The sequence below is a fragment of the Streptomyces monticola genome (genome assembly GCF_042665355.1).
GTDB classification, from domain to species: domain Bacteria; phylum Actinomycetota; class Actinomycetes; order Streptomycetales; family Streptomycetaceae; genus Streptomyces; species Streptomyces monticola.
Genome location: NZ_JBHTCF010000012.1, coordinates 173,015 through 227,724 on the forward strand (window position 1 = coordinate 173,015; position 54,710 = coordinate 227,724).

The window sequence follows — 54,710 nt, forward strand, 5'->3', positions numbered from 1 at the left end:
GTGCTCGACACAGAGGCCGGCGAGCGCGTCCGTGAGCGCCGAGAAGGCCGTCGGGTCGGCCAGGAGCGGCGTGATGTCCTTGAACATCACGCCGGCCTTCGGATAGTCCGGTACGTCGCGGATCCGGCTGAGCAGCAGCTCCTTCACGTCCGTCATCGGCGCTTCCCCGAGGGACGGCCGCGGCCACGGCCGCGCGAGGGGGGCTGGGTGCGGCGCTGGCCGACGACGGAGCCCGCTGCCGCCGGGGTGGCGTCCGCCGGCTCCGGCTCCCCGTCCTGCGGCTCCTGTGCCGCCTCGGGCTCGGCGGACTCGCTCTTGGCGGCGGCCGCCGCACGCTTGGCGAGCACCCGCTTCTTGAGCGCCTTCATCTGCGGCTCGCGCTCCTTGAGGTCGGCGACGAGCGGCGTGGCGATGAAGATCGAGGAGTACGCACCGGCGGCGAGGCCGACGAACAGCGACAGCGAGATGTCGTTCAGCATGCCGGCGCCGAGGACGCCGCCGCCGATGAACAGCAGGCCCGCCACCGGCAGGAGCGCCACCACCGTGGTGTTGATGGATCGCACCAGGGTGCTGTTGATGGAGAGGTTGGCGACCTCGCTGTAGGTGCTCTTGGTCTGCTTGGTGATGTCCTTCGACTGTTCCTTCAGGGAGTCGAAGACCACGACCGTGTCGTACAGCGAGTAACCGAGGATGGTCAGCAGGCCGATCACCGTGCCCGGGGTGACCTCGAAGCCCACCAGGGCGTAGATGCCGACGGTGATGGTGATGTCGTGGATCAGTGCGACCAGGGCCGCGATGGCCATCCGCCACTCGAAGGCGATCGCCAGATAGATCACGCACAGGACCAGGAACACACCGAGGCCTGTCCAGGCCTTGTTGGCGATCTGCTCACCCCAACTGGGGCCGACCAGTTCGGCGTTGATGTCCTTGGACGGGACCTTCAGGTCCTTGGAGAGCTCTTCCTTGATCTGGTCGGACTTGGCGGTGTCGACACCGCTGACCTGGATCCGCACTCCGCCGCCGCCCAGCTTCTGGACGATGGCCTGGTGCCCCGAGGCCTTCTCCGCCGACTCCTGGGCCTGCGCGACCGAGGCAGCGGTCTTGGGCGTCGTGAAGACGGCACCGCCCTTGAACTCGATGCCCATGTTGAGGCCCTGCACCGCCAGGGCCACGATGGCCGTGATGGTGATCAGGATCGAGACGCCGTACCAGACCTTCCGCTTGCCGATGAAGTCGTAGCCGACTTCGCCGCGGTAGAGCCGGGCGCCGAGGTTGCCGAGCTTCGACATCTCACGCCTCCTTCGGGTCGACAGGACGGGCGGCGGAACCCGCCGGGCGACGGGTGCGGGAGCGGCGCAGCGGGGGTTTGGCGCCGAGCCGCTTCGGGTCGAGGCCGGACCACTTGTGGCCGCTGGCGAAGAACTTCTTGCGCGCCAGGAGGGTCATCAGCGGCTTCGTGAAGAGGAAGACCACGACGACGTCGAGCAGGGTGGTCAGGCCGAGCGTGAACGCGAAGCCCTGCACCTTGCCGACCGTCACGACGAAGAGCACTGCGGCGGCCAGGAACGACACGAAGTCGGAGACCAGGATGGTGCGCCGGGCACGCGGCCAGGCCCGCTCCACCGCGGGACGCAGGCTGCGGCCTTCCCGCACCTCGTCCCGGATGCGCTCGAAGTACACGATGAACGAGTCGGCGGTGATACCGATGGCCACGATCGCACCGCAGACCGCCGGCAGGTTCAGGGCGAACCCGATGGCCGGGCCGAGCAGCGCCATGAGCGTGTACGTCAGGACGCCCGAGGCGAGCAGGCTGAGCAGTGCGATCAGCGACAGGCCCCGGTAGTAGACCACCAGGTAGATGATGACCAGGGCGAGACCGATGGCACCGGCGATCAGACCGGCCTGCAGCTGCTCGCCGCCGAGGGCCGCGGTGACGCTGGTGACGCTCTGCTCGTGGAAGGTCAGCGGCAGTGCGCCGTAGGACAGGATGTTGGCCAGGTCCTGCGCCGACTCCTGGTTGAAGCTGCCGGAGATCTCGGCGGTCTTGCTCAGCGTCGTGCTGACGCTGGGGGCGGAGACGACCTCACCGTCCAGGACGATGCCGAACTGGTTCTGCGGCGACTGCTTCGACTTGAGCTCGGTGGTGATCTTCGAGAACTTGTCGGCGCCCTTGCCGTTGAACTTCAGGTTGACGACCCACTGGCCGCTCTGCTGGTTGATCACGGCCTGGGAGCTGTCGACGTCCTTGCCGTCCACCGCGGACGGGCCGAGGATGTACTTCTCCCACTGGCCGACGGCGTTCTTGCCGCAGCCGACCATCGGGTCGGACGGCTTCGTGTTCTGCGCCGCCTGGACGCGGGCGTCCTTCTTGGTGCAGTCCAGGGCGGTGAACTGCTCCTGCAGCTTCTGCGTCGCGGGGTCCGGCTTGGGAGTCTCGGACTCCTTGGGCTTGTCGCTCGCGCCGGGAGACGGGGTGGGGTCCGCCTTCAGGCCGTCCGTGACGGCACGGCCCTGAGAGGTGGCACCGGCGGAGGGCGTGGGCGAGGATCCCTTGTCGCCGTCACCCGCCTTCGGCTTGTCCTTGTCGGACGCCGAGGGGCTGGGGGACGGGCTGGACGAGGGGTCGGCGCTGGGCTTGCCCGCACCGACCGTGAGAACCGGCCGGAAGACGAGCCGGGCGGTCGTGCCGACCTGGTCGCGCGCCTGCTTCTCGTCGGTCCCCTTGGGGATGTTGACGATGATGTTGCGATCGCCCTGGGTCTGGACCTCGGCCTCGGAGACACCCAGACCATTGACACGGCGCTCGATGATGCCGACCGCGGTGTCCATGTTGGTCTTGTTGATCGCGTTCGGCTGGCCGGGCTCGTTCTTCGCCTCGAGCGTGATGCTCGTACCGCCCGCGAGGTCGATGCCCAGGCGCGGGGTGGTGTGACCCGAGGCGAACATGCCCGCGGTCAGCGCCACCATGGCGATCAGGATGAATACCAGGGCACGCCCCGGCTTTCCCTGGCCGCTCTGCCTCCGGCCCTTGTTCGGTGCTGCCACCTTCTCGTTTCTCCCTGTCCAACCGCCCTGAACCCATTACGCGCCGTGGGCGGCCATGAAGTGGTGTGGGAGACCGGACGAAGCCCGCACGCCCCGAGGACCGCGGAGCGCCCTGCGCCTGCCGCGGTCCTCAGTCGTGACTACTTCGCGTCGGTCTCGCCGTCGGTCTTCTTCGGCGCTGAGTCGTCGGCCGCGTCCGCCGTCTTCGGGTCCGTCTCGTCGGCCGTGTCCTCGTCGGCGTCCTTCTTGCCGAGGTTCACGGGCGAGTCCTCGGAAGAGGCGGGCTCGTCGTCCCGGGTCAGGGAGGAAGCGTCGTCCGGGACGACCGGGGCGTCGGCGTCGGCCTTCAGGTCCTCGGCCACGATGCCGTGGACGATGCGGTTGTACTCCTCATCGTCGAGGACGGCGCCGATCGCGTTCTTGGCGTAGATCGCGTGGACGCCCGGGGCCACCTCGAGGGTGGCCGTGTCGTCGCCGACCTCCTTGACGACGGCGTACATGCCCCCGATCGTGCGGACGCCGGTGCCGGGCTGCATCTCGTTACGCATCTGCGCAGCGGCCTGCTGCTTCTTCTTGGCAGAGCGGGTCATCAGGAACATGGCCCCGATGAGCACGATGAAGGGGAGGAGGGTCACGAGACTCACGGGTCGGAACTTCCTTCGCACGACCGCGCAGATTGGTGAGCGGCCAGTTGGTTGGGGGTGGGGCGCACCGCCCTTACAAGGGCGGCATCGGCGGAGTCTAAGCGAGCCCGCGCCTAAGGAACAACGCTCAGCATGGCACCGTGGTTCCTGGGCGGGCGAGCATCCGCGCCGTCACGCACCGAACAGGTCCTGTTGTCCGTTTCCTCCAGGTCCGGCGCCCTGCGGGGGCACGAGGCCGAGGTGTGCCCATGCGGCGGGGGTGGCGACACGGCCACGCGGAGTGCGCGCGAGCAGGCCTTCTCGTACGAGGAAGGGCTCGGCGACCTCCTCCACGGTCTCCCGCTCCTCCCCCACCGCGACGGACAGGGTGGACAGTCCCACGGGTCCGCCGCCGAAGAGCTTGAGCAGGGCCGCGAGCACCGCTCGGTCGAGCCGGTCGAGGCCGCGCTTGTCGACCTCGTACACCTTGAGGGCGGCGGCCGCGATGTCGCGGGTGATGGCGCCGTCGGCCTTGACCTGGGCGTAGTCCCGCACGCGGCGCAGCAGGCGGTTGGAGATACGGGGCGTGCCCCGGGAGCGGCCGGCGATCTCGGCGGCGCCGTCCGGGTCGATCGTCACGTCGAGAAGGTCGGCGGAGCGGTGGATGACCCGCTCCAGCTCCCCCGGCTCGTAGAACTCCATGTGCGCGGTGAAGCCGAAGCGGTCGCGCAGCGGCGGGGGCAGGAGCCCGGCGCGGGTGGTGGCGCCGACCAGCGTGAACGGCGGCAGCTCCAGGGGGATGGCGGTGGCGCCCGGGCCCTTGCCGACGATGACGTCGACCCGGAAGTCCTCCATCGCCATGTAGAGCATCTCTTCGGCGGGCCGTGACATGCGGTGGATCTCGTCGAGGAAGAGGACCTCTCCCTCCTGGAGCGAGGAAAGGATCGCGGCCAGGTCGCCCGCGTGCTGGATGGCGGGGCCGCTGGTGATCCGGATCGGGGCCTCCATCTCGGCCGCGATGATCATGGAGAGGGTGGTCTTGCCCAGGCCGGGGGCGCCGGAGAGCAGGACGTGGTCGGCGGTGGCGCCGCGCTGGCGGGCGGCCTTGAGGACCAGGTCGAGCTGCTCGCGGACCCGCTCCTGGCCGACGAACTCGGCCAGGGACTTGGGGCGCAGGGCGGCTTCGACGGCCTGGTCCTCGCCGTCCGCTGCGGCTCCGACGAGCCGGCCGTCCGCGTCGGTGTCGGTCGGCGGTGCGGTGTCGTCCCAGTTCACGGTTGAGGCCTCGCGAGAGTGTCGGGTTCGGCGGTGCGGGTGCGTACGGGTACGCGCGCGTGCGGCGGGTGGGTGCGGGGGCGGCGCGGGCTGTTCAGCGGGTCCGGTTCAGGGTCTGCAGGGCGGCCTTCAGGAGCTGGCCCACCTGCGGGGTTCCCTCGGCGGCCTCGGCCTGGGGGGCGACCGCGGTGACCGCTTCGTCGGCCTCGCGGGTGGCGTACCCCAGGCCGATCAGGGCGGCGTGCAGCTGGTCGCGCCAGCCCGCGGTGGTGGCGGTGCCGATGGCGGGGCCGCCGGTGCCGAGGGGCTCGCCGAGCCGGTCCTTCAGTTCGAGAAGGAGCTTCTGGGCGCCCTTCTTGCCGATGCCGGGGACGGCGGTCAGCGCCTTCTCGTCGCCGGTGGACACGGCCAGGCGCAGCGCGTCGGGAGTGTGCACCGCGAGCATGGCCTGGGCGAGGCGGGGGCCGACGCCGCTCGCGGTCTGCAGGAGCTCGAAGGTCTGGCGCTCGTCGTCGTCCGCGAAGCCGTACAGCGTCAGTGAGTCCTCGCGTACGACCAAGGACGTGGCCAGCTTGGTCTGCTGGCCCATGCGCAGACCCGACAAAGTGTTGGGAGTGCACTGGACGGCCATGCCGATACCGCCGACCTCGACCACCGCGGAGTCCGGGGCGAGAGCGGCTACGGGTCCGCTGACGAAGGCGATCATGCGCTACGGCCTTTCGATGCTTGCAGGGCTGCCTGTTGCTGAACTGCCTGCTGGAGTCGGTTCTTCGCGGGGGCGCGCCAAATGTGGCAGATGGCGAGGGCCAGGGCGTCCGCGGCGTCGGCGGGCTTGGGGGGTGCGTCAAGGCGCAGAAGCCGGGTGACCATGGCGCCGACCTGTGCCTTGTCGGCGCGGCCGCTGCCGGTGACGGCGGCCTTGACCTCGCTGGGGGTGTGCAGGGCGACGGGGATGCCACGCCGCGCGGCACAGAGCATGGCGACGGCGCTGGCCTGGGCGGTGCCCATGACCGTACGGACGTTGTGCTGGCTGAAAACCCGCTCTACAGCGACGAATTCGGGCCGGTGTTCGTCCAGCCACTGCTCGATGCCCCGCTCGATCGCGACGAGGCGCGGGCCCAACTCGGCGTCGGCGGGGGTGCGGACGACGCCGACCCCCCGCATCGTCAGGGGCCGGCCCGCGACGCCTTCGACCACGCCGACGCCACAGCGGGTCAGGCCCGGGTCCACACCGAGTACACGCACGCCGCCCCTCCTTCGCTCAACTGTTTGTGCAGGCTATCGGCTCGTACTGACAACCACCGACAATGCGAAGGGCCGACGGGGCGTGTGTCCCGTCGGCCCTTGCGTATGCGCGGAGTTCGTGGCGTCGCCGTAAGGCGCGCGCCTCAGGCGTCGACCTTCTCCATGATCTCGTCCGAGACATCGAAGTTGGCGAAGACGTTCTGCACGTCGTCGCTGTCCTCGAGGGCGTCGATCAGCTTGAAGATCTTCTTGGCGCCTTCCTCGTCCAGCTCGACCTGCATGGTCGGGACGAAGTTGGCCTCGGCCGAGTCGTAGTCGATGCCGGCTTCCTGCAGCGAGGTGCGGACGGCGACCAGGTCGGTGGCCTCGCTGAGCACCTCGAAGGACTCACCGAGGTCATTGACCTCTTCGGCGCCCGCGTCCAGGACGGCACCCAGGACGTCGTCCTCGGTCAGCTCGCCCTTGGGGACGATCACGACGCCCTTGCGGTTGAACAGGTACGAGACCGAGCCCGGGTCGGCCATCGAGCCGCCGTTGCGCGTCATGGCGACGCGGACGTCCGAAGCCGCGCGGTTGCGGTTGTCGGTGAGGCACTCGATGAGCACCGCGACACCGTTGGGGCCGTAGCCCTCGTACATGATCGTCTCGTAGTCGGCGCCGCCGGCTTCGAGGCCGCCGCCGCGCTTGACCGCCGAGTCGATGTTCTTGTTCGGGACCGACTGCTTCTTCGCCTTCTGGATGGCGTCGTAGAGCGTCGGATTGCCCTCGATGTCGACGCCGCCCATACGCGCCGCGACCTCGATGTTCTTGATCAGCTTCGCGAAGAGCTTGCCGCGCTTGGCATCGATCACGGCCTTCTTGTGCTTCGTCGTGGCCCATTTAGAGTGGCCGGACATCTGCCTGTCTCCTTCGCGTAACCAATCTCTGTACGAACGACAGAGATCCTACCGGGATCCCGCCGCCCTCTTGTCCCGCACCATATCGACGAACAGGGCGTGCACCCTGTGGTCGCCCGTCAGCTCGGGGTGGAACGACGTGGCCAGCGCACTGCCCTCGCGTACGGCGACGATGTGGCCGCCGTGCTCGGCGAGCACCTCCGCGCGGGCGCCGACGGACTCCACCCACGGGGCGCGGATGAAGACACCTTCCACGGGGCCCACTCCTGACACCTCGACGGTCGCCTCGAAGGACTCGTTCTGCCGTCCGAAGGCGTTACGGCGGACGATCATGTCGATGCCGCCGAAGGTCTCCTGGCCCGAGCGCGGGTCGAGGATCTTGTCGGCGAGCATGATCAGTCCGGCGCAGGAGCCGTAGACCGGCATCCCGGCGCGAATACGCTCACGCAGCGGCTCCATCAGGCCGAAGAGCACAGCCAGTTTGGAGATGGTGGTGGACTCCCCGCCGGGGATGACCAGGCCGTCGACCTCGGCGAGCTCTTCGGGACGCCGGACCGGCCTGGCCACGGCGTCGGCCGCGGCCAGGGCGGTCAGATGCTCCCGTACATCGCCCTGCAGAGCCAGGACGCCGATCACAGGTGCGCTGCTCATAGGGGGTTACCAGCCGCGGTTGGCGTAGCGCTCGGTCTCGGGCAGGGTGTCGCAGTTGATGCCGACCATGGCCTCGCCGAGGTTGCGGGACGCGTCCGCGATGATCTTCGGGTCGTCGAAGAAGGTGGTGGCCTTCACGATCGCGGCGGCGCGCTTGGCCGGGTCGCCGGACTTGAAGATGCCGGAGCCGACGAAGACACCCTCGGCGCCGAGCTGACGCATCAGGGCGGCGTCCGCCGGAGTGGCGACGCCACCGGCGGAGAACAGCACGACCGGGAGCTTGCCGAGCTCGGCGACCTCCTTGACCAGCTCGTAGGGGGCGCGCAGGTCCTTGGCGGCGGCGTACAGCTCGTTGTTGTCGAAGCCGCGCAGGCGGGCGATCTCGTTCTTGATCTGGCGCATGTGGCGGACGGCCTCGACGACATTGCCGGTGCCGGCCTCGCCCTTCGAGCGGATCATGGCCGCGCCCTCGGCGATACGGCGCAGGGCCTCGCCCAGGTTGGTGGCGCCGCAGACGAACGGGGTGGTGAAGGCGAACTTGTCGGAGTGGTTGACCTCGTCGGCCGGGGTGAGGACCTCGGACTCGTCGATGTAGTCCACGCCGAGCGACTGCAGCACCTGAGCCTCGACGAAGTGGCCGATGCGGGACTTGGCCATGACCGGGATGGAGACGGCCTCGATGATGCCCTCGATCATGTCCGGGTCGGACATACGGGCCACGCCGCCGTCCTTGCGGATGTCGGCGGGCACCCGCTCCAGGGCCATGACCGCGACGGCGCCCGCGTCCTCGGCGATCTTCGCCTGCTCCGGGGTCACGACGTCCATGATCACGCCGCCCTTGAGCTGCTCGGCCATACCGCGCTTCACGCGCGCGGTGCCGGTCGCGGGGGTGTCGGCGGCCTGGGGGGCGGAGTTGGGGAGCGTGCTAGACACGGAAGACCTCACTGGAGTGAAGGGGAAACCTGCTCCCCAAAGCCAACTCCCGGAACCAGTCCACAACAAGGGCCAATGGTGAGGCGGTGGCTCATTTTCCCGGAGGCAGGCGGTGAACCCGCAGTTCAGGCGGTACGTGGCTACGTGGCCGGGTGCGCCCGGCGGGGGCCTGCGGGCGGGTGATCGGCGCTTTCGCTTCCGCCTTCGCGTGGGCCTGCCCTGGCCTACGCCGTCGCGCGGTCGGCCAGCGCGGTCGGCGGCTCGTCGTCCATTTCGAAGGCCATCGGCACCGGCGCGTGCCCGGCGAGACGGAACCAGCGGACCTTGCGGTGGCGGCGCAGCGCGTGTGCGGCGCGCACCGAGTCGTTGTGGAACCGGCGGGCCATGGGTACCCGGCGCACCGCCTGGGCCAGCTCGCCCGCCGCTTCCTCGCCGCCCGGCGCCTCACGTACCGCTTCCACCTGGGCGGGCTCGGCGAACACGGCCCGCAGCGCCTGGCTCAGCTCGCTCTCGGCGACCTCGCGCTGCTCCTCCTCGGCCTGCCGCGCGGCATGGGCCGCCTCGTAGAGCACGATGGACGCCGCCGGATCGAGCACCCCTGAAGTGGCCAGTTCCTGTGCGACCGAGGCCCGGCGCAGCAGTTGTGCGTCGAGCGCTGCACGGGCTGCGTCGATACGGGCGTGCAGCCGGTCGAGGCGCCCCGCGGTCCAGCTCAGGTAGAGGCCGATCGCGAACAGGGCGACTGCGATCCAGATCAAAGTGGAGGTCACGGGCGGCAAGGCTACCGGGGCGTGAGTGGCTCGGAGACCTGCGTCCGGCGCCGTCGGCCTGGTTGCCGCACAACTGCCCCGCGGGACCGCCCGTCAACGCCGGACGGGCTCGAGCTACGCCCCCGCCCCGCAGGGCATGCTCCTAGTCCCGGGTAAGCCCGAACCGTGCCCGCAGTCCCGTGCGTTCATCGGCGGCCACCGACGCGGCGCCGTCGGTCACCGTCTCGTAGACCGCGAGGATGTCGTCGCCGACCGTCGACCAGTCGAAGCGGCGGACATGGGCGCTGCCCCGCTCGCGCAGCTCCTCGCGCCGCTCCTGGTCGCCGAGGAGGCGCACCGCCGCTTCGGCGAGCGCGTCGGCGTCCTCGTTGGCGAACAGCTCCCCCGCCGCGCCCTGGTCCAGGACCTGGGCGAACGCGTCGAGGTCCGAGGCGAGTACGGGCGCGCCCGCGGACATCGCCTCGACCAGGATGATCCCGAAGCTCTCGCCGCCGGTGTTGGGCGCGACGTAGACATCGACACTGCGCAGCAGGCGTGCCTTGTCCTCGTCGCTGACCATGCCGAGGAACTCCACGCGCGAGCGCATCTCCACGGGCAGCGACGCGACGGCTTCCTGCTCGTCGCCGCGGCCCGCGACCAACAGGCGGGTCCCCGGGCGCTCTTCGAGGATCCTGGGCAGCGCCTTCATCAGAACGGGCAGCCCCTTGCGGGGCTCGTCGATCCGCCCGATGAAACCGATGGTCTCCCCCTGCCACTCGGGCTTCGGCTCGGCCTTCGCGAAGAAGTCGACCTCGACGCCGTTAGGGATCACCACCGCGTCGCCGCCGAGGTGCTCGACCAGTGTCCGGCGCGCGTACTCGCTGACCGCGATCCGGGCGCTGATCTTCTCCAGGGCGGGCTGCAGGATGGGGTACGCCGCGATCATCGCCCTGGAGCGCGGGTTCGAGGTGTGGAACGTCGCGACGATCGGGCCCTGTGCCGCCCAGCAGCTGAGCAGGCCGAGCGAGGGCGAGGCCGGTTCGTGGATGTGGATGACGTCGAAGGTGCCGTCGTGCAGCCAGCGCCGCACCCGCGCGGCGGACAGGAAGCCGAAGTTGAGCCGCGCCACCGAGCCGTTGTACGGCACGGGAACGGCGCGTCCGGCCGACACCACGTAGGGCGGAAGCGGAGTCTCGTCGTCGGCGGGCGCCAGGACCGAGACGTCGTGCCCCCACCGGATGAGGTGCTCCGCGAGATCGCGGATGTGGAACTGGACGCCGCCCGGTACGTCCCAGGAGTACGGGCAGACGATGCCGATCTTCACTGAGTCCCCTTGTCGGACGCACCGTTGCCGGACGCCGCGTCACCGGCGTCGCCGGCGGCCGCATCGCGGGAGGTGCCATTACTGGAGGCCGCAGTGCCGGCCGTACTGTCGCCGGACGGACCGTCGCCGGACGGCGGCCCGCCGGGTGCCTTCGCGGGGTCGAGGTCCGAGAGCCACAGCCGCTGCAGCATGTGCCAGTCCTCCGGATGGTCGGCGATCCCTGTGGCGAAGGCATCGGCCAGCGCCTGCGTCATGGCAGACGTCTTTTCGGCCCGGGTACCTGTCTCGGGGACTTCGATGGGGGCGTGAACCCGCCCCTTCATGACGGGCGACTCGTCATACCAGAGGGTGACCGGAAGCAGCAGCGCGCCGGTCTGCTGGGCGAGCATGGCGGGTCCCGCGGGCATCCGCGTGGTCTCGCCGAAGAACTTCACCTCGACACCGGAGGCGGACAGGTCACGGTCGGCGACCAGGCAGACCAGGCCTCCCGCGCGGAGCCTGCGCGCAAGGGTGCCGAAGGCGGAGCCCCCGGTGTGCGGCAGCACCTCCATGCCGAGGCTGCCGCGGTAGGCGACGAAACGGTCGTACAGGGACTCGGGCTTGAGCCGCTCCTGCACGGTCGTGAACGGCGTCTCCAGCTTGGTCGTGACCCAGGCGCCGGCCAGGTCCCAGTTGGCCAGGTGCGGCAGCGCGAGGATGACGCCCTTGTCGGAGGCGAGGCCGTCCGTCAGATAGTGCAGGTCCTTGCCGTCGAAGCCGTTCCGGATGCGGTCCTTGCTCCAGGCGGGCAGGCGGAAGGACTCCATCCAGTACCGCATGTAGGAGCGCATTCCGGCCTTCGACAGCTCGGCCAGGCGCTCGGGGCTCGCATCCGGCACCACGCGCGCGTAGTTCGCCTCCAAGCGCTGTACGCCCTTGCCGCGCCGCTTCCACACCGCGTCGGCGATGGTGCGGCCCATACGGACGGCGACCGGCTCCGGGAGCTTCTTGACCCCGGCCCAGCCGAGGCCGTAGAGGGCGTCGGTGAGCTTTTCCTGTACGCCGCTCATGAGGTGGCCTCACTCCCCCGGGCCTCGCTGTTCCCACGGGCCTCGCTGCTCCCCTGGGTCTCATCTCCCTGCGCCGCCGCGGCGTCCGCCTCCGCCGACTCCCGGCGCACCGTGACGACCCGCTGGCCGAGCGTGACCGCACTTCCGACCGCCACGATCCACAGGGCGATGGGCAGCAGCACGTCGATGCCCGGGACGCCGAACGCGTGCAGGCCCGCCAGGCCCGCGGCCACCAGTGAGATGACCAGGCGCTCGGCCCGCTCGATCAGGCCGTTCACCGCCACGGGCAGCCCGATCGACTCGCCGCGCGCCTTCGTGTACGACACCACCTGGCCGCTGGCCAGGCAGAAGATGGCCACCGCGCACAGGACGTTGTCGTCGCCCTTGCCCGCGTACCAGAGCGCGAAGCCGCCGAAGATCGCGCCGTCCGCGACCCGGTCGAGGGTCGAGTCCAGGAAGGCGCCCCAGCGGCTGGAGATCCCCGCCTGCCGCGCCATGTTGCCGTCGACGAGGTCGGAGAAGACGAAGAGGGTGATGACGATGGTGCCCCAGAAGAACTCGCCCCTGGGAAAGAAGACCAGTGCGCCCGCCACGACACCGGCCGTGCCGATCAGCGTGACCGCGTCCGGGCTGACTCCCCGGCGGAGCAGAAACGCGGCGAACGGTGTGAGGACACGCGTGAAGAATGCACGCGCGTACTTGTTCAGCATGGCCTTCCCGAGGGTCGGTGCGCCGCGCGGCCCCTGCTGGCCACCGGCTGGCCCATCGTAGCCACGGACCCCCTCGCTCCACCTCGCGAGCCCCTGCCGCGCGGGCGCGGGTTCCCCCGCCGCGTGGGATCGCGTACGACGTATGGACGCACCGTGACGCGAGTGGAAAGCTCGAAGGCACCGCGGGCGTCGCCGGAGCCGCCACCACACGCGGTTTCTCGCGTGTCCGCGCCCTCTCACCTCACCGCGCAAAGAAATCGGGAGTCATCCCATCGGGAGGCACAGAATGGGCGACAAGGCAGGCGCACATCCCGGAGCCGCCGGCAGGGCAGCTACGGCCGACCATCCCCAGTCCGTACGGAATGTGGTGCTGGTCGGCCACAGCGGTTCGGGCAAGACGACTCTGGTGGAGGCCCTCGCACTGACCGCGGGGGCGGTGAACCGGGCGGGCCGCGTGGAAGACGGCGCCGCCCTCTCCGACTACGACGAGATCGAGCACCGCCAACAGCGCTCGATCCAGCTGTCCTTGGTACCGGTGGAATGGGACGGCATCAAGATCAATCTATTGGACACTCCCGGATACGCCGACTTCGTCGGGGAGTTGAGGGCCGGTCTGCGGGCTGCGGACGCGGCCCTTTTCGTTGTCTCGGCCGCCGACGGCGTGGACGGCGCGACCCGCATGGTGTGGGACGAGTGCGCGGCCGTGGGCATGCCGCGGGCCATCGTCATCACCCATCTCGAAGCCGCCCGTGGCGACTTCGACGAAATGACCCGCACCTGCGCGGAGGCCTTCGGCGGCGATGATCCGGACGCCGTGCTTCCGCTGTATCTGCCGCAGTACGGCGAGCAGGGGCCGGACGGGCACGCTCCGGTGACGGGCCTGATCGGCCTGCTGTCGCAGCGGATCTTCGACTACGCGTCCGGCGAGCGCAAGGAGTCCGAACCGGGCGACGACCAGCTGCCGCTCATCGAGGAGGCCCGCAACCGGCTCATCGAGGGGATCATCTCGGAGAGCGAGGACGAGTCCCTCATGGACCGCTATCTGGGCGGCGAGGCCATCGATTTCAAGACGCTCGTGGAGGACCTGGAGCGAGCCGTGGCCCGTGGCATCTTCCACCCCGTCCTGGCCGCGGCCCCCGCAGCCGAGGGCGCCCGGCAGGGTCTGGGGACGGTCGAGCTCCTGGAGCTGGTGACCGGCGGGTTCCCGACGCCCATGGAGCGCGAGGCACCGGCGGTGACCACACCCCAGGGCAAGGCGCGCCCCGCACTCACCTGCGACCCGGCCGGTCCCCTGGCGGCCGAGGTCGTGAAGACCTCGTCCGACCCCTATGTGGGGCGGATTTCGCTGGTACGCGTCTTCTCCGGCACTCTGCGGCCCGACGAGACAGTCCATGTCTCGGGGCACGGCCTGGCCGACCGGGGCCATGAGGACCACGACGTGGACGAGCGCATCGGCGCGCTCTCCTCACCGTTCGGCAAGCAGCAGCGCACCCTGACGCACTGCATCGCGGGCGATCTCGCCTGTGTGGCCAAGCTGAGCCGCGCGGAGACCGGCGACACCCTGTCGGCCAAGGACGATCCGCTCCTCATGGAGCCCTGGAGCATGCCCGATCCGCTGCTGCCCCTGGCCATCCAGGCGCACAGCAAACCGGACGAGGACAAGCTCTCCCAGGGCCTGTCGCGGCTCGTGGCCGAGGACCCGACCATGCGCCTGGAGCAGAACCAGGACACCCACCAGGTCGTCCTGTGGTGCCTCGGCGAGGCCCATGCGGACGTCGCCCTCGAGCGGCTGCGCAGCCGCTACGGCGTCCAGGTGGATGTCGTACCGCACAAGGTCTCCCTCCGGGAGACGTTCGGTGCCAAGGCGGCGGGCCGTGGCCGGCATGTGAAGCAGTCGGGCGGCCACGGGCAGTACGCGATCTGCGAGATCGAGGTGGAGCCGCTGCCGGGCGGCAGCGGCATCGAGTTCGTGGACAAGGTCGTGGGCGGTGCGGTGCCGCGGCAGTTCATCCCGTCCGTGGAGAAGGGAGTACGCGCCCAGGCCGCGCGCGGTGTCGCCGCCGGGAACCCGATCGTCGACGTGCGCGTGACCCTCCTCGACGGCAAGGCGCACTCGGTCGACTCCTCGGACGCGGCGTTCCAGACCGCCGGGGCGCTCGCCCTGCGGGAGGCGTCCGCGGCCACGTCCATCCATGTGCTCGAACCGGTCGCCGAGGTACAGGTGCTCGTCGGCGACGAGTACGTGGGCTCGGTGATGAGCGATCTGTCCGGGCGCCGCGGCCGCGTGGTCGGCACCGAGCAGTCGCCCGGCGGCCGCACACTCGTGCGGGCGGAGGTGCCGGAGATCGAGATCGGCCGGTACGCGGTGGATCTGCGGTCGCTTTCGCACGGCACGGGAAGGTTCAGCCGCAGCTACGCCCGGCACGAACCGATGCCCGCGCAGCTGGCGTCGAAGATCCGTGAAGAGGCCGACAAAAGCCCGTAGTTGAGGCCTCGCGCCGGTGCCCGTGGGGTACTTCCACCGGTGTCCGTGAGAGATCCTCACGCCGGTGACCGCGAGCGATCCTGCAAGGCGTGCCGCCCGTACCGGCCCGTGCCGGTACGGGCGGCATTCGGCCGTCTCCTGACGGATGTCGGTGCCCCCCGATACATTGATGATCTGCTTTCCGGTGCGGTCAACGCGTGTGCCGGGTAAGGAAGTCGGGAAAGGCCGCAGCAGCGGCAGCGCGGTGAGCGGTTTTGGGGGCGGCAGTGGCGGACGATGTCTTCGATTTCAGGCCCGGGGCCCAGGTGCCGCTCTCGGGCGCCGCGGGCGAGACGGCGGCGACCCACGCCCTGGCCTCGGCGGCGTACCGCGACAGCGACGTCGACGAGATACTCAAAGCCAACAGCGAATGGCACAAGTCCGAGGTCAAGAAGGGCAAGTTGTCGCTCTTCAAGCCGGACCTCGGCGAGGCCTTCGCCCGCGCGGTGCAGGTCCGGATGCTCGGCGGCGCCCGCAAGCCGCTGATCCAGTCCTTCGGCACCGAACCGCAGGCGGTGGTCGAGCACTGCCTGGCGGCCACCCGGATCCGTAAGGAGCGTGACACCCGGCTCACCGCGGTGACGGTGGTCTGCGGTGTGCTGTTCCTGCCCGGCCTTGTCATGTGGCTGCTGATCTTCCAGATCAAGCGGACCCTGGGCGACCAGAAGGACAAGCGCACGGCCGCCCTCGGCACGGCGATCCTGGTCGCGGCGTGCGGCCTCGCGCTCCTCTTCCTGATCAAACTGCCCTTCACAGGGTTCCTGGGGCTCTATATACGGGCGATGGTCGTCGCCCCCGTCATCGGCTGGCTGCTCGCCCGGCAGATCTGCGAGCGCACCGCCAAGGATCTGCGCGGCCGCTGGGAGAGCCTGCTCGCGGGCGGCGGCATCGGCGCCAAGATCCCCGAGGCCGTGCCCGGCAGCCCCGGCGAGACCGCCGCCGAGCGGCTGCGCCAGAGCCTGGCCAGGCTCACCGCCGAGCAGCAGTCCAACTCCGTGTTCTACGCCGGTCCCAAAGGCATATTGGGCATGGGCACCCGCTGGGGCAGCTGGCAGCTGGCCGAGGAGCTGGTGCCGCGCGAAGGCACCCCGGAGATCCACCCGTTCCGCAGCTGGGACGTGATCCGCTCGATCCACGACCAGCTGCGCCTCCTTGAGCGCGGCCCCCTGCACACCGGCGGCTTCCCGACCCCGTCGATACGCCACTGGGTGGTCTCCCCCGTCGCGGAGAACGCCAAGGAGGTCGCCAGGCCCGGCGGCACCGATGTGGAGGCCTTCCAGGTCAAGGGCCACGAGATACAGCGGATCTGTAACGAGCAGCAGTTCGGCAGCGGCGACCGCCACTATCTGGGCGTCCAGTTCCGGCTCTGGGACGGCCAGTTGGTGATCACCATGCTGATCACGGTGACGGTGCTGCACCAGACGCTGCGGATCGAGGTCACCGGCCATGCGCTCGGTCCGGTGCACTCCCTGTTCACGACCAAGCCCAAGAAGAAGGTCAAGGAAGTCGCCAAGACCGTGCGGTTCTGGGAGACCAAGGAGGTCAAGCAGCCGCTGGTCGGCGTCACGGACGTGGTGCGGCTCGCGGCCCGCGCCCCGTTCACCTGGTTCCCGCCGATCCTTGACTTCCTCGGCGGCAAGCTCGTGCTGCCCGAGCCCTTCGGCCTGCGGCACGCCTGGGCCGACAAGCCCTGGCGGCACCGCTTCATGGCGGACGACGCCCTGCGCGCGGCCACACCGGTGCTCCGTGTCGTCCACGCCTCAGCGATCAAGGTCCTTGAGGAGAACGGCGTGGACACCGAGCGCTTCGGCACCCGCTCGCTCTTCCTCAGCAATATGGTCCAGGACGCGGCGCCGAGGAAGGCGGACGTGTACGACGCTTAGGCGGACGGATACGACGCTTAGGCGGACGGATACGACGCTCAGGCAGACGGATACGACGCTCAGGCAGACGGATACGACGCTCAGGCAGACGTGTACGACGCTCAGGCAGCGGCCGTCGGCCACGCGTCGGCGAGCATCTTGCGGGTGTCGCCGAGGAGTTGGGGCAGCACCTTGGTGTGGCCCACGACCGGCATGAAGTTCGTGTCGCCGCCCCAGCGCGGCACGATGTGCTGGTGCAGATGCGCGGCGATCCCCGCGCCGGCCACCGTGCCCTGGTTCATTCCGATGTTGAAGCCGTGCGCCCCGGACGCGGTGCGCAGCGCGGTCATCGCCTGCTTGGTGAGCTCCCCGAGCTCCACGGTCTCGGCCGTGGACAGCTCGGTGTAGTCCGCGACGTGCCGGTAGGGCACGACCATCAGGTGCCCGCCGTTGTACGGGTACAGATTGAGCACCGCGTACACCTGCTCACCGCGCGCGACGACCAGACCGTCCTCGTCGGACTTGCCGGGAATCGAGCAGAAAGGACAGCCGTCGTCGGCCCCCGGACCGGTCGGCTTGTTCTCGCCCTGGATGTAGGCCATCCGGTGGGGCGTCCACAGGCGCTGGAACGCGTCCTGCGTCCCCACTCCGATCTGCTGCTCCGGCTCACTCGTCATGCTGAGCAGCATATGGCTTCGCCGGTCCGGAACGTGTCGCCGGGTCTGCGGGCCACTCCCGGCCCGCACCTCCCGGGCCGGTGCCGGGGCCATCGTGCCCGTACGACAGCGGGGCCCCGAAGCGCAGTTGACGCTCCGGGGCCCCGCACAAGGTCGTACGACCAGGATCAGCCGGACAGGATCCGCCGGCCGGGACCGGACGGGACGGCCGGGACGGCCGGGACGGCCGGGATCAGACCTGCACCCGCTCCTCGACCACCTTCACGATCTTCGCGATGGCGTCCTCGACCGGAATCCCGTTCTCCTGCGAACCGTCGCGGTAGCGGAAGGACACCGAGCCGTTGCTCATGTCCTCGTCACCCGCGATCACCATGAAGGGCACCTTGGCCTTCTGCTGGTTGCGGATCTTCTTCTGCATCCGGTCGGACGACGCGTCGACCTCGACCCGAAGGCCCTGGGCGCGCGCCTTCGCGGCGAACTCCTCCAGGTACGGGATGTGCGCGTCACCGATCGGGATGCCGACGGCCTGCACGGGCGCGAGCCAGGCCGGGAAGGCGCCCGCGTAGTGCTCCAGCAGGACGCCGAAGAACCGCTCGATGGAGCCGAACAGGGCGCGGTGCAGCATGACGGGCTGCTGGCGCGAGCCGTCGGCCGCGGTGTACTCGAGGCCGAACCGCTTGGGCTGGTTGAAGTCGACCTGGAGGGTGGACATCTGCCAGGAGCGGCCGATGGCGTCCTTGGCCTGGACGGAGATCTTCGGGCCGTAGTAAGCGGCGCCGCCCGGGTCGGGCACGAGCGGGAGCCCCTGCTTCTCGGCGGCCTGGCGCAGGGCCTCGGTGGCCTCCGCCCAGTCCTCCTCGGAGCCGATGAACTTGTCGGAGTCGTCGCGGGTGGACAGCTCAAGCTCGAACTCGTTCAGGCCGTAGTCGCGCAGCAGGTCAAGCACGAAGGTCAGGAGCGTGTCGAGCTCCTGCGGCATCTGCTCCTTGGTGCAGTAGATGTGCGAGTCGTCCTGCGTGAAGCCGCGCGAGCGGGTCAGGCCGTGCACGACGCCGGACTTCTCGTAGCGGTAGACGGTGCCGAACTCGAAGAGCCGCAGCGGCAGTTCACGGTAGGAACGCCCGCGGGACTTGAAGATCAGGTTGTGCATCGGGCAGTTCATCGCCTTGAGGCGGTAGTTCTGCTCGTCGAACTGGATGGGCGGGAACATGCCCTCCGCGTAGTGCGGCAGGTGCCCGGAGGTCTCGAAGAGGTGCTCCTTCGAGATGTGCGGGGTGTTCACGAACTCATAGCCGGAGTCCTCGTGGCGGCGCCGCGAGTAGTCCTCCATGACCTTGCGGATCACTCCGCCCTTGGGGTGGAACACGGCGAGGCCCGGGCCGAGCTCCTCGGGGAAGGAGAACAGGTCGAGCTCGGCGCCCAGCTTGCGGTGGTCGCGCTTCTCGGCCTCGACGAGGAACTCGAGGTACGCCTTGAGCTCGTCCTTGGTCGGCCACGCGGTGCCGTAAATGCGCTGCAGCTGAGGGTTCTTCTCGCTGCCGCGCCAGTACGCGGCGGCCGAGCGCATCAGCTTGAACGCCGGGATGGCACGGGTGGTGGGCAGGTGCGGACCGCGGCAGAGGTCCTTCCAGCACAGCTCGCCGGTCTTGCCGTCGAGGTTGTCGTAGATCGTCAGCTCGCCGGCGCCCACCTCGGCGTCGGCGCCGTCGGCGGCCTGCGCGGCATTGCCCTTGAGGCCGATGAGCTCCAGCTTGTACGGCTCGTCGGCGAGCTCGACGCGCGCGTCCTCGTCGGTGGTGACGCGCCGCGAGAACTTCTGGCCGCGCTTCTGGATCTCCTGCATCTTCTTCTCGATGCGCTTGAGGTCCTCGGGCGTGAACGGCTCGGCGACATCGAAGTCGTAGTAGAAGCCGTCCTTGATGGGCGGGCCGATGCCCAGCTTGGCCTCGGGGAACAGCTCCTGCACGGCCTGCGCCATGACGTGCGCGGTGGAGTGGCGCAGGATGTTCAGGCCGTCCTCGGAGGAGATCTCCACCGGCTCGACGATCTGGCCCTCGCCCACTTCGTACGCGAGGTCCTTCAGCTCGTCCGCGACGCGGGCGGCGACAACGGTGCGCTCACCGGCGAAGAGCTCGGCGGCCGTAGTGCCCGTCGTCACCACGCGCTCTTCCCGCTCGGAATCGCGTTGGATGATCACACGGACGTCTGACACCGGTCTCTCCTGACTGAAGGTGGAAGCGCCGCTCAGCATGTGCGCGCGCAAGAGGAATCGTACCGAGACGGGAGAGCCGTTCGCGAAACGGCCGATGAGAGCGCACGCACCAGGGCACGCAACAGCGACGAGAGCGCACGCGACGGGACACGCACCAGCGACGAGAGCGCACGCACCAGGGCACGCACCGGTGAGGAGAGGGCGCCCTGCGCCTTCAGTCCTCCAGGTCCTCCCCGCTGCACGCCTCCTCGAAGAAGTCGAGGTTCTCCTGCATCGACTTCAGCAAGCGGTCCCGCTCCGCGTCCTCCACCTGGACCGGCACCACCTGGGACGCCCCGGTGAGCCGGCGGAAGCCGCCACGGCTCTCGAGCAGCCCGTGCACCCGCACCGGCAGCCCCACCAGATGCGCATGGCCCGCTATGCGGTACGCCTCTTCGTCCAGGGTCATCCGTACATGCGGCACATCGGCCCCGGCGATGACCCGCAGCCGCACCGTCCCGCTGCCGCGCGGCCCCGACCGCCGCATCCGCACCACGGCCCCGGTGATCCGCACCGGCGTCGACGGCTCCGAGTACAGATAGCGCGCCCCCGCCTCCCGCAGCACCGGCAGATCCCCGGGGGAGAACTCGACGGGCTCGGGCCTGGCCGCGCACCCCTCGGGCACCCCGGCCGCCGGCGCCCACGCGACCGTGACGCGCGCTCCTTCCGTGCCCCGCACCAGGGCGACGAGCGCCTCGGTCAGCTCATGGCTGACCCCGGCCTCGACCGCGGCGTCGAAGGCCTCCATACCGCCGGTCGCCCGCTGGTAGTCGATGGCCTCCCTGGCGGCGTACAGCGCGTGATGAAGCCGTACGACGAGGGGGCGCCCCGAGTCCGCGGGCACGAACGCCGTCAGCGCCCGCCCGCCCGGCGCGGGCCCCACCAGGACGCTCGCCAGCGAGGCGGCGGCCGGCCTGCGGTGTCGCGCTCCGTAGTGCCCGGCGCGGGCCCGTACCGCGAGCGCCCCGGCGAGCAGCATCTGCCGTACCGCGGAACGCAGCTGTTCCTCGTCGTTCCAGGCCGAGGCGCCGGCGGGGCCCGCAGGCACATCCCGCGACCAGCTCACCTCGTCGCTCGGCACAGCGAGACCCACGAGCACGTCCCGCGCGGAGGGTGCGGCGCTGCGCGACAGCGCCTGCAGCGCCTCCCCGAGCAGATCGTCGCTGTCGGGGAAGGCCCGGTTCTCGGGTACGAGCAGGCTGGTGCCGGCCGCGCCGCCCGGAGGCGTCCAGCGGGCATAGCGGCCCTCGGCCCCGCCGCGGCGCTGCCAGCCGTGCCGGTCGAGCAGTGCGCCGAGAACAGCCGGGTCAACGCGCGTAGCGTCCGGGTGCAGCAGTCCGCCGGGGGCGGCCGTGGCGGCCTCCACCGGGTGTGGCCGCAGGGGTTCGTCGATCGGGCGGTGCATCACGGTCTCCCTCCCGTCCCGACTCGCGTCATGATCTCGCAGAGAGCTCTGTCGTCGAAGATCCGCGAGGTCGGGATCCGCACCGTGGTCCTGTGCCGTCCCCGCACAGGGTGCCCGGCCAGGTTGGTCCAGTAGCAGCAGTGCCGCAGATCGAGCCGGTCGTGGCCGGCCCGCAGCCAGTCGTCCGGCGACCGGGGCACGATCATCACGACCAGGATCTTGTGCACCGAGACCGGGGTACGGGCCAGCTTCTCCAGATGCGGGTTGTCGAGCGTGAAGGAGAAGGCCGGGCCCGGGGGGTTCGGCGACAACTGGTACGTGCACTTGAGCTGCACCTTGATGGTGACTTCGTCGTCGACCGTGTGCCCGGGGGCGCTGTGGCTGACGTGCCAGTCGATGCCGTTGTCCGGAAAGGGCTGGGACAGAGAGCACCCCGCGGCCGCCGCCACGGCGTGCAGATAGCCCACCTGAAGGGTCTCCATACAGGCGGTGGTGGCGAGTGTGCCGCGCAGCGGTGCCATCCGCTCGGGCAGCAGCCCACCCTGTTCGGGCTGCGCGAGCGCCATGTCGAACAAGCCTTCCGGGCTCGGAACTTGATGAAGTGAATGCTCCGGGTGGTTCCGCACGGACCGCGGACTCCCCCGCACCGGGACGCCCAACTCCGCGTCCCTTCACCTGTGTTGTCACCGTTCGGCGTATCGGGCAAACAGCCCGGGTATCACGAGATCGGGCAGGCAGCAGGGGCACGGGCCCCTACGACGGCGGTGGCGGGCGATGGGTGGGCGCACGCCGACTGTCAGGCAGGGACAGGGAGTTGCATCGCAATGACGTGCTGGTACGAGGGACCACTCGCCGCATTCGACACCGAGACCACAGGCGTGGACGTGGAGAACGACCGCATCGTGTCGGCCGCGATCGTCGTCCAGGATTCCGCGGGGGCGCGGCCGCGCTCCACGCGCTGGCTGATCAACCCGGGCGTGCCGGTGCCCGCGGCGGCCACGGAGATACACGGGCTGACGGAGGATCATCTGCAGCGCAACGGCCGCTGGCCGTCCCCCGTCGTGGAGGAGATAGCCCGCGAGCTGGGTGAGCTCAGCGCCGGCGGCAGGCCGCTCGTCGTGATGAACGCGCCGTTCGATCTGACGCTCCTGGACCGTGAGTTGCGACGGCACCGGGCGTCCTCGCTCGCGCGGTACCTGGAGAGCCATCCGCTCCATGTGCTCGACCCCCGCGTCCTCGACAAGCACTTGGACCGCTATCGCAAGGGCCGCCGCACCCTCACGGATCTGTGCGCGCAGTACGAGGTCGAACTCGCGGAGGCCCATGACGCGGCGGCCGACGCGCTGGCCGCTCTTGAGGTCGTTCGCGCGGTGGGGCGCCGTTTCGCGGGCCGTCTGGAACGCCTCGCGCCCGGCGAACTGCACACCCTGCAGGCGGTGTGGCACGCGGCGCAGGCGCGGGGCCTGCAGGCATGGTTCGCCCGCAGCGGCACCCAGGAGTCGGTGGACCCCGCGTGGCCCCTGCGCCCGGAACTCCCGGCGGCGGCCTAGCCGTAGGCACCGAGATGCACTCCGGCCGCAGACACAAAAAAGCCGGTCCGTCATGGACGGACCGGCTTTTCCCGGTGGGCGATACTGGGTTCGAACCAGTGACCTCTTCGGTGTGAACGAAGCGCTCTCCCACTGAGCTAATCGCCCGGGAACGCAGTGAACCATACAGGCCCCGGGGCGTTTCCTTCAAACCGTCCTTCAAACCGTATCGAGGTATGTGAGCAGGCCACGCCGTCCCGCGCGCATCATCAGCGCGTGGTTGAGCAGGAACACCGGCCGCCCGGGCACCGCGAGGCGCCGCATGAGGGGCCGGCGCACATCGACCTCCTGCTCGTACAGCGCGCGGGTGCCGCCGCCGACGGCGGTGAGCGTCCAGCGCGCCCAGCCGTCGAGATCACCGGACATGGCGATCTCCAGGATCCGCGCCACCGGGTCCCGGCGGCGCTGGCGGGCGGTGACGACCAGGTCGTACGGCAGCATGGAGCGGAACCTTGCCAGGCCGCTGCGGTCGTCGAGCGGCGTCACCTCGCGCACCTGCCGCCACCACAGCGGATACTCCTCGGCCCGTTCGAGCACGGCGTAGACCTCGGCAGGGCGGGCGGGCAGATTCCAGACGCTGCGGAAGCGGTAATGGCACCAGTCCATGCTCCAAGTGTGCGCGCCCCGGGCCGTCCACCCGGCGGGAACCGGGTACTCAGGCCCATCTGAGTACCCGCGCGCATGCCGGGAGCCGTGACGGCCACCACACTCCTGGGGCATGACCACCGTTCCGCCTCCGGCCGAGGAGCTGCGCCTCATCGACGGCGAGCTGGCTCAACTGGACGCCCGCCGCGCCCAGTTGCTGGCCCGCCGCGCCTGGCTGCTCTCGGTCCTGGCGCAGGCACCGCCTCCGCCCGCCACACCCCCGCTCGCCACGGCCCCGCTCGCGCACCGGCCCGAGGCCGCCAAGCCGAGCGTGCAGAACGTCCTGCTCGCTCTCGGCGGCCTGCTGCTGACCGTGGCGGCGCTCGCGTTCACCCTGGCCAGCTGGGGCCATATGGGCATCGGCGGCCGCTCGGCGGTGCTCGGCGTCCTGACCCTGGCCGCCCTCGGCCTGCCGGCGCTGCTGCTGCGCCGCGGCCTCGGCGCCACGGCGGAGGCGGTGGCATCCCTCGGCCTGGTGCTCATGGTCCTCGACGCCTACGCCCTGCACCGGGTCGCCCTGCCGGACAGCGACGGCACCGGCTACGCGGCAGCGGCGTCCGCGGTGCTCGCGGGCGCCTGGGCGGCGTACGGACTGGCCTTCGGACGATTGCACGGCCCGCTTCCGGTCGCGGTGGCAACGGCCCAACTGCCGTTGCCGCTCTGGGCCGTTGCGGCCGACGCGGGCGGGCACACCATCACGGCGGCGCTGCTCGTCACGGCCGCCGGCGGCACGGCACTCGCCCTGGGAACCGGAAGCGGGACGGGAACCGGAACCGGCCGAGCCCGGACCGTCCGCTTCTCCGTCCGCGTCACCGCCGCGACGGGCGCCTCCCTCACGGGCTTCTGCGGGATGACCGGCGCCACCGCCCTCACCTGGACGTCGACGCAGCCCGCGGCCGCCGCCCAAGGCGGCCTGCTGCTCCTGTTCGCGGCGGCCATCGCCCTGTTCGCCGCCTGGCGTACACCGCACGCCAGCGCGGCCACGGCCTGTGCTGCGGTGGCGGGCCTCGCGGTACTGCTGGCCTGCGGCGGCTTCCTGCGCACGGTGCTGCCCACGGCCTGGACCGTCCCGTCCGATCTCCTGTGCGCCCTCGCCCTGTTGGCCCTTCTGCGTACGGGACTGCCGCACCCGATCCGGCGCGGCCTGGCCGGCACCGGCGCACTGGTGGCGGGAGCGACACTTCTGTGGACGCTGCCCACCCTCCTCATCTCCCTTGTGGCGCCCGCCGGTTGGGCGCGGCCCTTCTGGTCGGGCACCCCGGCTCTGGCGTACGGCGACGGCGCCTGGGGTCCGCTCGGCCTCGCGATTCCGGCCACCCTGCTCGTGGCCGCCGTCGCCCTTTCCGTACTGGGCCGGGGCACCGCGCGGCGCACCCCGGTGGACTGCGGCGCCCTGGCGCTCCTGTGGGCGACAGTGACGGTCCTGCCCGCAACCCTCCAAGTCCCGTACGCGGCAGGCCTTTGCCTGCACCTGGCGGTGACCGCGGCCGCGGTCGCCACGGCGATCCTCATGGCCAGGACCGACCGCGCAGGCCTTGCCACCACCGCTCTGGCCTGCGGCCTCGCCTCCGCGTCGACCTCCTCGCTGCTCTCCCTCGCCGACCGCCCCGCGACCCTCTCGGCACTGACCGCCGTACTCGTCCTGTGCGCGGCGGCGGCCACGCTGCACCCGGAGGGACCGCGCAGGACGGTGACCGCGTGCGCCGCCGCGATCTGGGCCACCGCCCTGTCCGCCGCGGCCGCCCTGGCACTCGGCCTCCCGCTCCACCAGGCGGCGCTTGCGGTCCTCGTGGTCCCCGCCGGTACGGCCCTGCTCGGCGCCCGTCTGCGCACCCGCCCCCTCGCGCTGCCCCTGGAGCTCACGGGCGCCGCCGCCACGGCCCTGGCCATCGGCCTCGCCGCGCGGCACGCCCCCACCCTGTCCCTGACCCTCGCCCTCGCCGGTGTCATCGCGGCGGCCACGGCGCTGCGCGCGGACCGCCGCCCGGCGGCCGCCTATGTCTCCACCGCGCTGTTCGCCGCGGCCTGCTGGGTCCGCCTGGCCGCCTGGCAGGTCGAGGCCCCGGAGGCGTACACCCTGCCGGTGACGATCCCGGCCCTGGTCATCGGATTCCTGCGCCGTCGACAGAGCCCGGAGACCTCGTCCTGGGCGGCGTACGGCCCCGGCCTCGCCGCGACCCTGCTGCCCGCCCTGGCCGCGGCCTGGGCCGACCCGCACTGGCTGCGGCCCCTGCTCCTCGGCGCCGCGGCCCTGCTCCTCACCCTGGCCGGAGCCCGGCACCGCCTGCAGGCCCCGCTCACCCTCGGCGCCACGGTCCTCGCCCTGGACGCGGCACACGAACTCGCGCCGTACGTCGTCCAAGTCGTCGACGCGCTCCCCCGCTGGCTTCCGCCGGCCCTGGCGGGACTGCTGCTCCTGGCCGTCGGGGCGACCTACGAGCAGCGCCTGCGCGACGCCCGGCGACTGCGCGACACCCTGGGCCGCATGCGGTGAGCCCGGCGCCCCGGCACGGGCACCGGGAGACACGGAAACGCCGACGGGCCGTGAGACTCGAAGTCTCACGGGCCGTCGGTCCGGGTGGGCGATACTGGGTTCGAACCAGTGACCTCTTCGGTGTGAACGAAGCGCTCTCCCACTGAGCTAATCGCCCGGGCGCACGGAGAACATTACCGCACTTCAGCGGCGTTCCCGAACCACCCCTGCGGGCACCGTCACTCGTTGATCTTCCACGGCATCACGATGCCGAACTTCCAGACGTAGATCCCGAGAAGCACCGCGACGATCACGAGCCCGATCGAGGTCAGGATGATGTTCCGGCGGCGCACCCGCGGATCGAGGGCCCGCTGCGCCGCCTCGGTCACCTTCCGCTTGGTCCAGCGGAGCACCAGCTGCGCCCAGACGAATTCCGTGGCCCAGATCGCCATGCCACAGAAGATCACCACCCAGCCGGGGCCCGGCAGCGGCAGCATGATGATTCCGGCCACCACCACGGCCAGGCCGACGATGAAAACGCCGACCTGCCAGCTCACGTGCAGCGCCCTGCTCTTCTTGATGAACTGCGGCGCCTTCGAACCGAGCTCCTGCTCCGCCTTCGCCGCGGGGGGCTCAACGGCCGCTGCGGCGACCTGCCCCCGCTCGTCACTCCCCGTATTCATGCAGCCAAACATTACCGGACAGAAACGCGTCACTGGAATGGCGGTACGAAACGAACAAGCACTCGGCCATACGAGCTACCGAAAGCTACCCAAATCCCTCAGAGGGGTTTACAACGGCACCGTAGGTGGCATGTCGATTTCGCCGACGTGCGAATCCCCGAGCGCACACTGAGCGAAAGGCCCTGGCGCTTATGAACACCACGGTCAGCTGCGAGCTGCACCTGCGCCTCGTTGTGTCGAGCGAGTCCTCACTGCCTGTACCCGCAGGACTGCGGTATGACACGGCCGATCCCTACGCCGTGCACGCCACCTTCCACACCGGAGCCGAGGAGACCGTCGAGTGGGTCTTCGCCCGCGATCTCCTCGCCGAGGGGCTGCACAGGCCCACCGGAACCGGTGACGTCCGTGTCTGGCCGTCCCGCAGTCACGGTCAGGGCGTCGTCTGCATCGCCCTGAGCTCCCCGGAGGGCGAGGCCCTGCTCGAAGCCCCGGCGCGGGCCCTGGAGTCCTTCCTGAAGCGGACGGACGCCGCTGTGCCACCCGGCACGGAGCACCGTCACTTCGACCTCGACACCGAGCTCTCCCACATCCTCGCCGAGAGCTGACGAGGGCGGACCCGACCACAAGCAGCCCGAAGCCGCCCGACTCGGGGAGGCGGCTCGGGCCACGACAACCGCATATGGGCAGTCATCGACGCCGTCGCCGCGGGTTCGCCCGCGGGGACGGCGCCGCTGTGTCCGGGCCCGAGCGACTAGCATCGGCCTGCATCGGCGGGCGCAAGCCCGACCCACAGGCCAGGGAGCGAATCGTGCTGATCACCCACGACACCCGGTGCGCACTCGACGCCGTGTGCGATCTGGTGAACTCCGCAGCGGAGGACGGCAAGGCCGACGGGCTCGCGGACATCGCCGGCCTGGGAGAGTTCGTACGAAGCCATGACATCAGCGACGTCGGGGACCTCACCGAGGGCGATCTCGCCGCGGTGCGCCAGGTCCGGGCCCGGTTCGCCGAGGTGTTCGCGGCGGCCGAGGCACGGGACGCGGCCGGGGTGATCAATGAGCTGGTGGCCGCGGCGGGCACCACACCGCGCCTGACCGACCACGACGGCTACGACTGGCACGTGCACTACTTCGCCCCCGGAGCGTCCGTCGCCGACCATCTCGCGGCCGACGGCGGCATGGCTCTGGCGTTCTTCATCGTCGCCGGGGAGCAGGAGCGGCTGCGCCGCTGCGAGGCGCCGGACTGCCAGCACGCCTTCGTCGACCTCTCCCGCAACCGCTCGCGCCGCTACTGCGACAGCCGCACCTGCGGGAACCGGCTGCACGTCGCGGCGTACCGGGCCCGGCGCAAGGAAGCCGCGACGGGCTGAGCGCAGCGGGCCCGGCGGGCCGCCGGGTCACAGCAGGTACAGATCGTGCATCGCTGCGGCAAGCAGCAGACAGCCGATCACCCCGAGAAAGATCATCAGCGGCGGCTGGGAGAGAGCGAAGAGGCAGCCTCGCCGCTCGGGCGCGGGTGCGGGGGCCTGGCCCCGGGATGTTTCCTGCATGTCCCGGTGATGATGGCGCAGCCCCGACCCGGGTATTGACCAACACGCCCGCTGCACGCGGGAGTTCAGCACATTACGTGGACTTGCGTGACCTGCTCTCAGATCCCGTGCTTCTTCAGAATCGCCTCGATGTCCGAGAAGTCATCCGCAGGAGCGGCGGCGGGCTGCTTGCTCTGCTTGCCCTGCTTCGCGGCCGGCTGCGCCGACGCACCTGCGCCGAGCGAGGGCGCCGAGGCCTGCGGGGCGACCGCTTCGCGCTGGGCGGACTTCGCGGCCTTGCGGCCACCGCCGCCGCGCCGCTCCACGGCACGTGACACCGTGAACAGCAGCCACGCGAGCCCGAGCACACCGACACCGGCCCAGGTGCTCGGCTTGAAGACCAGGCCGGAGACCCACTCGACCACGCCGGTCAGCACCAGGCCGACCGGGACCAGTGAATACGCCGCGATACGCGTCGCGGCCAGGAAGCGCTTGCGGTACGCGGTGATCGCGGCGATGCCCAGGCCGGCCGCGGACACGGCGGAACAGACGGTCTCGGCAAGCATCCGGTCCTCCAGCTGGGGAGCCTTGGGGGTTACGTCCCTTCCATCCTGCACCGCCCCGGGCCCCCGCGGCCACGATCCGGTACGACCTCAGGGAGAACTCCGGGTCGTTCTCCTCCCCAGGTCCGGGTCCGGCAGGTCCGGGTTGGGCAGGTCCGGGTTGGGCGCCTCGGGCACACCCTGTGAAACTGTTCCCATGAGCGACTCCTCCACCCCCGGTGCCCCCGGTCCCGCCGCCCGCCCCGTCCTGGACGTGTGGTGCGAGCTGCAGTGCCCCGACTGCCGCACCGCCCTCGACGACGTCCGCGCCCTGCGCGCCCGCTACGGCGACCGGCTGGAGCTGCGCCTTCGGCACTTCCCGCTCGAGAAGCACAAGCATTCCTTCGCCGCCGCCCAGGCCGCGGAGGAGGCCGCCGAGCAGGGGCAGGGCTGGCCGTATGTCGAGGCCGTGCTCGCCCGGGTCAAGGAGTTCGACCGGAAGGGCGAAAGCCTGCTCATCGAGGTGGCCCGTGAACTCGGCCTGGACGCCGAGGAGTTGGACACCGCCCTGATCGACGGCCGGCACATCCTGATCGTCGACGCCGACCAGGCCGAGGGCAAGGCGCTCGGTGTCACCGGCACACCGACGTACGTCATCGACGGCGAGCGCCTCGACGGCGGCAAGAGCCAGGAGGGCCTGCGGGCGCGGATCGAGGAGATCGCCGACCGGCTGCTCGCCGAGGAGGCCTGAGCCCACGCGGTTCAGAGCAGCGGCTTGTAGAGGAAGTACGTGACCGGGCGGTAGCCGAGGGATTCGTACAGGCGCAGGGCGGGTGTCTTCCCGGCGAAGACGTTCAGGCCGAGCTCATCGGCTCCGGCCTCCCTCGCCTGCCGTTCGGCGAGCAGCATCAGGGAGCGGCCGTGGCCGTGCCCGCGGAACTCCTCTTCGACCCGCACGTCGAAGACGAACGGCTCCTCGTCGCGCACCGCCAGCCACAGGGTGCCGACGTCCACTCCTTCATGCGTCAGGGTGCTCAGCCAAGTGCCGGGAGTGGCCTTGCCGTTGGGCAGCAGGCGCGCGTGGTCGGTCTCCGACTTGATGTGCGCCTGCTCCTCGGGCACGCCCCGCTCGATCCACGTCTGCGCGTATGTGACCTTCGCCCGCGCCAGCCAGGCGTCGAACTCGGCGTCGGTCATGGGCCGCCAGGTGCTCCCCCGGGGCAGCGCCGGGGGCCCGGCGGCGAGCCGCTTGGCCATCCGGCGGTTGCGCTCGATGTAGCCGAGGGCCGTGGCGAGGCTCAGGGCCGCGGTGGCGTCGGCCGGCACCTTCGCCTCGACGCGCGTGCAGCCCCAGCCGCGCAGCACTTCCTCGGCGGCGAGTGCGGCGACCGTGGCGCGGCCGCGGCGGCGGTCCCGCTCGTCGATCACGAGGGAGCGGATCTCCCCCACCGACGGTCCGAAGACGGCGTGCGTCGCGAGTTCCGTGGCGCCCACGGGGCGGCTGTTCACACACACTTGGTACGTGCGTGAGCGCGCGCCGTCCGCGGCGCGGTGGATCGGCCCGGTCGGCCGTAGTGTCGTGGTCATCATGGGTTTTCTACCCACTGCCGGGCCGCTCGTCATCCGGTTTAAGCAAGCCGTCGCCGCTCACGGGTCGAGGTCGTCGCCCGCCCGCTCGTCGAAGATCCGCATGGCCTTCGCGGTCACCGGCCCCGGGGCGCCCGCCAGTTGGCGGCCGTCGACCCGGTGCACGGCCTGCACGTCGCGCAGTGTCGAGGTCAGGAAGATCTCGTCGGCGCGCTCCAGGACGTCGAGCGGCAGATCGGTCTCGCGGGCCCCGGTCCACTCCACGGCCAGGGCGCGCGTGATGCCCGCGAGGCAGCCGGAGGCGAGGGGCGGGGTGTGGATCTCACCGTCGAGCACGACGAAGACATTGGTACCGGTGCCCTCGCACAGTTGCCCCACCGTGTTGGCGAACAGCGCCTCGCTGGCGCCGGATTCATGGGCCCGGGCGAGCGCGACCACGTTCTCGGCGTACGACGTGGTCTTGAGGCCGGCGAGCGCCCCGCGCTCGTTCCGCGTCCAGGGCACCGTGATCACGCCCGTGGCGTCGGGGCGGCGGGTGACCTCGCCGAGGGCGACCACCAGGGTCTGGCCCGCGTCGCCGCGGTCCGAGCCGAGCGGGGAGAGACCTCCGGTGTACGTGATGCGCAGGCGGCCGAGCTCCATCGGGTTGGCCTCCAGGACGGCGGCGCAGGCGCGCCGGACCTCGTCCAGGTCGGGCGCGGGCAGACCGAGGCCGCGTGCGGAGCGGGCCAGGCGGTCGAGGTGCCGGGTGAGGGCGAAGGCCCGCCCGCCGGTGGCCTTGAGGGTCTCGAACACCCCGTCCCCCACGGTCAGACCGTGGTCGAGGACCGAGACCCGTGCCGAATCGAGCTCTTGCAGCCCGCCGTTGAGCCAGATCTTCACGTGAGACTTCCTCCCATTGCGTCGTACGTTCCCGACGCTACCGCGAGCAGCCGCGCGGCCTTCAGCTCGGTCTCCTGCCACTCACGCTCGGGGGCGGAGCCCCAGGTGATGCCCGCCCCGGTGCCGAACCGCAGCACGCGCGCGTGCCGGTCGGCCCAGAAGGTGCGGATGCCGACGGCCAGCTGACCGGTGCCCCGGTCCGCGTCGACCCAGCCGATGCCTCCGCAGTACGGGCCGCGCGGTGCCGTCTCCAAGGCGTCGATGATGCGCAGGGCGCTGGACTTGGGTGCGCCCGTGACCGAGCCCGGCGGGAAAGTGGCGGCGAGCAGCTCGGGCCAGCCCGCGCCGTCGGCGAGTTCGCCGCGCACCGTGGACACCAGGTGCACGAGCCCCGGATGCTTCTCGACCACGCACAGGTCGGGGACGGTGACGGAGCCGGTGGCGCAGACACGGCCCAGGTCGTTGCGGACCAGGTCGACGATCATCACGTTCTCGGCATGGTCCTTGTCGAGGAGATCGGCCTCGGTCCGGCCGGTCCCCTTGATCGGCCCCGACTCCACGACCTTTCCGTGCCGCCGCAGGAACAGCTCGGGCGAGGCGGTGGCGATCTCCACGCCGTGCTCGGGCAGCCGGATCGTGCCCGCGTACGGGGCCGGGTTGCCGCGGGCCAGGAGTGCCGTCAGGGCGTCCAGGTCGGCGTCGGGGCCGAGCGGCGCGGACAGCACCCGGCAGAGGTTCGCCTGATAGACCTCGCCCGCCGCGATGTGCTCGCGGATGCGCCGTACACCCGCTGTGTACGCCTCGCGGTCGAGCGATGTCGTCCAGTCACCGGGCGCGGGTCCACGCCAGTGCCCCGGCACCGGAGCGGGCACCGGCTCCTCGCGTACGTCTGCGAAGCGAGCGCAGGTCAGACGCCCCTCGAAGTCCGCGGCCACCGCCCAGAAGCCGCTCGAGTCGAGGGCCTCGGGGTCGCTGGTGACATCACGCAGACCGGTGGCCACTAGGCTGCCGAAACGTGCCATCGGGGAGAACGTCGCAGACGGGTTGTGCACGGCTGTGAGTCTATGGCGGCGCTCGGGCGGGCGCCCCGGCCCGGTGTCAGGGCAGCACGCTGCGTAAACGCGTTTTTGTACTGGCCCCGGAATCCGCTAGAGTTCAACACGTCGCCGGGACGCGCCAAGCGCCCCGGATGCACAAGCGGACGTAGCTCAGTTGGTAGAGCGCAACCTTGCCAAGGTTGAGGTCGCCAGTTCGAACCTGGTCGTCCGCTCGGAAGTGGGGGATCTTCCCGAACCCCTACGCTCCTGGTGGAGTGGCCGAGAGGCGAGGCAACGGCCTGCAAAGCCGTCTACACGGGTTCAAATCCCGTCTCCACCTCCAAGGACGATTAGCTCAGCGGGAGAGCGCTTCCCTGACACGGAAGAGGTCACTGGTTCAATCCCAGTATCGTCCACTGGGTCTTCTTCGAAGATCTGAAACCCCGCGCGATTAGCTCAGCGGGAGAGCGCTTCCCTGACACGGAAGAGGTCACTGGTTCAATCCCAGTATCGCGCACGCAGTGCCCATGATCAGCAGTGCTGACGATCATGGTCCCGAGGACGATTAGCTCAGCGGGAGAGCGCTTCCCTGACACGGAAGAGGTCACTGGTTCAATCCCAGTATCGTCCACGCACAGTCAGAACCCCCGGCCTTCCCGGCCGGGGGTTCTTTCGGTTCTCGGTGCGGTTCAGGAGGAGAACAGCATCCGGCCGAAGCTCTTGTTCCGGTGGTGGCCGTGGTGACCGTACTGGCCGTGCTGACCGTGGTGGCCGCCGTGCTGCGGGGCGCCCCAGGCCGGAGGCTGGGCGGCGGGGTAGGCCTGCGGGGCGGCGGGCGGAGCGGGCGGCGGCGCGGCCTGCTGCGACCACTGCGCTTCGAGGCGGGTCAGTGCCTCCAGCTCGCCGTAGTCCAGGAATATCCCGCGGCAGCCGCCGCACTGCTCGATCTGGACGCCGTTGCGGTTGTACGTCTGCATCGGTGCTCGGCACTTCGGACACTGCATCGTCGGCTCAACTCCTCGCCGGTCGTGACTGCTTCACCGGGATCTGTGCCCGGCTCCGGTGCGTCGCACCCTACTTGGGCCGCTCGGCGGGCAACTCCGCCGGGAGTGCGGCAATACGGTCACAGGCGTCGAGCACGACCAGCTCGGCCTCGTCGAGGGGGCGCTGCTCCGCGGTCGACTTGGCGACGGCGAGGGCCGCGCTCTGGACGGTGAGGGCGCGGGCCGGGATGTCGAGCGCAGGCCAAGGGTCGTCCGCGGGGACGGCCGGGCCCTGTGCCGACTGGTAGGCGCCGATGAAGCGCAGCCACTCCTCGCGACCGAGGAGCCCCGCGGCGTACCAGGCGGCGGGGCGGGCCAGGTCCCAGGCCGGGTCGCCGAGGCCCAGGTCGTCGATGTCGATCAGGAACCAGTCGCCGTCGGCCGGGTGGCGGACCACCTGCCCCAGGTGCAGGTCGCCGTGGCACAGGGCGGGCCCGCCCGGCATGGGTGCCTCGGCGCGGGCCCAGGCCGGCAGGGCCGCCCAGGCCCGCTCGACGGGGTCTGCGACGGTCAGCGGCGGCCGGGCGCCGCGCATCCGGGACAGGGCGAGGGCGGCCTTGTGCGGGCCGCGCATCGCGGGCAGGGGGCCGGGCAGCGCGTCCAGGGGGGTGGCGTGCAGACGGGCGAGCAGAACGGCGGCGGCCTCCCAGGGCGCCGCTTCCGGGTGTTCGGGGTCGACGGGGGTGCCGTGCGGCCAGAACGTGACGGGGCGGCCGTCGAGTTCGGCGGCCGGCAGGTCGAGCGGGGGCAGCAGGACGCCGGCCAGGCCGGGGTGGGCGGCGACCGCGAGGCGGACGGCGAGCCCGCCCCGGTCGGTGTCGGAGGCGTGCGCTTTGGCGACGGTGTCGCCGTGCCGCACGACGGTGCCGTCGCGGCGGTCGGCAAGGACTGCGGGCGGGCAGGCACACGCGGTGTGCGGGCCGTGCGCCGCCGCTCTGACGGTCACGGTGAGGGCCCGGGCAACGGGTGAGGTCACGGGGTCCTCCTGGGGTCGTACGCGGATGCCGGGCGGCGGTGAGCGGTGAGCCTACGGCGGTTGCCGTGCGCACAAAAATGCCCGCGCAGCTCCCCAGCTGCGCGGGCATTTCTTTTTGCCGTCCGCCGCACCCCCGTCCCCACGGGGTTTCATGGCCGGATGTCCCCGCCCGGACCGCTCTTCCGGGCCTGGGGCGCCGCTCAGCGCCCCAGCATCACGCCCACGGACGACGCTTGTGCGACCACCGCGTCCCAGCCGCCGAAGACGACTACGAGCAGCGCCGCCAGGGGAAGCACCATGGCCGTCGCCACCAGCGGGTGACGCGTGCCGGACTGGCCGCTGAACGCGGCGTACGCCTTACGTCCCTGCGTGCGGATGACCGTCCGCGTCGCCGTGTCCGCCATGGTTCCTCTCCTGTCGTTTTGACAGCGGCGGGTGCTTGACCTCGGGGGACGAGTGCTGCACCCGCCGCTTGACCTCAAATCTAGGGGCGGGCGGGCGCCGGGGCGTCATGCCCTCGTACCGATTGGCGGGCCTCCCGCAGGATGACCCGTGCCCCTGGGACGTACTCCCCTGGGTGGAGACGGGGCCCTAGGACTTGGGGTCTTCCCGGAGGGGACGCTGCGCGGTGGCCTCCGAGGCGTCCTCGCGCGGCACCGGCTGCTCGACGAGCGCGAGCACCCGGGTGGCCATGAAGCGTGCCGTGCGCACCACGGAGCCGCTGCGGGTGACTTCGCTCACTTCCACCACTCCTCTGCGGACCGCGGTCTCCACCCGGCGGCCGGCTCTGCTGGCCACCACCTCGTACGTCCTCGTCGTGTCGCCGGCGTCGACCACTATCTCGACTCGGTCACCCTTCATGGCGTCAATCCCCCTTCTGCGACGGAGCGTTGGGCCAGGACGGAACGTCAACGAGCCCGGCAGCCAACTCTCCTGACCACTCTTCAAGTTTCCCACCCGGCACTGACAATCCGCCGGGCCGCGAAGGCGCGGCCTATGAGCGCGCGCGGGCGTGGAAACGTAAGCTGTGGCTCGTCAATCGGTCAGGGCAACAGGGCGACAGGAAACGGGATGGCGATGATGCGGCTCCGGCGCGAGGACCCGCGTGTCGTCGGCTCGTTCAGGCTGCACCGGCGGCTCGGAGCCGGCGGCATGGGGGTCGTCTACCTGGGCTCCGACCGCCGTGGGCAGCGGGTCGCGCTGAAGGTCATCCGGCCGGATCTGGCGGAGGACCAGGAGTTCAGGTCGCGGTTCGCGCGTGAGGTGTCCGCCGCCCGGAGGATTCGCGGCGGGTGTACGGCGCGGCTCGTGGCGGCCGATCTCGAGGCCGAGCGGCCCTGGTTCGCCACCCAGTACGTCCCGGGCCCCTCGCTGCACGACAAGGTCGCCGAGGACGGGCCGCTGACGGCGGCCGAGGTGGCCGTGGTCGGCTCGGCGCTGTCGGAGGGCCTCGTCGCCGTGCACGAGGCGGGGGTCGTGCACCGCGACCTCAAGCCGTCGAACATCCTGCTGTCGCCCAAGGGCCCGCGGATCATCGACTTCGGTATCGCCTGGGCCACCGGGGCGTCCACGCTCACGCACGTGGGCACCGCCGTGGGTTCGCCCGGGTTCCTCGCGCCCGAGCAGGTGCGCGGGGCCGCGGTGACCCCGGCGACCGATGTGTTCTCGCTCGGCGCCACGCTCGCGTACGCCGCGATGGGTGACTCGCCCTTCGGGCACGGCAGTTCCGAGGTCATGCTCTACCGCGTCGTGCACGAGGAGGCCCAGCTGCACGGTGTGCCGGACGCGTTGGCGCCGCTGGTGCGGGCGTGCCTGGCGAAGGACCCCGAGGAGCGGCCGAGCACCCTCCAACTGTCGCTGCGGCTCAAGGAGATCGCGGCCCGTGAGGCGCAGGGCCTCGGGCTCGGCGACGGCCGTCCGCCCGCGCCGCGGCGTGACCCGGAGCGGCCCCCGGCCGCCAGGGCGGCAGAGCAGCGGTCCGACGAGCACATGGTGCAGCGCACCCGGCGGGCGCCCACCACTCCCCCGCCGTCCAGGCCCAATGGCTCGCGCGCCGGTCAGCGGCCGCCCGCCCCCCGCAACACCACGCGTTCCGGTTCGCGTCCCGGCCCGCGCAGCAACGGCGGCCGCCCCGCTCCCCGCACCACCGGCACCGGGCGGCGCGGCCCCGCCAATCCGCGGCTGCTGCGGCAGCGGCTGATCGTGTTCGTGGTCGTCACCCTGCTCGTGGCCCTCGGCATCGCCGCCGCACAGGGCTGCCAGGGCCCCGCGCAGGGCCTGCGGCAGCGGCTGTCGCTGCAGGACGCGCGGGGTGCACAGGTCGTGGCCGCGGCCGGGGCCGAGGAGCGGCTCGGGCAAGAACGAGTGGCCGGGGGCGGTATGGACACCGCCGTTCCGGATGGAGCTCCGCAGCGCTGAGGGCGTCCCTCCGGACTGAATCGGAGTGAATCGGACTGAACCCCGGCCTGGCCGTCGCGCGCTCAGGCCTGCGGGCGGCCCGCCGTCACCGCGTAGAAGGCGACGGCCGCGGCGGCGCCCACGTTCAGGGAGTCCACGCCGTGGGCCATGGGGATACGGACCCATTCGTCCGCGGCCACCAGGGCCTGGGTGGAGAGGCCGTCTCCCTCTGCGCCGAGCATCAGGGCGACCCGGTCCATACGGTGCGGGGCCATCTCGTCGAGGGTCGCGGCCTTCTCGTCCGGGGTGAGGGCGAGCAGGTTGAAGCCCGCCTCGCGGACCGTCTCCAGGCTCTTGGGCCAGCGTTCGAGACGGGCGTACGGGACCGAGAAGACCGCGCCCATGGAGACCTTGACGGAGCGTCGGTAGAGCGGGTCGGCGCAGTCCGGGGAGAGGAGGACCGCGTCGATGCCGAGGGCCGCGGCGCTGCGGAAGATCGCGCCGATGTTGGTGTGGTCGTTGACCGACTCCATGACGACCACGCGCCGCGCGGTGGTGAGGAGTTCATCGGCGGTGGGGAGCGGCTTCCGCTGCATGGAGGCGAGCGCGCCCCGGTGCACGTGATAGCCGGTGACCCGCTCGGCGAGGTCGGGGCTGACCGCGTACACAGGGGCCGGGACCTCGTCGATGACATCGCGCATGACGTCGACCCACTTGGCCGAGAGCAGCATCGAGCGCATCTCGTACCCGGCGTGCTTGGCGCGTCTGATCACCTTCTCGCCCTCGGCGATGAACAGGCCCTCGGCGGGTTCGCGCTTGCGGCGCAGCTCCACATCGGTCAGGCCGGTGTAGTCGCTCAGACGCGGGTCGTCGGGGTCGTCGACAGTGATGAGATCAGCCACAGGGTGATACTGCCTTGTCCAAGGTGCGGTGCCAACGGCTCGGAAGAAGATCTGTTACCCGTGGTTACTCGACGGGCGTGAGCGGGCCGCCGACCGCCGCGACCTCGCCGACGACGATCACCGCGGGCGGGCGGACGTCCTGCGCAGTGACGGTCTCGGCGACCGTCGCGAGGGTGGCGTCGACACGGCGCTGGGCGGCCGTCGTGCCCTCCTGAACGAGGGCGACCGGGGTCTCGGGGGCACGGCCGCCCGCGACGAGGGTCTCCGCGATCCTGCCGATCTTGTCGACGCCCATCAGGATCACGAGGGTGCCGCGCAGCCGCGCGAGGGCCGCCCAGTCGACCAGGGAGCGCTCGTCGTCGGGGGCCACATGGCCGCTGACGACCGTGAACTCATGGGCCACACCGCGGTGGGTGACGGGGATGCCGGCCGCGCCCGGCACGCTGATGGAGCTGGAGATACCGGGGACGACGGTGCAGGCGATCCCCGCCTCGGCGAGCGCCTGGGCCTCCTCCATGCCGCGGCCGAAGACGAAGGGATCGCCGCCCTTGAGGCGTACGACGGACTTACCCGCCTTGGCGTGCTCGATCAGGGCGTTGTTGATGGCCTCCTGGGCCATGAAACGGCCGTACGGGATCTTCGCCGCGTCGATCACCTCGACATGCGGCGGGAGTTCGGCGAGCAGATCGCGCGGGCCGAGCCGGTCCGCGATCACCACATCGGCCTCGGCGAGCAGCCGGCGGCCGCGCACCGTGATCAGGTCCGGGTCGCCGGGGCCGCCGCCGACCAGCGCGACACCGGGGGTACGGGTGCGCTGGTGCGGGGCCACCAGGGTGCCGTCGCGCAGGCCCTCGACCACCGAGTCGCGGATGGCGGCGGTGCGGCGCGGGTCGGGGGCGTCGCCCAGGATCGCGACCGTGACGCCGTCGGAGTGGCCGGTCGCGGGCGTCCAGGCGGTGGCTGCGGTGGCGTCGTCGGAACGTACGCACCACACGCGGTGCGCCTCGGCCTCCGCGGACGCCGCTTCGTTGGCGGCGTGGTCGCTGGTGGCGATCAGGGCGTACCAGGCCTCGGCCAGGTCCCCGGACTCGTAGGCCCGCCGGTGCCAGGTGATCTCGCCGCCGTCCGCCATGGCCTCGACCGAGGGGGTGGCGGAGGGTGAGACGAGGACGATGTCGGCGCCCGCCGCGATGAGGGCGGGCAGCCGGCGCTGGGCGACCTGGCCGCCGCCGAGGACGACGACGCGGCGGCCTGTGAGGCGGAGTCCTACGGGGTAGGCGGGGTGTGCAGGCATGGCTCTTTGCGGCTCCTCGTGCGGGAGGGCGTGCGCTGCTGCGGCGATGGAGCGGCGCTGTGACGTGGGATGTCGTGGTGCGGGTCCACGATACGGCGGGCCGGTGCGGAGGTCTCGGGCGCGGCGGCCGCCGATGACGCACACGCGCGTGGCGCCCCCTTGAGGCCTTGGGCCGCCACGCGCGCGTGGTGCTACTTCTCGGTGACTCCTGCCGAGTCGAACGTGGCCACCTCGTGCATCGCGCGGGCCGCCGACTGGACCACCGGAAGAGCGAGGAGCGCGCCCGTGCCCTCGCCCAGGCGCAGGTCCAGGTCGACCAGCGGGCGCAGGCCCAGCTTGTTCAGGGCGGCGACATGGCCGGGCTCGGCGCTGCGGTGGCCCGCGATGCAGGCGGCCAGGACCTCGGGGGCGATGGCGCGGGCCACCAGGGCGGCGGCCCCGGCGCTGACGCCGTCGAGGATCACCGGGGTGCGCAGCGATGCGCCGCCCAGCAACAGGCCGACGATCGCCGCGTGTTCGAGGCCGCCGATGGCCGCGAGGACGCCGATCGGGTCGGCCGGGTCGGGCTTGTGCAGCTCCAGGGCACGACGTACGACATCGGTCTTACGGGCCAGGGTCTCGTCGTTGATACCGGTGCCCCGGCCGGTCACCTCCGCCGGGTCGCAGTCCGTGAACACGGAGATCAGGGCGGCCGACGCCGTGGTGTTGGCGATGCCCATCTCGCCGGTGAGCAGGGCCTTGTTGCCGGCGGCCACCAGGTCGCGGGCGGTGTCGATGCCGACCTCGATGGCCTCCTTGACCTCCTCGCGGGTGAGCGCGGGGCCGGTCGTCATGTCGGCGGTGCCCGCGCGTACCTTGCGCGGCAGCAGTCCGGGCGTCGCGGGCAGGTCCGCGGCCACGCCCACGTCGATCACGCAGACCTCGGCGCCCACCTGGTTCGCGAAGGCGTTGCAGACCGCGCCGCCGCCGAGGAAGTTGGCGACCATCTGGCCGGTGACCTCCTGCGGCCAGGGGGTCACTCCCTGGGCGTGCACACCGTGGTCGCCCGCGAAGATGGCGACCGCCGCGGGCTCCGGGATCGGCGGCGGGCACATCCGGGAGAGGCCGGAGAGCTGCGCGGAGATGATCTCCAGCATGCCGAGCGCGCCGGCCGGCTTGGTCATCCGCTTCTGCCGCTCCCAGGCCTCGCCGAGCGCCTTGGCGTCCAGGGGGCGGATGTTGGCGACGGTCTCGGCAAGCAGGTCGTGCGGCTCCTCACCGGGCAGGGCGCGACGGCCGTACGTCTCCTCGTGCACGACCCAGGACAGCGGGCGGCGCTTGGACCAGCCGGCCGACATCAGCTCGGGCTCGTCCGGGAACTCGTCGACGTAGCCGACACAGAGGTAGGCGACGACCTCCAGGTGCTCGGGCAGGTCAAGGGTCCTGACCATCTCGCGCTCGTCGAAGAAGCTGACCCAGCCGACACCGAGGCCCTCGGCGCGGGCGGCGAGCCAGAGGTTCTCGACGGCGAGTGCGGAGGAGTACGGGGCCATCTGCGGCTGCGTGTGGCGGCCGAGGGTGTGGCGGCCGCCGCGGGTCGGGTCGGCGGTGACCACGATGTTCACCGGCGTCTCGAGGATGGCCTCGATCTTCAGTTCCTTGAACTGCTTGGCACGGCCCTTGGGCAGGGACTTGGCGTATGCCTCGCGCTGGCGCATGGCCAGTTCGTGCATCGTCTGCCGGGTCTCGGCGGAGCGGATGACCACGAAGTCCCAGGGCTGCGAGTGTCCGACGGAAGGCGCCGTGTGCGCCGCCTCCAGGACGCGCAGCAGGACCTCGTGCGGGATGGGGTCGCTGCGGAAGCCGTTGCGGATGTCGCGGCGCTCGCGCATCACGCGCAGGACGGCCTCGCGCTCGGCCTCGTCGTAGGCGGGAGCGGGGCTGCCGACGGGCTCGGCGTCGTCCGCGTCCACCGGTGCGCTCGCGAGCTCCGTGGCCGCCGCCACCTCGGTCCCGGTTCCGGCTGCGGGCTCCGTCTCCTCGGCCACGGGTGTCGGGGCGTCGCCGGCGCGCGGGGCCGGGACGGTCGCGGACGGCTCGTCGGCCGGTACGGGGGTCGCGTCACCGGAGTCGCCCGGTACGGCGGCGGGCGCGGGCTGCTCCTCCGCCGGGGGCGCCTCGGCCGAAGCCTCGTCGGGGCCTGCCGTGGCGGGCTGCTCCGGTACGGGAGCGGCCTCGGTCGTGGGCCCGGCGACCACGGTCTCCGCCTCCGTCTCTGCTTCTGCCTCTGCCTCTGCGGACGGCTCGGCGGGTGCGTTCTCCTGGGCGGGATCCACGGGCCCGGGCTCGTCCTGGCCGGGCTCGGCGGCCGGGGCGGGGGCCGACGCCTCGGCAACCGGGGCCTGGGCAGCGGCAGTTGTGGCCTCGGGCCCCGCGGCCTCGGAGGACTCGGAGTGTTCCACGAGCTCGTCCGGGTGCTGCGGGACGCGCAACGCCTGCGGCGGCGTCGGCGCGAGGTGCGGGGTGGAGGGGATCTGGCCCTCGACCGGCACGAACTGGCCGACGGGCTGCGTGGCCGGGGTCTGCGCGGACGGCGTCGCGTGGGGCTCGGCGGGACCTGCCTGTTCGGCGGCCGGTGCGGGAGCCGCCTCGGTCGCGGCGGGCTGCGCGGCGGACGGCTCCTGCGCGGCCTCGGCGGCGGGCTGCGGCTCGGCGGGCGCCTGCGGCGTCTCGGCGGCCTCCGGGGCGACGGCGGACTCGGCTGCCACGGGCTCCTGGACGGGCTCGGCGGCCGGTCCGGAAGCTGGTGCGGCGGGCGTAACAGGTGTGGCGGGTGCGGCGGATGTGACGGGAGTGCCTTCCGGAGTCTGTGCGGCCTCAGGTGCCTGCGGGACCTGAGCGGCCTGCGGTGCTTGCGGGGCCTGATGGGCCTGGTGGGCTTGAGGGGCCTGCTGTGCCTGAGTGGCCGGTGCGGCCTGCGGGGCCTGTGCGACCTCAGCGGCCGGTGCGGCCTGTGCTGCCTCAGCAACCGGTGTGGCCGGAGTGGCCTGCGGGTCCTCTGGGACGACCGTTTCTGCAGCGGGCTGCTGAGCTCCGGCGGCCGGGGCCGGAGTCGCCTGCTCCTGCACCAGCAGCGGTTGCTGCTGGGACTGCGGCTGCGGCTGCGGGGTCCACGGCGTCGCGCCCTGCGGCGGGATCTCGCCGAGCTGCGGTCCGGGCAGTCCCGCACTGTCGTCGCGCGGCACGTCCAGATACTCGGGGCCGGTGGTCGGCGGTCCTGAGCGACGCGTGGGCACCGCGTGCGGCGGGGTGCCGGCGGGGCCTCGGTCGGCGAGCGAGCGGACCGGGCCGGCGGCCGCGCCGGGCACCGGAGGGCCCATGTGCAGCGGACGGCGGGCGGGCCCCGGCTGCTCCGCGGCGGGGGTCGCAGGAGACGCGTGCGCGGCGGGCGCGGGGCCCGGCACACGGACGGCACCGAGATCCACGGAGCCGCTGTCACGCCCTGACGTCTCGTGCGGGCCCGGCTCGTGCACCGGCTGCTCGGCGGCCTGGGCCGGGTACGCCGTGTGCTCGTAGGGGGTCGAATCGGCGGCGCCTGCGGCCTGTTCGTACCCGGGCGACGGCTGCTGCGGGTAGGCCATGGCCTCCTGCGGGGCGGGGGCGTAGGGGCGGCCCGGTGCGGGCACGAGCGGTCCCTGGGCTCCCTGCATTCCGGCCTGTCCCGGCTGGCCCTCGGTCCACGCGCCCTGGGCACCCGGCATCAGCAGCAGATCGTCGTCGTCAGCGGAGGCTCCGGAGGGGTCGAGGAAGGTGTACGCGCCGGGGGCGGAAACGCCCGGCTGCTCCACCGTGCCTGCGTTCTCCGGCAGCCCCTCGCCCGGAACCTGGCCGGTGTCGGTCATGCGTACCCCTCGCCCATCGGTCGTGCTCTTCTTCGGCCGGCTCGCCCAGGGCGGTGCATCTACCACCCATGGACAAGAACGAGCGTGCGCGCCGCGCGGCACGGAACGACCCCATGCCTCGACGCCTCTCACGCCAAAGGCATTGTCGCGGCCGGGCCACCACCGTGTCGGGTGGATCCGACACGGCCCGCTGTGGACTGCGCCACGTCGCGCGTCCTCCGATCCCCGCCGTACCACACACACCTCAAACCGGGTGCGCTTACCGGACATTGACGTACGAAACGACGAACGACCGAAGCGGTACAACGATCGGCCAGCCTACCGCGAGCCGGGCACTCACAAGGTCACGGGGCACAATCGGCACCCGCCGCCGCCCGGCCGCAAGGCCTCAACGAGCCGCTTCGCGCCGCCCCTCCAGATCCCCGCACAGCAGGAACACGACCGTGCGCTCCTTCTCCGCCCAGGCACGGGTGTCGAGTTCCACGCTCTGCAGGAGGGCGCACTCCACCGTGTAGCCGTGCTCGGTGAGGTCGCGGCCGATCAACTCGGCCTCGTCGCGCGTGGAGGCATGCGTCACGATCCGCTCGGGCCTGCGGTCCGCGACGGCCGAGATCACGGCCGGGCCGCCGCCACCGACACGTACGACATCGGGCTCGGGCAGATCTTCGAGAATGTGCGGCGCGGTGCCCTGCAGGATCTGCAGCGGTACGCCGAAGCGGCGTGCGGTCTCGATGGTGCGGGTGCAGGCGCGGCGGTCCCGGTCGACGGCGATGACGGCGGCGCCGAACCTGGCGGCCTCCACGGCGAGTGCGCCGCTGCCGCAGCCGATGTCCCAGACCAGGTCGCCCACGCGCGGGCCCAGACGGGCGAGTTGGGCGGCGCGCAGCCGGTCGTTCTCGCCCTCGCCGAGGATGCCCTCGCCGTACGCCGCGGTGGGCAGCGCCCAGCCGCGCGGCCTGGCGCCCGGGTCGCGGCCCGCGATCCAGCCGGTGTCCTGGGCGACCGGGCCGCCGATGACGATCACGACGTTCGGGTCGCGCCAGCTGTGGTCGGCGGCCTTGTCGGAGGTGAGCACCGTGACGCGCTCGCGCTCGGTGCCGAGCTCCTCGCAGATCACGAAGGTGCGGTGCACACCCTGCAGGAGCAGGGCCAGTTCGGCGGGGCCCGCGCCCGGCGAGGTGAGCACCGCGACCTTGGTGTGGGCACGGCACACGTTCACGGCGCGGCGCAGATTGCGCGGGTGGGCGACCACGATCTGCGCGTCGTCCCAGGGCATGCCGGCGCGGGCGAAGGCCTGGGCGACGGAGGAGACGGCGGGCACGACCTCGACCTCGAGGCCGTGTTCGGGGGCGCGCAGCGTGCGTACGACACCGAAGAAGCCGGGGTCGCCGTCGGCCAGGACGACGGCGGTGCCGCGATGGGCGGCGATCCGGCGGGCGGCGAGCGTGACACTGCCGAGTCTGATCCGCTCGGCGCCGGGGGGCACCTCGGGCAGCGCGAGGTGGTGGGCGGCGCCCGCCACGAGTGTCGCGGCACCAAGTGCGGAGCGTGCCGCGTCCGTGAGGGGCGAGCCGTCCCAGCCGATCACCGTGACCCGGTCGGCCATCGTCGTCAGTCTCCTGGGGGTTCTCGCAGGTCGTCAGTGGGGGAAGCCGCCGGTCGCGGAGGGTGGGCGGGCATCGTGAGCGTACCTGGTTGAACCGCGAAGGGTCGGGTCGGTGCCCACCGACCGGGGCGCGGGGAGAAAGGGCCCGGCCGGGGCCTCGGTCCCACGGAGAGCGGGGCTTCAGTTCCACTCGGAGAAGGCCGTGTAGCCGGAGGCCTCCGCGAGCTGGTCCGTGACGCCCTCGAGGTCCTCGGGGAGCAGGCTCCACACGATGAGATCCGTGCGGACATCGGTCCAGCCGCCGTCGTCGGTTCTCGTACGCGCTATACAGGCGCCGCGCAGGATGCCCTCGCTGATGCAGCCGATCTTCTGGGCGACCTGCTGGGAGGCCACGTTGTCGGCGGCGGTGCGCAGTTCGAGGCGCTCGAAGCGCTGGTCGCGGAAGAGCCACTGGGTGACGGCGAGCGCGGCCTCGGAGGCATAGCCCTCGCCCCGTGCCCAGGGCGCCACCACGTAGGCGAGTTCGCTGGCGCGCACCCGCCAGTCGGTGTCCTTGAGGTGCACGATGCCGACCAGGCGCTGGGTGAGGAACTCGGTGACGGCGAAGACGATGCCGCGGCCCTCGGTGCGCTCGGCGGGCGCGAGCCGGGTGACCCACTCGCGGGAGTCGGCCTCGGTGTAGGGCTGGGGTGCGGTGGTCCAGGCGGTGACCTGCTCGTCGTTCATCATCTCCACGAGGGCCGGGATGTCCGCGTCCTCGAACGGGCGCAGTACCAGGCGCTCCGTGCTGATGGAGATGTCCGGGAACATCGTCCTTGCCGTAGTCATCGCGCCACTCCGTCACTACTGGTTGCTGCCGTCACTGCTGGCTGCCGAAGTGCCCAGCATGCAGCATGCAGCCACCGAACTGCACCACGGGGCCCGCACCTTGGCGGATGCGGGCCCCGTGGTACGTGAGCGTGCGTCAGGTGCCGGTGACCGGCAGGACGGAGCCCTTGTACTTGTCCTCGATGAACTTCCCGACCTCGGGTGAAGTCAGCAGCTCGGCCAGCTTCTTCACCCGCGGATCGGCCTCGTCGCCCTTCTTGACGGCGAGGACGTTGACGTACGGGTTGTTCTTGACGGTCTCGAGGAGGATCGCGTCCTTCTTCGGGCTGAGGCCCGCGTCCAGCGCGTAGTTGTTGTTGATGACCGCGGCCGCCACGTCGTCGAGGGAGCGCGGGAGCTGGGCCGGGTCGAGCTCCTTGAAGACCAGCTTCTTCGGGTTGGCCGCGATGTCGGCGGGCGAGGCGTTCGGGCCCGCGTCCTTCTTGAGCTCGATCACGCCCTTGGAGGCGAGGAGTTGAAGGGCCCGGCCTTCGTTGGTGGTGTCGTTGGGGACGGCCACCGTGGCGCCTGCCGGGAGCTTCGTGACGTCCTTCCTCTGCTTCGCGTACACACCCATGGGCGGCAGATAGACGCCGGTCACCGGCACCAGGTCGGCCTTCTTGGACTTGTTGAAGTCCTCGAGGAACGGCTCGTGCTGGTAGAGGTTGGCGTCGAGGGCGCCTTCCTGAAGTGAGGTGTTCGGCAGGACGTAGTCCGTGAACTCCCTGACCTCCAGGTCGAGCCCCTTCTTCTTCGCCAGGTTCTTCTGGATGTACGTGAGAACCTCGCCGGCCGGGACCGCGGTGGCGCCGACGACCAGCTTGTCGCCGCCGCCCGAGCCCGATCCGGCCCCGCAGCCGGTCAGACCGATGGCCAGACCGGCTGCGGCAGCGACGGCGGGTATCGCTGACTTGCGCATGCTGCGCCCCTCCCCTGTCCTGCGTCCGGCGCGATCAGAACGCGGGCAGGATCGCGCCGTCGAACTCGTCGTCGATGTACTTCTTGACCTCGGACGAGTTGAGGAGCTTGGCGAGCTTCTTGACCCGGGGGTCGTTCTCGTCGCCCTTCTTCACCACGAGCAGGTTGGCGTAGGGGTTGCCCTTGGCCTTCTCCTGGACGAGGGCGTCCTCGGCGGGGCTGAGCTTGGCCTCGGCGGCGAAGTTGCCGTTGATCACCGCGGCGTCGACATCACCCAGGGAGCGCGGCGCCTGGGCGGCCTCGACCTCCTTGAACTGGATGTTCTTGGGGTTGTCCGTGACGTCCTTGGGGGTCGCCTCGGTGCCCGCGCCGTCCTTCAGCTTGATGACGCCGTTGTCGGCGAGAAGCTGCAGGGCGCGCGCCTCGTTGGTGGTGTCGTTGGGCACGGCCACGGTCGCGCCCTTCTTCAGCTCGTCGAGCTTCTTGATCTTCTGCGAGTAGACGCCGAGCGGCTCGAGGTGCACATCGACGACGGGCACGAGGTCGGTGCCGTTCTTCTTGTTGAAGTCGTCGAGGTACGGCTTGTGCTGGAAGTAGTTGGCCTGAACCTCGCCCTGCTCGGTGGCGGTGTTCGGCAGGACGTAGTCCGTGAACTCCTTGACCTGGAGGTCCAGGCCCTCCTTCTTCGCCAGGTTGTCCTTCACGTAGTTCAGGATCTTGGCGTGCGGGGTGGGGCTCGCGGCGACGATCAGCGGACCGTCGGCGTCGGCCTTGTCGGAGCCGGAGCCGCCGCAGGCGGTGAGCCCGAGGGCGAGGGCGCCGGTGGCGAGGACTGCAGTGGTGATCTTGGTGGTGTTACGCACGAAAAGTGCCTTTCTCCATGGGTGGTGCGACCCCGCGTCGGTGCGGTTGCGGGGCGGTTCCGGGGCTGGGCCGTGGCCTCAGTCGGCCGTGGTCGTCGGCCTCAGTTGGTCGTGGTCGTCGTCGAGGCGGCCGGGACGCTGCTCTTGAGGAACCTCAGGCTCGGGGCGGCGGAGCCGCGGCCACGCCGTGACAGGGCGCGCGCCGCGAAGTCGCCGGCGAGCTGGATGAGGGAGATGACCACGGCCAGGACGGCCACGGTGATCCACATCATGCCGGTCTCGAAGCGCTGGTAGCCGTAGCGCACGGCGATGTCGCCGAGGCCGCCGGCGCCGACGGTGCCCGCCATCGCGGAGTAGCCGATCAGGACCACGATCGTGGTGGTGGCGCTGGCGACCAGGGACGGCAGCGACTCGGGGATGAGCACCTTGCGGACCACGGTCCAGGTGTTGCCGCCCATCGCCTGCACGGCCTCGACGAGCCCGTGGTCGACCTCGCGTACGGCGGTCTCGACCAGGCGCGCGAAGAACGGGATGGCGCCGACGGCGAGCGGCACGATCGCGGCCTCGACGCCGATGGTGGTGCCGGTGAGGGCACGGGTGAAGCCCATCAGGGCGACCATCAGGATGATGAAGGGCATCGAGCGGGCGATGTTCACGATCTGCCCGATGACCTTGTTCACCACGGTGTTCTGCAGCAGTCCGCCCTTGTCCGTGAGGACCAGGAGCACACCGAGCGGAAGGCCGCCCACGACGGCTATGAGGGTGGACCATCCCACCATGTAGAGGGTGTCCCAACAGGCCTGCTCCAGCAGGGGCTGCATCTCCGACCAGGTCATTTGGCGACACCTTCCTTGACGAGCTGCGGCGCGGCGGCGAGGTCTTCGCATCCGGCCACTTCGACCTGCAGGCCCTGCTCGCGCAGGAAGCCGATCGGCACGACGTTCTCCTCGAAGCGGCCGGGCAGTTCGATCCGCATCCGGCCGACCTGGCGGCCCGCGACGGTGTCCATCGCGGCGCCCAGGATCGAGATGTCGATGTTGTACGTGCGCGACAGCTGCGAGATGACCGGCTGGGTGGCGGCCTCGCCGTGGAAGGTGACGTCCACGACGGTGCGGTCGTCGCCCGAGGCGTCACCGCTGACGGGGAAGAGTGCGGCGGCCAGCTCGGAACCGGGGGTGGCGAGCAGCTCGCTGACGGTGCCGGACTCGATGATCTGGCCCTTCTCCATCAGGGCGGCCGAGTCGCAGACCGTCTTGACGACGTCCATCTCGTGCGTGATGAGCAGGACGGTCAGACCGAGCTGTTCGTTGAGGTCGCGCAGGAGCTGCAGGATCGAGCGGGTGGTCTCCGGGTCGAGGGCGCTGGTGGCCTCGTCGGAGAGCAGCACCTTGGGGTCGCCGGCGAGGGCGCGGGCGATGCCGACGCGCTGCTTCTGGCCGCCGGAGAGCTGGCTCGGGAAGTTCTTCGCCTTGTCGGAGAGGCCGACCAGGTCGAGCAGTTCGAGCGCCTTGCGGGAGCGCTCGCGCCCGGAGACGCCGAGGATCTCGAGCGGCAGCTCGACGTTGTCCTGCACGGTGCGCGAGGACAGCAGGTTGAAGTGCTGGAAGACCATGCCGATCCGGCTGCGGGCCTGGCGCAGCTCCCGGCCGGCGCGCGGGCCGCGGCCCGCGAGGGCCGTGAGGTCGAGGCCGTCGACCGTCACGGTGCCGGATGTGGGGCGCTCCAGGAGGTTGACGCAGCGGATCAGCGAGGACTTGCCGGCGCCGGACTGGCCGATGACGCCGTACACCTCGCCCTCGCGGACATGCAGGTCGACGCCGTCGAGTGCGGTTACTTCACGACCGCGTGAGCGGTAGACCTTGGTCAGGCCGGAAGTGGTGATCACTGGGGGTTTCCGTCACTGTCGAGTGCGCGGCGGGGTGTGCTCGCCGGGCACGGGGCATTCATCTTCGGAAGCCGGGCACGGTTCCCGTGGTCCCGGGCCGTTTCGGTCACCGGGAGGCCGCGAAGAACTGGGTGTGCGCGGGGCGGGCTCGTATCCGGCGGCGGTACGCGTGCGGACACGGCTCAGCAGTCTCGCTTCGGGGGCGCGAGGCGTGGTGCGGGGGCCCTCAGAAGGCGCACATTCGACACATACAACGAGCACCGGGCGTCATGTTCGCCTCGGTCGCAGGGGTGCGGCAGCTCGTCGTGGTCATGGACCCAAGTAAAGCAGACAGGCTGACGAGCCGATCACGGATGTCCGTATAGCGGACAGCGCAGGGCCGAGGAGCGGACACCCTCGGGACGGGCTCAGTCCTCGGTAGTGATCTCCACGCCACCCTCGATGGCCTGCGCGGATACGGCGGAGAGATCGCGTACGACGAGGTCCGCGACCAGCTCGGCGGGGTCGTGGGTTGTGGCCAACGCCACGGTCTTCATGCCGGCCGCGCGGCCGGACTCGAGGCCGGCGGGCGCGTCCTCGAAGACCACGCAGCGCGCCGGGTCGACGCCCAGCTTCTCGGCGGCCAGCAGGAACGGCTCGGGGTGCGGCTTGCCGCGCGTGATGTCATCGGCCGCGATCATCACGGGGAAGTCGATGCCGACCTCGTGAAGGCGGGCCTCGGCCAGCGGGCGGGTGGCGGAGGTGACGACGGCCCAGCGGTCCATGGGCAGCGAGGTGAGCAGCTCCTTGGTGCCGGCCAGGACGACGACGCCGCCGGGTACGTCCTCGACCTCCAGCTGCTCGATGCGCTTGAGCGCCCCGGGGATCTGCTCCGCGGGCAGCAGCTCGGCGATGATCTCGACGGCGGGGCGGCCGTGCAGCTCGACCCGCTCGAAGTCCTCCGCGGCGATGCCGTACTCCTCGGCCCAGCGGCGCCAGCAGCGGAAGACCGACTCCATGGAGGAGATCAGCGTTCCGTCGTTGTCGAACAGGAGGGCCTCGGCCTGGATCTTCATGCTGTCGAGCGTAAGGGGGCCGGTGGACCGCACGCATGGGGACCCCGGGCCGGACGCGGGAGGACTTTCGTCCCGTAATAGGGTCTCGGCATGCTTGCAGCTCTGACGATCGCGACCGCGGTGGCCGCGCTCGTGCTCGCCGCGTGGTGCGGCTTCGCCGCCTACCGCGACCAGCCGACCAAGGACTGGCACTTCATCGGCATGGCCGTGGTGACCGTCCTCACCCTCGTCCAACTGGTCGTGGGCATCGTGCAGTTGGCGCGCGGCGAGGAACCGGAGCAGGGCACGACGCTCTTCGTGGCGTATCTGGTGGGCTCGGCCGCCTGTGTACCGGCCGCCGGCTTCCTCTCCCTGGCCGAGCGCACCCGCTGGGGTTCGGTGACGGTGGCGGCGGCCGGGGTGGTGCTCGCGGTTCTGCAGGTACGGCTCTACGACATCTGGGGAGGCTGAGATGGCCGAGCCGCGGGACGAGGCCCGGGACACCGGGAAGCAGGGCACGGCGCAGCCGGACACCGGGAAGCAGGGCACGGCGCAGCCGGGCACTGGGACGTCGGACACCCGGACGTCGGACACCGGGAAGCGCAGCCGTCTGATGAGCGGGCCCGGCCTGCTCCTGGTGTGGCTGTACGGCGTGATGGTGGTCGGCGCCCTGTCGCGCTCCGCGTATCAGATCTCCACGGAGTTCGGCCGGGCGCCGCTCGCGTACTCGCTGTCACTGGTCGCGGCCCTGGTGTACGCGTTCATCACGTACACCCTGGTCCGCGGCGGTGAGACGGCCCGCAAGGCGGCGATCGCGTGCTGCGCCGCCGAGCTGGTGGGCGTCCTGGTCGTCGGGGCGTGGACGCTCGTCGAGCCCTCGGCCTTCCCCGACGCCACGGTCTGGTCGGACTTCGGGATGGGCTATCTGTTCATCCCGGTGCTGCTGCCGGTGACCGCGCTGTTCTGGCTGCGCCGGTCACGCTCTCAGGCGCTGGCCACGTAGGCGGACGGCGCGGCGTCCTTGGCGAGGGTCACCAGGGTGAGCTTCGGGTTCACCGCGTCGGAAGAGACCGGCACATAGCCGTGCCTGCGGTACAGCTGCAGATTGCTCTCACTGCGGTGGCCGGTGCTGAGCTGGTAGTGCTTGACCGCGCCCGCGGCCGCGAGGCGCTCCTCCACCGCGGTCAGGAGCCGTCCGCCGAGACCGTGGTGCTGCATCCGCGGATGGACGATGAGCTTGTTGATCCGCGCTGTGCCGTCGGCGTCCATACAGCCGCGCACCGAGGCCACCACCTCGTCGCCGAGATGGGCCACCAGCACGCAGCCGTCGGCGAGTTCGGCCTTGAGGGAGTCGAGCGTCTGGGTCAGAGGCTCGATGGAGTAATCGCCGTAGAGCTCCGCCTCGCTCTGATAGCAGAGGTACTGGAGTTTCAGGATCTGTTCGGCGTCCCGCTCGTTCGCCGCAGAGATGGTCACGCTCATGCCCATGTGCGCATGCCTCCCGCTCACCTGTCCGCCGGTTGCCTTTCCCGCACCTTTCCCCGCCTCGCGGGAAAAGACACAGCAGGTGCCGCAACCTCCGCCGCGAGCATTCTGCGCAGGCATCCCAGGCAACGGGAACGCTCCGGCCCCAAACTTCCCTGTGAGATACCCAACTCCCCTGCGATTTCCCGGTAGGTGAGGTCCTTGGGTGAAAGAAGGGCGGTCATGAGGCGGGGGCAGCGTCCGGGCAGTCTGCGAACTGCGGCGCGCACCGCGCGACGCCGCTCGGCCTGCAGCGCGAGACCTTCGGGGCAGCCGTCGGAACTGGCCGCGGGCTCGTCCGCGTAGGGGCGTTCACGGCGCCGCGTACGACGGGCCCGGCGCGCCTCGGAACGGACCGCGCCGCGCAGCCAGCGGGCCGGGGCGGTCGGCGGCCCCGAAGTGTCGAGACGCTCCAACAGGCGCAGCCACACGGCCTGTTCGAGGTCGCCCGGGTCGGTGCCCGAGGCGAGGGCCTCGGCGGCGGCCTCGGCACTGAGCAGCGGATGCAGGGCACCCACCAGGTCGTTCGCCGACGGGTCCGACGGGTCGGCCGAAGCCGGGGGACGTGAGGAGGGCGAGGGAGGTGAGGGAGATGAGGGAGGCGTCATGTCGGCGGAGACGCGGCCGCCCCGGCGCGCAGTTGCCGGGGCGGCCCACGCTCACCCGCAATGGGGGCGCTGACCTGGGCGGTTGACGTACCCCCCCCCAACGGCTCCCCCCAACGGCTCCCCGAGGGTCAGCCGTTGAAGTCCGCCGCCGCGAGCAGGGCCGTGTCCGGGTTGTCGGAGAAGATCCCGTCGATACCCGTCGCGAAGTAGGCCTTGAAGGCACCGAAGGCGTCGCCGTACGCGCTGGGGTCGGTGCCCTTCCTGAAGTCGAGCGGCAGGAAGGAGTTCTCGTTGCGCATCGTGTACGGGTGCAGGACCAGGTTCTCCGCGTGCGCGTCCCGCACCAGCGTCGTCGGCTGTGTGAGCCTGCCGTCCTTGTCGCGCGGGATGACCAGGTCGAGCGTGGGGCCGATGCCCTGGGCGTACGACGCGATCCAGGCGAGGCCCTCGGGCTTGACGAGATCGGCGACGGTACGCGGATCGCCCGCCTCGACGAAGTCCCAGGGGCGGGAGGCCGCGCTGGAGAGAAGCACCACGCGCGGAGCCTGGATGAGCTTGCTCAGCCGCTCCATGCTGCTGGGTTCGAAGGACTGCACGAAGTTCGGGGAGTGCTTCTTGTGCCGTCCGTACTTCCGGAGCAGCCTGGCGAGCGGCTCCTCGAGGCCGAGGCCGAGCTTGCGGAAGTAGGTGGGGTGCTTGGTCTCGATATGCAGCCAGACCTGCTTGCCGCGCCGGCGGCCCTCCTTCTCGGCCCAGCGCAGCACCTCTTCGAGGGTGGGCACCTCCCAGCGGCCGTCGTAGAGCGTGTTCTCCTGCCGGGTGCCGGGGATGCGCTCCTTGGCGCGCAGCGTCTTGAGCTCGGCGAGAGTGAAGTCCTCGGTGAACCAGCCGGTGTACGAGACACCGTCCACGGACTTGGTGGTCTTGCGGGTGGCGAACTCGGGGTGGTTCGCGACGTCGGTGGTCCCGGTGATGTCGTTCTCGTGACGGCATACGAGATGGCCGTCCTTGGTGGGCACCAGGTCCTGCTCGATGACGTGCGCGCCCATGTCCAGGGCGAGCTGGTACGAGCCGAGGGTGTGCTCGGGCCGGTAGCCGCTGGCGCCGCGGTGGGCGACGACGGTGGGCACGGGCAGGTCCGTGCGGCCGCCGGTGCGGTCGGCGGCTCTGGCCGTGCCGGCGAGGCCGAGGGTGGCACCGCCCGCGCCGAGGACCGCGGCCCCCAGCAGGGCACGCCGCCCCGGGCCCGTGCCCGGCAGCTGCCCCTTGGTTCCGTCCCGCCCGTCCTGACTGCTGTTGCTGTCCTGACTGCTGTCCTGGCTGCCTGCGGTCATGAAGGCTCCTCCCCTGGCTGTGCTTGCTGTGCTTGCTGTGCTTGCTGTGCTTGCTGTCCAGCACCTGTCAATTAGCTGACCGATGCTAGGGGTCTACGTATGACGCCGGGGAGCCCCTGGCACCAATGACGGACCAACGCACCGCAAACGCACGTCAACACTGCGTATCCACTCCGTGAACCCGATGTGCAATTCGCATGGGCCCGCGAGTATCGTCCTCACCTGCTGATACTGCACAGTTCACCCTTGACACCGGAGGAACCGTTGTCCCGCTTCGCGTTCATCAAGGCAGTGCTCGGACCGGTCATGCGCCTGATGTTCTGCCCACGGGTGGAGGGCGCGGAGAACATTCCCGGTACGGGTCCCGTGATCCTCGCGGGCAATCACCTCACGTTCATCGACTCGATGATCCTTCCGCTGGTCTGCGACCGCCAGGTGTTCTTCATCGGCAAGGACGAGTACGTCACCGGGAAGAGCCTCAAGGGCCGGCTCATGGCCTGGTTCTTCACCGGCGTCGGCATGATCCCGGTGGACCGTGACGGCGGCCGCGGCGGTGTCGCGGCGCTGATGACCGGCCGCCGGGTCCTGGAGGCGGGCCGGATCTTCGGGATCTACCCCGAGGGCACCCGCTCCCCCGACGGCCGTCTGTACCGGGGGCGCACCGGTATCGCCCGGCTCACCCTGATGACCGGGGCGCCGGTCGTCCCGTTCGCCATGATCGGCACCGACAAGCTGCAGCCGGGCGGCGCGGGCCTGCCCCGCCCCGGGCGCGTCACCGTCCGCTTCGGCGAGGCGATGGAGTTCTCCCGCTACGACGGCATGGGCCGTGACCGGTATGTGCTGCGCGCGATCACGGACTCGGTGATGGCCGAGGTCATGGCCCTGTCGGGCCAGGAGTACGTGGACATCTACGCCACGAAGGCGAAGGCTGCGTAGGTTTTTTGTGGGGGTGGGGTGCCCTGGGGGTTTGCTCGGGGGCCAGCGCGCCCTGCGGCGTGGCTCGGTGAGATCGCCCTCCGTGCTCGTCCTCAAACGCCGGACAGGCTGAATGTGGGCTGAGCTCAGCGCTCCAGGCCCTCCCTCAAGGCCCCCTCAAGCCCCGCCCGGCATGAACCGCCGCCGGACGGGCTGAATATGGGCTGAGCTCAGTGCTCCAGGCCCTCCTCCAGGCGCTGGCCCTTCAGCATGAACCATGCCGCCACGGCCGTCGCGAAGAGGACTGCTGCCGCGACGGCCGCCGCTGTTTCGAAGCCGCTGGTGAAGGAGTCCTGGGCCGACTTCAGGAGTGCCGCGCCCTGGGTGCCCGGCAGGTCCTTGACGGCTTCCACCGCGCCGCCGAGGGAGTCCCGGGCCGCCGATACCGTCTGGGCGGGGACGCCTTCGGGGACCGTGA

At 71.1% G+C, this 54,710-nt stretch carries 54 protein-coding genes and 7 tRNA genes (2 of these 61 running past the window's edge); 16 read left to right on the forward strand and 45 right to left on the reverse strand.

Annotated elements, in window-relative coordinates; genetic code table 11:
* The 14 genes from ACFQVC_RS26190 to pgsA all read right to left on the reverse strand — a co-directional run.
* Positions 1–156, reverse strand: the 5' end (the start) of a protein-coding gene (locus tag ACFQVC_RS26190) for an adenine phosphoribosyltransferase (RefSeq protein WP_381835010.1). Its footprint begins 384 nt before the window's first position; 156 of the gene's 540 nt are visible here — the first part of the coding sequence; its start codon is at positions 154–156; its stop codon lies beyond the left edge, outside the window.
* Positions 153–1,289, reverse strand: coding sequence for a protein translocase subunit SecF (gene secF / locus ACFQVC_RS26195; RefSeq protein WP_381835012.1), 1,137 nt, complete (start codon positions 1,287–1,289; stop codon positions 153–155). Before secF ends, ACFQVC_RS26190 begins: the two co-directional genes overlap by 4 nt.
* Position 1,290: 1 nt before the next feature.
* A complete protein-coding gene (gene secD, locus ACFQVC_RS26200; protein ID WP_381835013.1) occupies positions 1,291–3,045 on the reverse strand; it encodes a protein translocase subunit SecD in 1,755 nt (584 codons plus the stop codon).
* A 140-nt stretch (positions 3,046–3,185) separates the two neighbouring features.
* Positions 3,186–3,689 carry a preprotein translocase subunit YajC gene (gene yajC, locus ACFQVC_RS26205; RefSeq protein WP_381835015.1) on the reverse strand — a complete coding sequence of 168 codons (504 nt, stop codon included), beginning with the start codon at positions 3,687–3,689 and terminating at the stop codon, positions 3,186–3,188.
* Positions 3,690–3,860: 171 nt separating this feature from the next.
* The gene (ruvB, locus tag ACFQVC_RS26210; RefSeq protein ID WP_381835017.1) at positions 3,861–4,943 is read right to left on the reverse strand and encodes a Holliday junction branch migration DNA helicase RuvB; all 1,083 of its coding nucleotides are present in this window, start codon (positions 4,941–4,943) and stop codon (positions 3,861–3,863) included.
* A 94-nt stretch (positions 4,944–5,037) separates the two neighbouring features.
* Positions 5,038–5,649, reverse strand: a complete 612-nt coding sequence (ruvA, locus tag ACFQVC_RS26215; protein WP_381835018.1) for a Holliday junction branch migration protein RuvA — start codon at positions 5,647–5,649, stop codon at positions 5,038–5,040.
* Complete coding sequence (gene ruvC, locus ACFQVC_RS26220) at positions 5,646–6,188, reverse strand: crossover junction endodeoxyribonuclease RuvC (protein WP_381835020.1); 543 nt, start codon at positions 6,186–6,188, stop codon at positions 5,646–5,648. The genes ruvA and ruvC overlap by 4 nt, the downstream gene beginning before the upstream one ends.
* A gap of 143 nt (positions 6,189–6,331) precedes the next feature.
* On the reverse strand, positions 6,332–7,084 hold the full coding sequence (locus tag ACFQVC_RS26225; RefSeq protein ID WP_381835022.1) for a YebC/PmpR family DNA-binding transcriptional regulator: 753 nt from the start codon (positions 7,082–7,084) through the stop codon (positions 6,332–6,334).
* 48 nt (positions 7,085–7,132) lie between these two features.
* On the reverse strand, positions 7,133–7,735 hold the full coding sequence (gene pdxT, locus ACFQVC_RS26230; protein WP_381835024.1) for a pyridoxal 5'-phosphate synthase glutaminase subunit PdxT: 603 nt from the start codon (positions 7,733–7,735) through the stop codon (positions 7,133–7,135).
* Positions 7,736–7,741: 6 nt separating this feature from the next.
* A complete protein-coding gene (pdxS, locus tag ACFQVC_RS26235; protein WP_381835026.1) occupies positions 7,742–8,668 on the reverse strand; it encodes a pyridoxal 5'-phosphate synthase lyase subunit PdxS in 927 nt (308 codons plus the stop codon).
* Between the two features lie 224 nt (positions 8,669–8,892).
* Positions 8,893–9,438, reverse strand: a complete 546-nt coding sequence (locus tag ACFQVC_RS26240) for a hypothetical protein (RefSeq protein WP_381835028.1) — start codon at positions 9,436–9,438, stop codon at positions 8,893–8,895.
* A 142-nt stretch (positions 9,439–9,580) separates the two neighbouring features.
* Positions 9,581–10,741: a glycosyltransferase family 4 protein gene (locus ACFQVC_RS26245; protein WP_381835030.1), complete on the reverse strand. Its 1,161-nt coding sequence runs from the start codon at positions 10,739–10,741 to the stop codon at positions 9,581–9,583.
* Positions 10,738–11,790, reverse strand: a complete 1,053-nt coding sequence (locus ACFQVC_RS26250; protein WP_381835032.1) for a phosphatidylinositol mannoside acyltransferase — start codon at positions 11,788–11,790, stop codon at positions 10,738–10,740. Before ACFQVC_RS26250 ends, ACFQVC_RS26245 begins: the two co-directional genes overlap by 4 nt.
* Complete coding sequence (pgsA, locus tag ACFQVC_RS26255; protein WP_381835034.1) at positions 11,787–12,500, reverse strand: phosphatidylinositol phosphate synthase; 714 nt, start codon at positions 12,498–12,500, stop codon at positions 11,787–11,789. The genes ACFQVC_RS26250 and pgsA overlap by 4 nt, the downstream gene beginning before the upstream one ends.
* A 286-nt stretch (positions 12,501–12,786) precedes the next feature.
* Here pgsA and ACFQVC_RS26260 point away from each other — a divergent pair, with 286 nt between their 5' ends.
* Together ACFQVC_RS26260 and ACFQVC_RS26265 are read left to right on the forward strand one after the other, a co-directional pair.
* A complete protein-coding gene (locus tag ACFQVC_RS26260) occupies positions 12,787–14,985 on the forward strand; it encodes an elongation factor G-like protein EF-G2 (RefSeq protein ID WP_381835036.1) in 2,199 nt (732 codons plus the stop codon).
* Positions 14,986–15,251: 266 nt separating this feature from the next.
* Positions 15,252–16,907, forward strand: a complete 1,656-nt coding sequence (locus tag ACFQVC_RS26265) for a hypothetical protein (protein ID WP_381835038.1) — start codon at positions 15,252–15,254, stop codon at positions 16,905–16,907.
* Between the two features lie 101 nt (positions 16,908–17,008).
* Here the strand turns inward: ACFQVC_RS26265 and ACFQVC_RS26270 are convergent, their stop codons facing one another.
* The 4 genes from ACFQVC_RS26270 to ACFQVC_RS26285 form a co-directional block, all read right to left on the reverse strand.
* Entirely contained in the window at positions 17,009–17,575 is a 567-nt protein-coding gene (locus ACFQVC_RS26270) for an HIT family protein (RefSeq protein WP_381835040.1), read from the reverse strand.
* 220 nt (positions 17,576–17,795) lie between these two features.
* Positions 17,796–19,775, reverse strand: coding sequence for a threonine--tRNA ligase (gene thrS / locus ACFQVC_RS26275; protein ID WP_381835042.1), 1,980 nt, complete (start codon positions 19,773–19,775; stop codon positions 17,796–17,798).
* 214 nt (positions 19,776–19,989) lie between these two features.
* Positions 19,990–21,222: a hypothetical protein gene (locus tag ACFQVC_RS26280; protein ID WP_381835044.1), complete on the reverse strand. Its 1,233-nt coding sequence runs from the start codon at positions 21,220–21,222 to the stop codon at positions 19,990–19,992.
* A complete protein-coding gene (locus ACFQVC_RS26285) occupies positions 21,219–21,785 on the reverse strand; it encodes a DUF4365 domain-containing protein (RefSeq protein ID WP_381835046.1) in 567 nt (188 codons plus the stop codon). The genes ACFQVC_RS26280 and ACFQVC_RS26285 overlap by 4 nt, the downstream gene beginning before the upstream one ends.
* Before the next feature lie 258 nt (positions 21,786–22,043).
* Here ACFQVC_RS26285 and ACFQVC_RS26290 point away from each other — a divergent pair, with 258 nt between their 5' ends.
* Entirely contained in the window at positions 22,044–22,769 is a 726-nt protein-coding gene (locus ACFQVC_RS26290) for a 3'-5' exonuclease (RefSeq protein WP_381835048.1), read from the forward strand.
* A 75-nt stretch (positions 22,770–22,844) separates the two neighbouring features.
* On the opposite strand, the gene ACFQVC_RS26295 is transcribed toward ACFQVC_RS26290, so the two are convergent.
* Both ACFQVC_RS26295 and ACFQVC_RS26300 read right to left on the reverse strand, forming a co-directional pair.
* Positions 22,845–22,916: transfer RNA gene (locus ACFQVC_RS26295), tRNA-Val, on the reverse strand.
* Between the two features lie 51 nt (positions 22,917–22,967).
* Positions 22,968–23,414, reverse strand: a complete 447-nt coding sequence (locus ACFQVC_RS26300) for an SRPBCC family protein (protein ID WP_381835050.1) — start codon at positions 23,412–23,414, stop codon at positions 22,968–22,970.
* A gap of 112 nt (positions 23,415–23,526) precedes the next feature.
* Here ACFQVC_RS26300 and ACFQVC_RS26305 point away from each other — a divergent pair, with 112 nt between their 5' ends.
* The gene (locus ACFQVC_RS26305) at positions 23,527–25,947 is read left to right on the forward strand and encodes an SCO7613 C-terminal domain-containing membrane protein (protein ID WP_381835052.1); all 2,421 of its coding nucleotides are present in this window, start codon (positions 23,527–23,529) and stop codon (positions 25,945–25,947) included.
* Positions 25,948–26,032: 85 nt separating this feature from the next.
* On the opposite strand, the gene ACFQVC_RS26310 is transcribed toward ACFQVC_RS26305, so the two are convergent.
* Positions 26,033–26,104 (reverse strand) — tRNA-Val (locus ACFQVC_RS26310).
* Positions 26,105–26,165: 61 nt separating this feature from the next.
* Positions 26,166–26,609 carry a TIGR02611 family protein gene (locus tag ACFQVC_RS26315; RefSeq protein ID WP_381835054.1) on the reverse strand — a complete coding sequence of 148 codons (444 nt, stop codon included), beginning with the start codon at positions 26,607–26,609 and terminating at the stop codon, positions 26,166–26,168.
* A 191-nt stretch (positions 26,610–26,800) separates the two neighbouring features.
* On the opposite strand from ACFQVC_RS26315, the gene ACFQVC_RS26320 reads away from it, so the two are divergent.
* Both ACFQVC_RS26320 and ACFQVC_RS26325 read left to right on the forward strand, forming a co-directional pair.
* The gene (locus tag ACFQVC_RS26320) at positions 26,801–27,214 is read left to right on the forward strand and encodes an SsgA family sporulation/cell division regulator (protein ID WP_003959770.1); all 414 of its coding nucleotides are present in this window, start codon (positions 26,801–26,803) and stop codon (positions 27,212–27,214) included.
* Between the two features lie 203 nt (positions 27,215–27,417).
* Positions 27,418–27,978 (forward strand): CGNR zinc finger domain-containing protein, encoded by a 561-nt coding sequence (locus tag ACFQVC_RS26325; RefSeq protein ID WP_381835056.1) that lies wholly within the window; start codon positions 27,418–27,420, stop codon positions 27,976–27,978.
* A gap of 27 nt (positions 27,979–28,005) precedes the next feature.
* Here ACFQVC_RS26325 and ACFQVC_RS26330 read toward each other — a convergent pair whose 3' ends face one another.
* Both ACFQVC_RS26330 and ACFQVC_RS26335 read right to left on the reverse strand, forming a co-directional pair.
* Entirely contained in the window at positions 28,006–28,158 is a 153-nt protein-coding gene (locus tag ACFQVC_RS26330; protein ID WP_381835059.1) for a hypothetical protein, read from the reverse strand.
* Positions 28,159–28,256: 98 nt separating this feature from the next.
* On the reverse strand, positions 28,257–28,703 hold the full coding sequence (locus tag ACFQVC_RS26335; RefSeq protein ID WP_381835061.1) for a hypothetical protein: 447 nt from the start codon (positions 28,701–28,703) through the stop codon (positions 28,257–28,259).
* 193 nt (positions 28,704–28,896) lie between these two features.
* Here ACFQVC_RS26335 and ACFQVC_RS26340 point away from each other — a divergent pair, with 193 nt between their 5' ends.
* Positions 28,897–29,430, forward strand: a complete 534-nt coding sequence (locus ACFQVC_RS26340; RefSeq protein ID WP_381835063.1) for a DsbA family protein — start codon at positions 28,897–28,899, stop codon at positions 29,428–29,430.
* 11 nt (positions 29,431–29,441) lie between these two features.
* Here ACFQVC_RS26340 and ACFQVC_RS26345 read toward each other — a convergent pair whose 3' ends face one another.
* Genes ACFQVC_RS26345 through ACFQVC_RS26355 form a run of 3 tightly spaced genes read right to left on the reverse strand, consistent with a single transcriptional unit; the run spans position 29,442 to position 32,170 of the window.
* Positions 29,442–30,266: a GNAT family N-acetyltransferase gene (locus ACFQVC_RS26345; protein WP_381835065.1), complete on the reverse strand. Its 825-nt coding sequence runs from the start codon at positions 30,264–30,266 to the stop codon at positions 29,442–29,444.
* 60 nt (positions 30,267–30,326) lie between these two features.
* Complete coding sequence (locus ACFQVC_RS26350) at positions 30,327–31,148, reverse strand: aminotransferase class IV (protein ID WP_381835067.1); 822 nt, start codon at positions 31,146–31,148, stop codon at positions 30,327–30,329.
* On the reverse strand, positions 31,145–32,170 hold the full coding sequence (locus ACFQVC_RS26355) for a chorismate-binding protein (RefSeq protein WP_381835209.1): 1,026 nt from the start codon (positions 32,168–32,170) through the stop codon (positions 31,145–31,147). The genes ACFQVC_RS26350 and ACFQVC_RS26355 overlap by 4 nt, the downstream gene beginning before the upstream one ends.
* 175 nt (positions 32,171–32,345) lie before the next feature.
* Here ACFQVC_RS26355 and ACFQVC_RS26360 point away from each other — a divergent pair.
* The 5 genes from ACFQVC_RS26360 (at position 32,346) to ACFQVC_RS26380 (ending at position 32,816) form a co-directional block, all read left to right on the forward strand.
* Positions 32,346–32,418: transfer RNA gene (locus ACFQVC_RS26360), tRNA-Gly, on the forward strand.
* Between the two features lie 36 nt (positions 32,419–32,454).
* Positions 32,455–32,528: transfer RNA gene (locus tag ACFQVC_RS26365), tRNA-Cys, on the forward strand.
* A gap of 1 nt (position 32,529) precedes the next feature.
* Positions 32,530–32,601, forward strand: a tRNA-Val gene (locus ACFQVC_RS26370).
* Between the two features lie 29 nt (positions 32,602–32,630).
* A tRNA-Val gene (locus ACFQVC_RS26375) sits at positions 32,631–32,702 on the forward strand.
* 42 nt (positions 32,703–32,744) lie between these two features.
* A tRNA-Val gene (locus ACFQVC_RS26380) sits at positions 32,745–32,816 on the forward strand.
* Between the two features lie 58 nt (positions 32,817–32,874).
* On the opposite strand, the gene ACFQVC_RS26385 is transcribed toward ACFQVC_RS26380, so the two are convergent.
* From ACFQVC_RS26385 to ACFQVC_RS26400, 4 genes are all read right to left on the reverse strand, one after another.
* On the reverse strand, positions 32,875–33,189 hold the full coding sequence (locus ACFQVC_RS26385) for a TFIIB-type zinc ribbon-containing protein (RefSeq protein WP_381835069.1): 315 nt from the start codon (positions 33,187–33,189) through the stop codon (positions 32,875–32,877).
* 70 nt (positions 33,190–33,259) lie between these two features.
* Positions 33,260–34,204: a phosphotransferase family protein gene (locus tag ACFQVC_RS26390; RefSeq protein ID WP_381835071.1), complete on the reverse strand. Its 945-nt coding sequence runs from the start codon at positions 34,202–34,204 to the stop codon at positions 33,260–33,262.
* Between the two features lie 200 nt (positions 34,205–34,404).
* Positions 34,405–34,608 carry a hypothetical protein gene (locus ACFQVC_RS26395; RefSeq protein WP_381835073.1) on the reverse strand — a complete coding sequence of 68 codons (204 nt, stop codon included), beginning with the start codon at positions 34,606–34,608 and terminating at the stop codon, positions 34,405–34,407.
* A 187-nt stretch (positions 34,609–34,795) separates the two neighbouring features.
* Complete coding sequence (locus ACFQVC_RS26400) at positions 34,796–35,065, reverse strand: hypothetical protein (RefSeq protein WP_381835075.1); 270 nt, start codon at positions 35,063–35,065, stop codon at positions 34,796–34,798.
* 210 nt (positions 35,066–35,275) lie between these two features.
* On the opposite strand from ACFQVC_RS26400, the gene ACFQVC_RS26405 reads away from it, so the two are divergent.
* The gene (locus ACFQVC_RS26405; RefSeq protein WP_381835077.1) at positions 35,276–36,622 is read left to right on the forward strand and encodes a serine/threonine-protein kinase; all 1,347 of its coding nucleotides are present in this window, start codon (positions 35,276–35,278) and stop codon (positions 36,620–36,622) included.
* A gap of 62 nt (positions 36,623–36,684) precedes the next feature.
* On the opposite strand, the gene ACFQVC_RS26410 is transcribed toward ACFQVC_RS26405, so the two are convergent.
* From ACFQVC_RS26410 to ACFQVC_RS26455, 10 genes are all read right to left on the reverse strand, one after another.
* Positions 36,685–37,503 (reverse strand): TrmH family RNA methyltransferase, encoded by an 819-nt coding sequence (locus ACFQVC_RS26410; RefSeq protein ID WP_381835079.1) that lies wholly within the window; start codon positions 37,501–37,503, stop codon positions 36,685–36,687.
* A 64-nt stretch (positions 37,504–37,567) separates the two neighbouring features.
* Complete coding sequence (cobA, locus tag ACFQVC_RS26415; protein WP_381835081.1) at positions 37,568–38,797, reverse strand: uroporphyrinogen-III C-methyltransferase; 1,230 nt, start codon at positions 38,795–38,797, stop codon at positions 37,568–37,570.
* Positions 38,798–38,988: 191 nt separating this feature from the next.
* Positions 38,989–42,678: a nicotinate-nucleotide--dimethylbenzimidazole phosphoribosyltransferase gene (gene cobT, locus ACFQVC_RS26420; protein ID WP_381835083.1), complete on the reverse strand. Its 3,690-nt coding sequence runs from the start codon at positions 42,676–42,678 to the stop codon at positions 38,989–38,991.
* Between the two features lie 388 nt (positions 42,679–43,066).
* The gene (gene cbiE, locus ACFQVC_RS26425; RefSeq protein WP_381835085.1) at positions 43,067–44,284 is read right to left on the reverse strand and encodes a precorrin-6y C5,15-methyltransferase (decarboxylating) subunit CbiE; all 1,218 of its coding nucleotides are present in this window, start codon (positions 44,282–44,284) and stop codon (positions 43,067–43,069) included.
* Between the two features lie 180 nt (positions 44,285–44,464).
* Positions 44,465–45,112 (reverse strand): GNAT family N-acetyltransferase, encoded by a 648-nt coding sequence (locus tag ACFQVC_RS26430; RefSeq protein ID WP_381835087.1) that lies wholly within the window; start codon positions 45,110–45,112, stop codon positions 44,465–44,467.
* Positions 45,113–45,248: 136 nt separating this feature from the next.
* A complete protein-coding gene (locus tag ACFQVC_RS26435) occupies positions 45,249–46,070 on the reverse strand; it encodes a MetQ/NlpA family ABC transporter substrate-binding protein (protein ID WP_381835089.1) in 822 nt (273 codons plus the stop codon).
* 34 nt (positions 46,071–46,104) lie between these two features.
* Positions 46,105–46,932 carry a MetQ/NlpA family ABC transporter substrate-binding protein gene (locus ACFQVC_RS26440; protein WP_381835091.1) on the reverse strand — a complete coding sequence of 276 codons (828 nt, stop codon included), beginning with the start codon at positions 46,930–46,932 and terminating at the stop codon, positions 46,105–46,107.
* A gap of 101 nt (positions 46,933–47,033) precedes the next feature.
* On the reverse strand, positions 47,034–47,768 hold the full coding sequence (locus ACFQVC_RS26445) for a methionine ABC transporter permease (protein WP_381835093.1): 735 nt from the start codon (positions 47,766–47,768) through the stop codon (positions 47,034–47,036).
* The gene (locus tag ACFQVC_RS26450) at positions 47,765–48,817 is read right to left on the reverse strand and encodes a methionine ABC transporter ATP-binding protein (RefSeq protein WP_381835095.1); all 1,053 of its coding nucleotides are present in this window, start codon (positions 48,815–48,817) and stop codon (positions 47,765–47,767) included. The genes ACFQVC_RS26445 and ACFQVC_RS26450 overlap by 4 nt, the downstream gene beginning before the upstream one ends.
* Before the next feature lie 407 nt (positions 48,818–49,224).
* Positions 49,225–49,872 carry an HAD family hydrolase gene (locus ACFQVC_RS26455; protein WP_381835097.1) on the reverse strand — a complete coding sequence of 216 codons (648 nt, stop codon included), beginning with the start codon at positions 49,870–49,872 and terminating at the stop codon, positions 49,225–49,227.
* 90 nt (positions 49,873–49,962) lie between these two features.
* Between ACFQVC_RS26455 and ACFQVC_RS26460 the strand changes: the two genes are divergently transcribed.
* Both ACFQVC_RS26460 and ACFQVC_RS26465 read left to right on the forward strand, forming a co-directional pair.
* Positions 49,963–50,322 (forward strand): hypothetical protein, encoded by a 360-nt coding sequence (locus ACFQVC_RS26460; RefSeq protein WP_381835099.1) that lies wholly within the window; start codon positions 49,963–49,965, stop codon positions 50,320–50,322.
* A 142-nt stretch (positions 50,323–50,464) separates the two neighbouring features.
* A complete protein-coding gene (locus ACFQVC_RS26465; protein WP_381835210.1) occupies positions 50,465–50,854 on the forward strand; it encodes a hypothetical protein in 390 nt (129 codons plus the stop codon).
* Here the strand turns inward: ACFQVC_RS26465 and ACFQVC_RS26470 are convergent.
* From ACFQVC_RS26470 to ACFQVC_RS26480, 3 genes are all read right to left on the reverse strand, one after another.
* Positions 50,836–51,339 carry a GNAT family N-acetyltransferase gene (locus ACFQVC_RS26470; protein ID WP_381835101.1) on the reverse strand — a complete coding sequence of 168 codons (504 nt, stop codon included), beginning with the start codon at positions 51,337–51,339 and terminating at the stop codon, positions 50,836–50,838. The two genes, ACFQVC_RS26465 and ACFQVC_RS26470, sit on opposite strands and share 19 nt — an antisense overlap.
* 17 nt (positions 51,340–51,356) lie before the next feature.
* A complete protein-coding gene (locus ACFQVC_RS26475) occupies positions 51,357–51,983 on the reverse strand; it encodes a sigma-70 family RNA polymerase sigma factor (RefSeq protein ID WP_381835103.1) in 627 nt (208 codons plus the stop codon).
* Positions 51,984–52,111: 128 nt separating this feature from the next.
* The gene (locus ACFQVC_RS26480) at positions 52,112–53,317 is read right to left on the reverse strand and encodes a glycerophosphodiester phosphodiesterase (protein WP_381835104.1); all 1,206 of its coding nucleotides are present in this window, start codon (positions 53,315–53,317) and stop codon (positions 52,112–52,114) included.
* A 246-nt stretch (positions 53,318–53,563) separates the two neighbouring features.
* Here ACFQVC_RS26480 and ACFQVC_RS26485 point away from each other — a divergent pair, with 246 nt between their 5' ends.
* Positions 53,564–54,253 (forward strand): lysophospholipid acyltransferase family protein, encoded by a 690-nt coding sequence (locus ACFQVC_RS26485; RefSeq protein ID WP_381835106.1) that lies wholly within the window; start codon positions 53,564–53,566, stop codon positions 54,251–54,253.
* Positions 54,254–54,462: 209 nt separating this feature from the next.
* On the opposite strand, the gene ACFQVC_RS26490 is transcribed toward ACFQVC_RS26485, so the two are convergent.
* Positions 54,463–54,710: the final stretch of an MFS transporter gene (locus tag ACFQVC_RS26490; RefSeq protein ID WP_381835108.1), read on the reverse strand. The gene runs 1,294 nt beyond the window's last position; the window shows 248 of its 1,542 coding nt (coding positions 1,295–1,542); its start codon lies beyond the right edge, outside the window; it ends in the stop codon at positions 54,463–54,465.

What these genes read in the sequence shown, in the direction of transcription:
- secF (WP_381835012.1), bottom strand. Translation starts at nt 1,289, where the DNA reads ATGTCGAAGCTCGGCAACCTCGGCGCCCGGCTCTACCGCGGCGAAGTC.
- ruvA (WP_381835018.1), bottom strand. Translation starts at nt 5,649, where the DNA reads ATGATCGCCTTCGTCAGCGGACCCGTAGCCGCTCTCGCCCCGGACTCC.
- ACFQVC_RS26225 (WP_381835022.1), bottom strand. Translation starts at nt 7,084, where the DNA reads ATGTCCGGCCACTCTAAATGGGCCACGACGAAGCACAAGAAGGCCGTG.
- pdxT (WP_381835024.1), bottom strand. Translation starts at nt 7,735, where the DNA reads ATGAGCAGCGCACCTGTGATCGGCGTCCTGGCTCTGCAGGGCGATGTA.
- ACFQVC_RS26250 (WP_381835032.1), bottom strand. Translation starts at nt 11,790, where the DNA reads ATGAGCGGCGTACAGGAAAAGCTCACCGACGCCCTCTACGGCCTCGGC.
- pgsA (WP_381835034.1), bottom strand. Translation starts at nt 12,500, where the DNA reads ATGCTGAACAAGTACGCGCGTGCATTCTTCACGCGTGTCCTCACACCG.
- ACFQVC_RS26260 (WP_381835036.1), top strand. Translation starts at nt 12,787, where the DNA reads ATGGGCGACAAGGCAGGCGCACATCCCGGAGCCGCCGGCAGGGCAGCT.
- ACFQVC_RS26270 (WP_381835040.1), bottom strand. Translation starts at nt 17,575, where the DNA reads ATGCTGCTCAGCATGACGAGTGAGCCGGAGCAGCAGATCGGAGTGGGG.
- ACFQVC_RS26285 (WP_381835046.1), bottom strand. Translation starts at nt 21,785, where the DNA reads ATGGCGCTCGCGCAGCCCGAACAGGGTGGGCTGCTGCCCGAGCGGATG.
- ACFQVC_RS26290 (WP_381835048.1), top strand. Translation starts at nt 22,044, where the DNA reads ATGACGTGCTGGTACGAGGGACCACTCGCCGCATTCGACACCGAGACC.
- ACFQVC_RS26300 (WP_381835050.1), bottom strand. Translation starts at nt 23,414, where the DNA reads ATGGACTGGTGCCATTACCGCTTCCGCAGCGTCTGGAATCTGCCCGCC.
- ACFQVC_RS26305 (WP_381835052.1), top strand. Translation starts at nt 23,527, where the DNA reads ATGACCACCGTTCCGCCTCCGGCCGAGGAGCTGCGCCTCATCGACGGC.
- ACFQVC_RS26315 (WP_381835054.1), bottom strand. Translation starts at nt 26,609, where the DNA reads ATGAATACGGGGAGTGACGAGCGGGGGCAGGTCGCCGCAGCGGCCGTT.
- ACFQVC_RS26320 (WP_003959770.1), top strand. Translation starts at nt 26,801, where the DNA reads ATGAACACCACGGTCAGCTGCGAGCTGCACCTGCGCCTCGTTGTGTCG.
- ACFQVC_RS26330 (WP_381835059.1), bottom strand. Translation starts at nt 28,158, where the DNA reads ATGCAGGAAACATCCCGGGGCCAGGCCCCCGCACCCGCGCCCGAGCGG.
- ACFQVC_RS26335 (WP_381835061.1), bottom strand. Translation starts at nt 28,703, where the DNA reads ATGCTTGCCGAGACCGTCTGTTCCGCCGTGTCCGCGGCCGGCCTGGGC.
- ACFQVC_RS26340 (WP_381835063.1), top strand. Translation starts at nt 28,897, where the DNA reads ATGAGCGACTCCTCCACCCCCGGTGCCCCCGGTCCCGCCGCCCGCCCC.
- ACFQVC_RS26345 (WP_381835065.1), bottom strand. Translation starts at nt 30,266, where the DNA reads ATGACCACGACACTACGGCCGACCGGGCCGATCCACCGCGCCGCGGAC.
- ACFQVC_RS26355 (WP_381835209.1), bottom strand. Translation starts at nt 32,170, where the DNA reads ATGGCACGTTTCGGCAGCCTAGTGGCCACCGGTCTGCGTGATGTCACC.
- ACFQVC_RS26385 (WP_381835069.1), bottom strand. Translation starts at nt 33,189, where the DNA reads ATGCAGTGTCCGAAGTGCCGAGCACCGATGCAGACGTACAACCGCAAC.
- ACFQVC_RS26395 (WP_381835073.1), bottom strand. Translation starts at nt 34,608, where the DNA reads ATGGCGGACACGGCGACGCGGACGGTCATCCGCACGCAGGGACGTAAG.
- ACFQVC_RS26400 (WP_381835075.1), bottom strand. Translation starts at nt 35,065, where the DNA reads ATGAAGGGTGACCGAGTCGAGATAGTGGTCGACGCCGGCGACACGACG.
- ACFQVC_RS26405 (WP_381835077.1), top strand. Translation starts at nt 35,276, where the DNA reads ATGGCGATGATGCGGCTCCGGCGCGAGGACCCGCGTGTCGTCGGCTCG.
- cobA (WP_381835081.1), bottom strand. Translation starts at nt 38,797, where the DNA reads ATGCCTGCACACCCCGCCTACCCCGTAGGACTCCGCCTCACAGGCCGC.
- cobT (WP_381835083.1), bottom strand. Translation starts at nt 42,678, where the DNA reads ATGACCGACACCGGCCAGGTTCCGGGCGAGGGGCTGCCGGAGAACGCA.
- cbiE (WP_381835085.1), bottom strand. Translation starts at nt 44,284, where the DNA reads ATGGCCGACCGGGTCACGGTGATCGGCTGGGACGGCTCGCCCCTCACG.
- ACFQVC_RS26430 (WP_381835087.1), bottom strand. Translation starts at nt 45,112, where the DNA reads ATGACTACGGCAAGGACGATGTTCCCGGACATCTCCATCAGCACGGAG.
- ACFQVC_RS26435 (WP_381835089.1), bottom strand. Translation starts at nt 46,070, where the DNA reads ATGCGCAAGTCAGCGATACCCGCCGTCGCTGCCGCAGCCGGTCTGGCC.
- ACFQVC_RS26445 (WP_381835093.1), bottom strand. Translation starts at nt 47,768, where the DNA reads ATGACCTGGTCGGAGATGCAGCCCCTGCTGGAGCAGGCCTGTTGGGAC.
- ACFQVC_RS26455 (WP_381835097.1), bottom strand. Translation starts at nt 49,872, where the DNA reads ATGAAGATCCAGGCCGAGGCCCTCCTGTTCGACAACGACGGAACGCTG.
- ACFQVC_RS26460 (WP_381835099.1), top strand. Translation starts at nt 49,963, where the DNA reads ATGCTTGCAGCTCTGACGATCGCGACCGCGGTGGCCGCGCTCGTGCTC.
- ACFQVC_RS26465 (WP_381835210.1), top strand. Translation starts at nt 50,465, where the DNA reads ATGAGCGGGCCCGGCCTGCTCCTGGTGTGGCTGTACGGCGTGATGGTG.
- ACFQVC_RS26470 (WP_381835101.1), bottom strand. Translation starts at nt 51,339, where the DNA reads ATGGGCATGAGCGTGACCATCTCTGCGGCGAACGAGCGGGACGCCGAA.
- ACFQVC_RS26475 (WP_381835103.1), bottom strand. Translation starts at nt 51,983, where the DNA reads ATGACGCCTCCCTCATCTCCCTCACCTCCCTCGCCCTCCTCACGTCCC.
- ACFQVC_RS26480 (WP_381835104.1), bottom strand. Translation starts at nt 53,317, where the DNA reads ATGACCGCAGGCAGCCAGGACAGCAGTCAGGACAGCAACAGCAGTCAG.